Raw genomic sequence first — 52,878 nt, forward strand, 5'->3', positions numbered from 1 at the left:
TATTTACAATTTCTTTATGTTCTTTTTCGATTTCATCTAACCAGTTGTTGTCGATAATGCCTTCTTCGAGTAAGAATTCCTTAAATTTGATATTACAATCTAAAGATTTAAGTTCATCTCTTTCCTCTTTTGAACGGTATTTATCATCATCATCAGAAGAATGTGCTGTTAGACGTGTACACATGGCTTCAATCAATGTTGAACCACCACCGTTTAAACCACGTTCACGTGCTTCTTTCATTGCTTTATACATTGCAATAGGATCATTGCCATCTACTGTTTCACCATGCATACCATACCCAATTGCACGATCTGATAATTTTTCGGCACCATATTGTAATGAATCTGGTACAGAAATAGCATATTTATTATTTTCAATAACACAAATAAAAGGTAATTTGTGAACACCAGCAAAGTTTAAGCCTTCGTGGAAATCACCTTGGTTAGAACTACCTTCGCCTACAGTTGTCATTGCAATATTTGATTTGCCATCCATTTTTAGGGATAATGCCGCCCCAACTGCATGGATAATCTGCGTACCAACAGGTGAACTTTGTGATAGAATACCTTTTTCTCTTTTACTAAAATGAGAAGGCATTTGTTTACCACCAGAACTGATATCATCCTTTTTACCAAAAGCAGCTAACATAGACTCTAAAGGTGTCATTCCTAAATATGTTACTAATGCTAAATCCCTATAGTAAGGTGAAGAAATGTCCCCTTCTTGCATGGCATATGCCATCCCTATTTGAGCTGCTTCTTGTCCTTGGCAACTAATAACGAATGGTATCTTACCAGCACGATTTAATAGCCACATACGTTCATCTATTTTACGTCCTAAATCCATCCATTTGTACATCGTTTGTAGGTCTGTTTTATCTAAACCTACTGATTTATAGTCAAACATGCTATTTCCTCCTTAATTAAACGTGAATCGATCTGTTTTCAACCTTCAAGCCTAGTTCCATTAACACTTCTGAAAGTGACGGATGTGCATGTGTTGTTAAACCTAGTTCTAATGTTGATCCATTCATAAACTGGAACAATGATACTTCATTTATTAATTCAGTAACATGTGGTCCAATCATATTTAAACCTATTACGGTATCATTATCTTGATCGATTACTACTTCGCAAAAGCCATTTTGATTGTTTGTGTCCTCAATTACGGCTTTTCCAATTGCTTTAAATGGCACTTTATAAGTACGGGCCTTAATATTTTGCGCTTTTGCTTCATCTAAATGCATGCCTATACTTGCTATTTCTGGTTGGGTGTAAACGCATTTTGGCATAGTCATATAATCAACGGGAAGTGGTTGTTGTTCAAACATATGATCAATAGCTGTTATACCTTCTTTGGACCCAACGTGTGCCAATTGTAGTTTGCCGATACAATCACCAGCCGCATAGATATGGCTATCTTCAGTTTGTTGGAAGTCATTTACTAAAATATGGTTACTTTCAGATAGCTTGATTTTAGTATTATTTAATCCAATATCATCTGTATTCGGTTTTCGACCTATAGATACCAATAACTTATCATATGTATATGTCTTGTCATTAATAGTAATATCTATATGATTATCCATGACCTTCACATTATTCTCTGTTAAATGTGTATTTTCAAAGAACTGAACACCTCTAGCTGTTAGTTCCTTTTTCAATGATTTAGCGATATGCTTGGATTCTGTTGGAAGGATACGCTCACCTGCTTCAATTACAGTTACTTCTACATTGAAATCAGTCATCATCGATGCAAACTCCATTCCAATCACACCACCACCAATGATTGCTAACTTATTAGGTAATTGTTCAAGTTTTAATATATCGTCACTTGAAAGTACTACTTCATGATCAAAAGGTAGGAATGGTAATGAGACTGGTGTTGACCCAGTACAGATTAATACATTTTTATTAGGAATTAGCTCTGATTCTCCATCTTCAAATTCTACTGAAATCGTACCACTTTGTGGTGAAAAGATAGATGGGCCTAAGATACGTCCTATACCATTAAATACATCGATGTTATTATACTTCATCAAATGATTTACACCGTTAAACATTTGATTTACTACCTCAGTTTTACGCTCTTGAATGCGTGAAAAATTCAACTTAAAATCATCAACATCAACACCATATTCACTTGCATGCGTAATAGTGTGCATCACTTCGGCTGATTTTAATAATGCTTTAGTAGGTATACACCCCTTGTGTAAGCATGTACCACCCAAAAGTGCCTGTTCAACAAGTGCAACTTTCTTACCTAATTGTGAAGCTCTAATTGCAGATACATAACCCGCTGTACCTCCGCCTAGTATAACTACATCATATTGTTGTTCTGACATATTTTAACTCCTAACTATATGTTGTCGCCGTTAATATGTGCATTAAAATAATGACATACCATTTAGCGAATCATTATACGACATTAAACCTCTAATATATTTAGCGAATTTTCTATCTTTCTGTGTGAGTTTATGTGGTCATATATTTTGATGTGCCAATTAATATAACTTTCATAGTTCAAATGAATTTTGAAGTATGAAAGTTATTTTAAAAAGAACATATAAACGATATATAATTTCTCATCACGTACATAAAATTATTTCTTTATATTAAGAAGGTTAATGCCAATCGCTGATTTTTATAACCTGCTACTAATTTACATTATAAAAAACCGCATTTTGAATTGCATCTATAAGATACTTATTTTATGGCCACTTAATACTTTACCATATAATGTCCCAAAACATGAATAGTCAACATGTTACATAACAAAATTTCGGGTCAATAATTGACCATTTTAGCAAACATTATATTTGCTTCCTATTACAGTTTACATCAAATAAACCGTTTATAAAATTAAAAACCTATTCTGATATCTTTTAATTAAATTTACAAAGAGATAATAGTTCGTTTAAGAATTAATTTTTAATGCTAATATCAGTGAATCTATTTTACTTTGTTTAGATGCGGCTCTTTCACTAAAAACAATTGGAAACTTCGCACCAATAATCAGACTTGCAATTCGTGCTTGACCAAATAATTTGAGCGCTTTATATAAAGGATCTCCAACATCCTTATTAGCGACTACAATAGCATCCACATCACCAGCAATTTCAGATTTAAGATTATTTTTTATAACACTTTCCATATCTGTAGCATTTTCAAATGTTAGTGGTCCGTCAATTAATAAATCATTGTTGCCAATGCGTTCAAAGGTAAGTTTAATTTTTTCGGCTTCGGTAGCAGAAAAAATTTTTTTATTCGGATTATTAACAGAAGATAATAATGCAAGTTTTAGTTGTTTATAACCAATTGCCTGTGCAAAAATTTGCAAGTTCTTAATTATTTGCTTCTTCTCTTCAACCGTAGGCGCAACATTAAAATAAACATCGCTCATCATTAGATGTTTATGGTAATGTGGCAAATCTAAACATACCACATGATTTAAATAACCATAGTTTTCCATAAATTGTCGATTGCTTAAGATAAATGAAAACATCTTGCTATCTTCAATATTGCCTTTCATTAACACTGTAACTTTGCCTTGGGCCAAATCATTCGAACAAGTGTTGTACAATGCTTGTTCTGAATCGAATTGATAAATATGAACTCTATTGATCAGTGTACTATCAATGTTGTATGACCGAATTAACTCTGTAGGATCTTCAATATCATATAAATAAAGTTCTATATCTGTTTGTTCTAACACTGTTAATAATACAGAGATTATTTTTTCATCATTAGCAAATAAAACTGCTACCTTGCCGTTCAATGTTTGGTTCGGCTCAACTAAATGTTTGTATTGCATTACATCAACGCCCTTCTATTATTAATCGCACGATTTAATACAATTTTTAACAATAATAAATTATTGCTTTGTAGCATGATTTTGTTCAATCATTTCCTTAGCATTTTGACGTGTAAGTTTTGTAACACTAGCACCTGAAATCATACGTGCAACTTCATCTACTCTTTCATCACCGGTTAGTTCTTTGACCTGAGTAGTCGTCCTATCGTCGTTTGAAGCTTTACTTATTAATAAGTGATAGTCACTCATTGTTGCAACTTGTGGTAAATGAGAGATACAAATAACTTGAATATGTTGAGCTAAATCTCTCATCTTTTCTGCCATTTTTTGAGCTGCTTGGCCAGAAACCCCTGAATCAACTTCATCAAATAATATTGCTGTTTGACCTCTACTCTTAACAAATATTGTCTTAAGTGCCAGCATGATTCTTGATAGTTCTCCACCCGAAGCAATTTTATTTAAACTTTTAAGAGGTTCTCCCTTATTAGGACTAATTAAAAATTCAACAAATTCAATACCTTCACGATTAGGTTTATCTAATGGCTTAAAGGAAATTTCTAAGTTAGCATCTTTCATTTGTAAATTTTGAATTTCATCAACGATATGGTTTCTTAGTTGTTGAGCCACTTTACGTCTTTCTTTAGATAATTGGCCTCCTAAATCCAATACACGTTGATATAATTCATTAATCTGTTCACGTAATTGTGAAGTGCTTTCTTCGTAGTTTTCTATTTTATTAATTTCTAATTCTAATTTCTCTTGATAAATGATTAATTCAGAAATATCTTTACCGTATTTGCGCTTTAAACTGTTTAATAAATTCATTCTAGATTCTAATTCGTTTAAGTATTGTTCATCAAATTCTGTGTTTGTTAATTCATCATAAATTTGGTGTTTAGCATCTTCAAGCGTATAGTAAAATTGATCTACTTCATCCTTTAATTTATTATATTTATCCGGTAAAATTTCCCCAATTGATTCTAATTGTGTACTTAATTCATATAATCGATCAGTTATTGCGTGTTCATCAGTTAGTGTTAGATGAGCATTATTTAAAGCAAGACTCAAATTTTCAGAGTTTTGGATACGCTTAATGTCTGTTTCAAGTTGTTCTACTTCGCCGTCTTTCAAATGTGCCTCTTTAATTTCATCTAGCTGAAATTTTAACAAATCTAACCTTTGCAGTAATGCTTGATCAGCTGTTTCTAATTCTTCAAGTTCCTTTTTCTTTGCTTGATATTTATCAAACGTATCAATATATTGTTGTAACAACTTCGCATAAGTATCTTCAGCATAATTATCTAAAAGTTGTAAGTGATATTTTTGTTTCAATAATGCTTGTGTTTCATGTTGTCCATGGATATCAAGCAATTCTTGCATTACTTTTCTCAAATCTTGTAATGTTACTGTTTGATTATTTATTCTACAAATACTTTTGCCTGAGCTAAATATTTCTCTTTTAACTAACAAAAAGTCCTCATCACTGTCGATTGACAACTCACTTAATAGAGTCAATGCTTCTTTACTATCGTCTATGTCAAAGATACCTTCAATAATGGCTTTCTTTTCACCATGTCTTACATAATCTGAAGAAGCACGCATACCAATAAGTTGTCCAATTGCATCAATTATAATTGATTTACCTGAACCTGTTTCTCCACTGAGAACAGTTAGCCCATCACCAAAATGAACCTCTAATTCATCAATAATTGCAAATTGTTTTATTGATAAAGTTTGTAGCATGTTTACTCACTTCCTTAAAATTATAGTAAATTAAAGATACGTGTCTTGATTGTTTCACCAGCTTCTTCATCTCTACATATAATTAAACATGTATCGTCACCACAAATTGTACCTAACACTTCATCCCAGTCAATTTGATCTAATATGGCACCAATTGATTGGGCGTTACCCGGTAATGTTTTTAACACTAATAAATTACCTGTTCCGTCAATATTCACAAATGAATCCATTAAATATCTGCCAAGCTTTTCTAACGGGTGGTATTTTCTGTCATTTGGCAAACTATAAACATATTGACCTGTTGGCGTGGGGACTTTAATAAGTTGAAGTTCTTTGATATCTCTAGATACTGTCGCTTGAGTAACGTTGAGTTCGTATTCATTCAAGCGTCTTACTAATTCATCTTGAGTTTCTATTTTTTCATTAGATATGATTTCACGTATTTTAATATGTCTTACTGATTTTTTAGCCATAACTTACACCTCTGTAAACGAATATTTATACAACAAGTTTAACACATGCATAGAAATACGACTACTAAAGTTATTTAGTAATTTTACCCAATTAAACACCATAACCACGCTAAATTCGAACGAGATAATCATTGTGATTAAATGAATTTGATTGATTTAATTGTAATTGGATAGAATGAAATAAACTTTCGTAATGAATAATTATAAAATTGTTTATAAGTTATTTATGCAAAATCAGAATATATGCGTCAATGAAATAAAGAAAACGTCAACTTCAATTATGAGAAAATAGAAGTTGACGTTTATACTTTATAAATATATGTTCCCGCTCTTACCGAATTCAATTGATAGTTAATGACTTGTTGGTATTTAGACAATACCATTTTTAAATTTGTTCCAGGTATAACATACAAAAATAATAACGGAAGATAATATTTTTGTATGTCCTAATAAATCTAATGTATTCACAAAGCGAGACTGTTTCAATTGTAAATTTGAGTGATTGCTTATAATTATGATTCTCTGTCGTTAAATAATTTTATTATGGCATCTAGTTGTGTTGTATCATAATTATCGGGTAAATTTGCTAAACAATCATAAGCAGCTTGCGTATGATACGCTAATTTTTCTTCGGCACCCTCTTTACCTAACAATGATACATATGTACTCTTATCGTTAGCAAGATCACTGCCTACTTTTTTACCTAATTTAGTTTCATCACCATAAATATCGAGCAAATCATCTTTAATTTGGAACATTAAACCTAAGTGTTCACTATAAAGTTCTAAATTATTAGCTACATCCGAACTTGGATTCGCGATATCGACTGCTGCCATGACTGCAAATTTAAGTAATGCACCCGTTTTAGCATTATGAATCTGTTCCAAGGTTTCTAAATCAACTGGTGTACCTTCGCTTTGCATATCCAAAGTTTGACCACCAACCATTCCAAGATGACCACTAGCATTAGAAAGACGTTGAATTAATTTAATCTTTGATAAGTCTGTTAATGTTTGATCATTTGAAATAAGCTCGAAAGCCTTGGTTAACAGCGCATCACCAGATAATATTGCTTTCCACTCACCATATACTTTATGATTTGTAGGCTTTCCTCTACGATAATCATCATTATCCATTGGTGGAAGATCATCGTGGATTAAAGAATATGTATGAATCATTTCCAGACCAATTGCTGATGATATACCCTTCTCGTAATCGCCACTAAGCATTTCTAAAGTTAATAACAACACTACCGGTCTTATGCGTTTGCCACCAGCATTTAATGAATATAGCATACTTTCTTCCAAGTTAGTGTTAAGAGTAGAATTTGGAATTGATTCTGAGAGTAATTGATTGATTTCAAGTTGTAAATTATTCATCTTTGGATTCATTTTCAGCGACATCCTTTTCGTTAGACATTAAAGCATTTACTTTTTGTTCAGCATCTTTCAATGTTTCATCACATTTAGCAGATAATGTCATACCTCTTTGATATAAACTTAAAGAATCTTCCAAAGAAACATTTTCATTATCAAGCTTTTGTACGATGCCTTCTAATTCAGTCATCATATCTTCAAAACTTTGATTATTTTCATTACTCATCTTTACACCTAACTTTCTTAACTTGTGCGTCCACTACGCCATCTTTCATAGTTAATTCAATATTATCACCAGCAGATAAATCTTGTGTGCTTGTGATAACACTATCATCTTTATTAACAATTGTATAACCGCGTAACATCGTATTTGTCGGACTTAAATTGTTTAAGCTTTCTAACTTTCTACCTAAATCATTCTTGAATGTCGTAAGTAGCGCATTAATTTGTTTATTTAATTTATCATGTTGTTGACTCAGCTTTTGTTGCTCACTTGTAATATGTTGTTTGAAATTTTTTAAATTAAGTCGATTAGCTAATAACTGTAGTGATTGAGATTCACGCTTTAGTTTTAAATCAATAATTAAATTCAATTGTCTTTCAAGCTCATCACGTTTTTGGATTTGTTGATCATACAATAATGTTGGTGTTTTAAATTTATAATAAGATGAAACATGATCCAAATATTTTTGCTGTTGTTGAATATGTTGTTTAATATATCGTGTGAGTGAAAGCTTTGTTTGTGTTAAGTACTGACGTAATTCAAATTGATCAGGTGTAGCAATCACTGCCGCTTGTGTAGGTGTAGCAGCTCTAACATCCGCTACAAAATCACTCAGTGTAAAATCAGTTTCATGACCAACAGCTGAAATAATTGGTGTCTGACAATCAAAAATTGCTTTAACTACCGTTTCTTCATTAAAATTCCATAAGTCTTCGATAGATCCTCCACCACGGCCAATGATAATCGTATCCACACCCAATTGGTCCGCTTGTTGAATTTTATCTATGATGTCCTTTTCTGCTTGTGCACCTTGAACTAATGTATTTAATTGTATCTGTTCAACTAACGGGTAGCGACTATTGATCGTACTGTGAATATCTCTGATTGCAGCGCCTGTACCAGCAGTCAGAACTGCGATTTTCTTAGGATATTTTGGAATGGGCTTTTTATATTCTTGATTAAAAAAGCCTTCTTTAGTAAGTTTTTTCTTTAATTGTTCTAATTTTTGATATAGGTTACCTACACCATCTAATTGCATTTTATTGACATAAATTTGATAATTTCCTCGCTTTTCAAAAACGGAAACCCTAGCTTCTATTAATACTTCGTCGCCCTCTTTCGGTTCAAAATCGAGCTTTGATGCATTCCCTTTAAACATCATTGCATTAATTAAACTATTGTTATCTTTAACATTAAAGTAAAGGTGCCCACTACTATGTTTTTTAAAGTTTGATAACTCTCCTTTAATTAACACAGATTGTAGGTGAGGATCTTGATCAAATTTATACTTGATATACTTAGTCAACGCAGTAATACTTAAATATTCAGCCATTTATATCACTCATTTTATTCAATATTGCTCAATACACCATTAATAAATTTATAATGTTCATCATCACTAAATTGTTTCGCTAGTTCGACCGCTTCATTGATGATAACTTTCTTTGGTGTTGAACTGTTAGATAGTTCAAATGTAGCCATTCTTAAAATAATTCTGTCTGTTTTAAGTAATCTTTCTAATTTCCAATCTTTTAAATGCGGTTGTATCTGTTGGTCCAATACACTTTCGTGATCTTTCACACCTGAAACTAACCAATTTATAAATTCAAATTCTAAATCGGGATTATCATCTTTGATAAAACTGATTGCCTCATCAATAGATAAATCAGTATTCATCATTTCAAGTTGAAATAGAGTTTGAAAGGCTTGTGTTCTTGATTCTTTTCGACTCATTTTAAACTCCTTCAAGCATCATTTTCTTAATATAAATTAGCAGAAAGTATGTATACTAATTTGAACATCATACATTCCGCTAATTTAACTATTGAGATTAACTGTGCTCTTGTTTTATTAAATTTTAATTTTCGGGTTCGATATTTGTAATATGAACATTGATTTGACTTGGTTCAATCGTTGTCATCGTTGTTAATGAGTTGAAGATCGCTTGTTGGATATGGCGAGCGGTTTCTGAAATATTCACGCCATAACTTAAGGCACAGTATACATCAATAAATATACCGTCTTCTCTAGCATCTACTTTTATCCCTTTATGCAGTTGCTTTTTACTCACTTGTTCAATATTAGTTTGTTTCAATTCTTTAAAGTGTCCACGAATCCCTTTCACTTCGGATGTAGCGATACTTGCTATAACAGTTAATACTTCTGGCGCAATTTCTATTCTACCCAAGTTGGAATGTGATGTTTCTGTTACCTTTACCATGTCACATACCTCCTAATTATTCAATTTCTTCATCCATAATATTATAAGTTTCTAAAAACTTAGTATTAAATTCTCCACTTCTAAAGATATCATTATTTAATAGGCGTATATGGAATGGAATTGTTGTATCTATCCCTAATACTAGGAATTCTCCTAATGAACGTAAACCTGCCATAATTGCTTCATCTCTAGTGGGTTCGTGCACAATAAGCTTAGCGACCATCGAATCATAATATGGAGGAATTGTATAATTAGTATAACATGCAGATTCAATTCTTACTCCGAATCCACCTGGTGCTAAATATTGAGTGATTTTCCCTGGTGATGGCATAAAGTTTTTATAAGGGTTTTCTGCATTGATTCTAAATTCTATAGCGTGCCCATTAATCTTAATATCTTTTTGTTTAAACGGTAATGGTTCGCCCATCGCTATTTTAAGTTGGAGTTTAACTAAATCTACACCTGTAACCATCTCAGTAACAGGGTGTTCAACTTGAATACGTGTGTTCATTTCCATAAAATAGAAATCATTTGTATTTAAATCATAGATAAATTCTATTGTACCGGCATTTTCATATTTAACTGCCTTAGCAGCTCTTACAGCTGCGTTACCCATTTCTTTTCTCTGTTCATCGGATAAGATTGGAGATGGTGCTTCTTCTACTAATTTTTGCATTCTACGTTGGATTGTACAGTCTCTTTCACCAAGATGAACGACATTACCAAAGCTATCACCTACGACTTGAATCTCAATATGTCTAAAGTTTTCAATGAATTTTTCTAAATATAGTCCGCCGTTACCAAATGCAGTCTCTGCCTCTTGTTGAGTCATTTTGAAGCCAGTTTCTAACTCTTTTTCATCACGAGCAACTCGAATGCCTTTACCGCCACCACCGGCAGTCGCTTTAATGATTACAGGATATCCAATTTTGTTTGCAATTGATTTAGCGTCTTTAATATTTTCTACTAAACCTTCACTACCAGGAACAACCGGTACATCAGCACGTTTCATTTCTTCTTTCGCCACGTCTTTTATACCCATTTTTTGAATAGACTCATAGCTTGGTCCAATAAATTTCAATTGACAAGCTTCACATAATTCAGCAAAGTCACCATTTTCAGCTAAAAAGCCATAACCAGGATGTATTGCATCACAACCTGTAGATGTTGCAATTGATAGTATGTTAGGAATATTTAAATAAGAATCTTTAGATTGTGTTGGCCCAACGCAATATGCTTCATCAGCAATTTGAGTATGTAATGCGTCTTTATCTCCTTCAGAATAAATAGCCACAGTTTGTAATCCTAAGTCATGACAAGCACGAATGATTCTTACTGCAATTTCTCCTCTATTTGCTATTAAAATCTTATTCATTATTTCACCTTAAATAACGGTTGGCCATACTCTACCATTTGACCGTCTTCGACTAGTATTTCAGCAATTTCTCCAGAAACTTCCGCTTGAATTTCATTGAATAATTTCATAGCTTCTAATATGCATACAGTAGTTTCATTTGAAACTGAATCACCCACTTGGACATATGCACTTTCTTCTGGTGAAGGAGATTTATAGAATGTACCAACCATTGGTGCATTAATTGTTTTTAAATTGTCATCTGATGATGTTGCACTTGCATCTTCAGTATTAGTATTTGCTGTCGGTGCAGCAGCCACACTTTGTTGAGGTGCCACTTGTTGTACAGGTTGTTGACCTATTTGAGGAGTTATAATTTCAGTTTCTTTTTCTTTTTTTAAATTTACGACATTACCTTTGTCTTCGATATTAATTTCAGTCAAACTTGATTGATCAAGTATTTCAATCAATTCTTTTATTTCTTTAAAATTCATAAATACTGACTCCTTTAGATTGTTATCATTTACCTATTTTATTTTACTTTAGTGATTTCTTCAATTCAAGCATATACATACTTTCTATAATAAACAGAATATTATTCATAGCGCACTATTTATAACATTATGGGTTTATATTAAGTAAGCGTTAACGTTAATTATGTATGATGGTTAAAAAATAAAATTATAGCCTAGCTAATTTAAAAGAATAGAAGTGATGATTTTAATTTAATCTAAACATCAAAAACCTTTCCAAAACATTATGTATTGGAAAGGTTTGAATACATTCGTTATGAAATCAAATGTGTAACTATTTAGCAAGGCGTATTACGCTCTTGAGATATAACTACCATCACCTGTATTAATCACAAGTGTATCTCCTTCATTAACGAATAAAGGAACGTTTAAAGTATAACCTGTTTCAACAGTAGCAGATTTAGTAGCACCTGTTGCAGTATCACCTTTAATACCTGGTTCAGTTTCTGTTACTAACAGCTCAACAGTTTTTGGTAATTCAACACCAATTGTTTCGCCTTCATAACTTTGAATTTGAACTTCCATGTTAGCTTTTAAGAATTTTAATTCATATTCTAAGTAATCTGCTGATAATTCAGTTTGATCAAATGTTTGGTTATCCATAAATACATGTGAATCTCCATCAGCATACAAGTATTGCATGCGGCGGTTTTCAATCATAGCTTGTTCAACTTTTTCACCAGCTCTGAATGTTTTCTCTTGAATTGCGCCAGTTCTTAAATTTCTTAATTTAGAACGTACGAATGCTGATCCTTTTCCTGGTTTTACATGTTGGAAGTCAATAACTTTCCAAATACCATTATCTACTGAAATTGTTAAGCCTGTTTTAAAATCATTCACCGAAATCATTCAGTTTCCTCCTAAATTATAAGGTCTTCTATAAAATAATAAGGTTTTTTGTGGATTTAGTAAAGTATTCACAGCCATTTTCTGTAATTAAAATGTCATCTTCAATACGTACGCCACCTAATCCATCGATATAAATACCTGGCTCTATTGTAACACAGTTATTAGGTACTAATTCATTTTCAGATTTTCTTGATAAATTAGGGCCTTCATGAACATCTAAACCAATACCATGACCTAATGAATGACCAAAGGCATCACCATAACCGTGTTCAGTAATATAGTCACGTGCAATCGCATCAAGTGCTTTACCACTCATTCCAGGTTTCGCTGCTGCTACTGCTTTTAAGTTAGCGTCTAGCACGATTTGATATATTTCCTTTAATTTTGGATCAGGTTCACCAATCGCAAATGTACGAGTAATATCAGAAGCATACCCTTGATAATATGCACCAAAATCTAAAGTGATTAAATCTCCTTGTTCAATGACTTTTTCACTTGCTACACCATGAGGTAATGCGCCTCTATAACCAGAAGCTACGATTGTATCGAAGGAAGGACCTTCTGCTCCCAATGATAACATTTTACTTTCTAACTTAGCTTTAAGTTCTTGCTCTGTCATACCTGCTTTTGCTATTCCCAGAACATATTCATATGTCTGGTCTACTATTTCAGCAGCTTTTTGAATAATAGCAATTTCTGATTCGTCTTTAACTTCACGAATTTGCTCAACTAATCCTGAAATACTTATTAAGCTGATATATGATTTACTTAGTTGTAAATATGTATCATAACTTACTAAATTCCCTTCGAATCCAACGTTTTGAACATTTAATTGTTCTAATTGTTGCTTCACTTCGTCAATTAATGCACCTTGTTGCTTAATGATTGTGAAATCAGGTGCTTGTGAAGTAGCTTGTTCAATATATCTAAAATCTGTTATTAGTAATTGTTTGGATTCAGTTATGATTAATGCACCACTTGTCCCTGTAAAGCCTGATAAATAGCGTCTATTGTAATCTGATAGTATCACTACGGCTTCTAAATGCTTTTCTTTAAGTGACTGATTAAGTTTTGTTAATCTTGACATTTAAAATCCCCCTCATCAATTGATTTGTACATTTTCGTTATATACATTAAAATGATAGCATAATTAATATACAAATTTATAGTTTTTAAATTAGGAGTAGACGAATGAAGAAAAAAATTGTGGCAATCATAAGTGCAACATGTTTATTGGCTGGTTGTGGCAGTCAAAACTTAGGACCGTTAGAAGAAAAAACAACCAAACTAAGAGATGATAACCATAAATTGAAGAGCAATATTCAAGAGCTAAAGCAAAATATAAGTAAAGAAAATCAAAAAATTGCTTCATTAAATAAAGACAAGAAAAATATGAAACAAGCTAAAGAAAATAAGAAAAAAGCAACAAATTTAAAGGCCTCATCTACATATTATAAAAATGTTGCCAAACGTATCGATGATTACAATCAAATTGACGATGATGTTACAAAGAATAAAGGCAATAAGGACATTGAATCTAAATTAACGGATATAAATAACCAAATTGATAGTGCGTATAGTGATTATACGACACAGATTGATAAGGAAAGCATGAGCGATTCAGATAAATCAAAAGACAAAGATATTAAACGTTTAAATAAAGATTTAAGTAAGGCAATGACAGAAATTAGAGAAGGTTATACTACTAAAGACAAGAAGAAAATTGCAAAAGGCCAAAATTTACTTTCTTCTGTTTCTATTACAAGTAGTTAAGCAGTGAATTTATTGGGAGTGTTCAATTTGAAACAAGCATTATTTTATATAGTAATTGCAATTGCAATCATTGGTTTAGTACTAAATTTAGACGCATTTATATTTAGCTTTGTTAAAATGTTGGTTAGCATTGCAATTTTTGCTGGAATAGCATATCTTATCTATTATTTCTTTTTCTTAACAGAGGATCAAAGGAAATATAAACGAGCGCAAAGAAAATATAAAAAGCATAATAGAAAGAAATAATCGAGTTAATTCCTAAATTAGAAATATAGTATATTAAAATTGAAGGTTTATTTGATAATATCATGTAACATCAATTAAAAGGTGCCCCGTGTAAGGTGATGTTACAATTATTTTATACGAGGCACCTTATTTTTATAACAATGGCAAATTCTAAGTAAACGATTTATTTGTATGTATACGAAACATAACTATATTGAATATAACAATAGACAATACTTATTGCGAAATAGGATAATCATTAATTGTTGTTCTAAACGAATTAAATTCTACAAATAGAAATAGGGCTAATCTACAAAAGTAGATTAGCCCTATTTTCATAAGCAGTTTGTATTAACTACTTTTATTATTTTCGATAATTCCAATCGTCTGATTTATATTTTTCTATTAATTCATTCACTTCTGCTTGTTGAGCTTCAGTTAGTGTTAAAGGTTTGAAATCAACATTTAAACCTTTTTTAAATCCTTTTTCAAAGGCTACTTCCATTTCTGCGATAGTGATTTTCTTATCAGAAATATCATTTAGAGCAACAGCTTTATCTAGAAAAGCTTTCTTCATTTTTTCTTTTAAACGTTCGTTTTTAAATATAAACATATCAAACAAGTCATCCACATCAACATCTTGAAGCAATGAACCGTGTTGGAGGATAACCCCTTTTTGTCTAACTTGTGCGCTTCCAGCAATTTTCCGCCCTTCTACTACAAGTTCATACCAACTCGGTGCATCAAAGCAAACTGCACTTCTAGGTTGCTTTAATTTATCTCGCTCTTCTTTTGAACGAGGGATAGCAAAATAAGCATCTAAACCTAATTCTTTATACCCTTGTAATAAACCTTCAGAAATAACTCGGTAAGCTTCAGTTATTGTTGAAGGCATTTCAGGATGCGATTCAGGAACTATTACACTATAAGTTAACTCTTTATCATGTAATACACCTCTACCACCAGTTTGACGGCGAACCATGCCGTAACCTTTTTCTTTTACTTTGTCTATGTCTATTTCTTTAGTTAATCGTTGAAAATAACCCACCGATAACGTTGCAGGATTCCAAGTATAAAAACGAATTACTGGATCAATTTCTCCTCTTGAAACAAAATTAAGTAACGCCTCATCTAAAGCCATATTATAAAATGGATCATTACTTCCCGTATTGATAAAATTCCATGTTTCAGTCACTCTAAAAAACTCCTATCAAAAATTGTTATTATTATACATGTATGGTATCGTTTTCAATGATTTTATAAGTATGTTTGCAACACCTTCTAAAACTTAGTAAAAATATTTTGATAAATTGTGCTAACAGTCTTATAATATATAATATCGGTTAATTAGGGAGGATGCAAGATGAGTAGTTTTTGGTTTATAGCGTTAGCAGTTTTAATTATTATAATAGCATATATGCTAATTAATTATCTTCTTAATAAAAGAGCAGTCACAGAATTAAACCAAAATGAATTCCATAAAGGTTTACGCAAAGCTCAAGTTATTGATGTAAGGGAAAAAGTAGATTATGATTATGGCCATATCAACGGAGCGAGAAACATACCAATTACTATGTTTAAACAGAGATATCAAGGTTTAAGAGTAGATCAACCAATTTATCTTTGTGATGCAAATGGTATTTCGAGTTACCGTGCCGCTAGAACATTAAAGAAAAATGGTTATAAAGACATTTACATGCTAAAAGGCGGTTACAAAAAATGGACTGGAAAAATCAAATCTAAGAAATAATCAAATAGCTAACAAATAACAGTGTTGCTTTATAAACTGTCGACGAAATCATTGATTTTGTCGACAGTTTTTTATTTATACATTTTTATCACTGTAAAATTTTTCAAAACTTTTATTTTACCCATATGTTTATATACTTGTGTTGCCAGACATTGCAAATAGACGGCGCGCTATAAAAATATAAGATTAACTAAAAAACATAATTTATCTAATTTTACACAGGACAACCAAAAAAGACTAATCCATCAGCTAAACTATGTACCATCAAGTTGACATCGGCTAAATGTATACTTGATGAGAACAAGTCACTGTGATGAATTAGTCCTCATATTTAATAATAAATCTTTGACTTAATATTTAATTAGGCTGTATTTATTCTTTCTCAGCTCGTAATCCTTCGAACTTTAAAATTGGTTGTCGTGCTGCCTTTGTTTCATCTAATCGATCTATAATTGTTGTATGTGGTGCTTCTAATACTTTGTCTGGATCTTCTTTTGCTTCTGTAGCAATTTTAATCATCGTATCACAGAAATAATCTAACGTTTCTTTAGATTCTGTTTCAGTAGGTTCAATCATCATACCTTCATCTACGTTAAGTGGGAAATAAATAGTAGGAGGATGCACACCAAAGTCTAACAGTCTTTTAGCCATATCTAAGGTACGTACACCAAATTCTTTTTGTTTTGAACCACTTAACACAAATTCATGTTTACAATATTGTGGATATGGAATTTCAAAATGCTCTTTTAATCTAGCTTTAATATAGTTGGCATTTAATACTGCTGCTTCTGATACCTCTTCTAAGCCTTTATTACCCATAGATCGAATATACGTATAAGCACGTAAATAAATACCAAAGTTTCCGTAAAATGGTTTTACTCTACCAATTGAATGTTCAATATCATTATCATATTTATATACGCCATTTTCCTTAACCACCATAGGCTTTGGTAAAAAGTTTGCCAATTCTTTTTTTACACCAACAGGGCCAGATCCTGGACCGCCACCACCGTGTGGACCAGTAAAGGTTTTGTGTAAATTTAAGTGTACTGCATCAAAGCCCATATCACCTGGGCGTACTTTATCCATTATGGCATTTAAATTTGCACCATCATAATATAATAAGCCGCCTGCTTCGTGTACAATATTTCTAATTTCCATAATATTTTTTTCAAATATACCTAACGTGTTAGGGTTAGTCAGCATAATCGCTGCAGTATTTTCATTTACAACTCGCTTCAAGTCCTCAATATCAACTTCGCCACGTTCATTTGATTTAACCGTTACCGATTTAAAACCTGCGAATGCAGCAGATGCAGGATTTGTACCATGTGCAGAATCAGGAACAATTACTTCATCACGATGAGATTCTCCATTTTTTTGATGATATGCTTTAAATATCATCAATGCTGTCCACTCGCCATGTGCGCCTGCAGCAGGTTGTAAAGTAACTTCATCCATTCCAGTAATTTCTTTAAGCTCTTCTTGTAAACTATGAATTATTTCCAAAGAACCTTGAATTTGTGACTCATCTTGTAATGGATGAGATTCAGCGAAACCAGGAATTCTAGCAATCTTTTCATTAATTTTAGGATTATATTTCATTGTACATGATCCTAGTGGATAGAAACCTGAATCTACACCAAAGTTTTTATTAGAAAGCTCTGTATAATGTCTTACCAAATCAAGCTCAGAAACTTCAGGTAATTCGGCTTTATTCTTACGAATGAATTTATCATCTAATAATTGATTGACTGCATCCGTATTTATTTCTTTTTTAGGTAATGAATACGCATAACGTCCCTTTTTAGAACGTTCAAAAATTAATGGACTAGATTTACTTACTACCATTTATCTCACCTGCTTTCTCAACAAATAAATCGATTTCTGCTTTAGTTCTAAGCTCTGTAACTGCAACTAACATTACATTGCTTAATGTTTTTGATACTTCGCTCATATCAAACCCACCAATAATACCTTCTTGAACTAATGCATCATTAATATCTTTAACTGGTTTATCAAACGTCACAGTAAATTCATTAAATGAAGTGTCTTCAGAGACTTCAAAACCAGCTTGTTTAAATTGTTCTTTGGCATAGTTGGCATTTTCAAAATTTTGCACTGCTATATCATATATACCTTGCTTTCCTAATGCTGACATGCTTATAGATGATGCTAACGCATTAAGCGCTTGGTTTGAACAAATATTTGAAGTCGCTTTATCACGTCGAATATGTTGCTCTCGTGCTTGTAACGTTAACACAAAACCGCGATTACCATTGGCATCTTCGGTTTGACCTACTAATCTTCCAGGAACTTTACGCATTAACTTTTTAGTTGTAGCAAAGAAACCACAATGAGGTCCACCAAATTGTGCAGGGATTCCGAATGGCTGTGTATCACCTACTACGATATCGGCACCGAATGTACCTGGAGGTGTCAGTAATCCTAATGCTAATGGATTCGCATATACTATAAATAAAGCTTTTTTATCACTAATAAATGATTTAATTTGCTCTAAATCCTCGATTGAACCATAAAAATTAGGATATTGTACTGCAACGGCAGCTGTATCATCATCAATTGCTTGTTCTAATTTAGTTAAGTCGGTAATCGTACCATCTAAATCAACTTCTATTATTTCGAATGATTCACGCGTTTTTACATAAGTTTTTAACACTTGTAACGCTTGATAATGCATCCCTTTAGATACAACAATTTTATTCTTTTTTGTTTGGTTGAAAGCAAGAATGCATGCTTCAGCAAAACTTGTTATTCCATCATACATAGATGAATTAGCAATATCCATATCTGTCAATTCACAGATAAGTGTTTGAAATTCAAAAATAGCTTGTAATTCACCTTGAGAAATTTCTGGTTGATAAGGCGTATACGCAGTATAAAATTCTGATCTTGATATCATCGCATCAACTACAGATGGTGCATAATGATCGTATACACCTGCGCCAAGGAATGATGTATGTGTTTCTTTGGTGATATTTTTCTTAGCAATTCGATTCAAACGCTTTGACAGTATCGTTTCATCTTCACCGTCAGCAATATCTAATTCTCTATTTAATAAAATATCTTCTGGAACATCTCCAAATAATTCTTTAATTGAGCTTGCTCCAATCGTTTTTAGCATTTCATTTTTGTCTTGTTCAGTTAAAGGAATATATCGATGACTCACGTTAGCACCTCTTTATTATTTTGTTATATGATTCTTTTTCACAATTTTAGCTTTCACTTTGCGTTTTCGTACTTGAATTTGTATTTCTTTACCCATTTCAAATTGCTCTCTTTTAATTAAGCCTAAGCCTATAGACTTACCTGATGAAGGTGATTGCGTTCCAGAAGTGACTTCCCCAATTTCATTATCGTCTAAATCAAAAATGACATAACCTGTTCTTGGAATTCCTTTATCAATCATTTCCAAACCAATTGCACGTCGTTCAGAACCATTTTCTTTTTGATCTTTCAATACTGATTTACCAATAAAGTCAGCCTCTATTAACGGTTTTGCAGCAAATGCGATTCCAGCTTCATAAGGTGTAATGGTCTCACTTAAATCCTGTCCATGTAACGGTAATCCAGCTTCCAGTCTTAATGTATCACGAGCGCCTAAACCACATGGAACAACATCTAAACCGATAAGTTTATCCCATAAATATTTGGCATCTTCTGCTTTACAATATATTTCGAAACCATCTTCACCTGTATATCCTGATTGAGAAAGAATGACTGATTTTTCGAAAAATTCTACATTTTGTTTAAATTCAAATGGCTTCATCTCAGAAATGTCAACATTTGTGTTTGCTTGAACTATTTCACGTGCTTTAGGCCCTTGAACAGCCAACTGACTATACTCACTTGAAACATTTTCTACAGCAACATCAAATTCTGTTGCTTGAGCATTAATCCAGTCAAAATCTTTATCAGTATTACCTGCATTTACGACTAATAAATAAGTTTGATCTGCAAGTTGATAAATAATAAGATCATCAATAATTCCACCATTTTCATTGCACAACGCTGTGTACAAAGCTTTAGATGAAGTTAACGTATCCATATCATTAGAAAGTAGGTATTGTACAAATTGCTTTGAATCGGAACCTTTTATTAAAATTTCTCCCATGTGACTTACATCAAATAAACCTACTGAATGCCTTACTGCATTATGTTCTTCTTTGATACTTGAGAATTGTACAGGCATAGCCCATCCGCCAAATTCTACAATTTTTGCACCACTATCTACAAAAGTCTGATATAACGGTGTCTGCTTTAATTCGTTTGACATGAAGAAACCCCCTAATTTTATATTAAAAAAACAGGATAGACATTAAGTCTACCCTGTTAAAACACTCCAGGAATGCGTCACAATATTATCCTTTTGCCTGAGAGTTTCGTTAAACTTGCACCTTCGGCGATGAATTGTATTTTTCACAATTCATTCTCTCTAATACTGATCATTCGCATAAAACCATTTCTTGAATTATATGATATAACTCTGGAAGTGGCTGATTACTATTCAATTTGGTGAATGCGATTTCATTATATCTTGAAACCCTTGAGGAATACAAGCTTTTTAATTCAAAAAAACTTTTATTATTTGCATTAGGCCGATTACTATCATTTTTGATTCTTTCATAAACAATATTTAAGTCGCAATCTAGCCAAATTACATTATGTCTTGATTTCAATAAATTAAATGCATCAGGTCCTTCGACTATACCGCCACCAGTTGAAATTACATCATATTGTTCTATACATTGTTGTAAATAAAGAAACTCCAAATTCCTAAAACCCGTTTCTCCTATTTTATCAAAAATTTCTGGGATAGAACGTTGCTCTTGGCTTACAATATACTCATCTAAGTCAATATAATTCAAGCCATCGTTTGAAGCGATATACTCCCCTAATGTAGTTTTACCTGTACCCATAAAGCCAATAAAGATAAGTGGTGCTTTTTTATTTGTTTTCAATTGTATCGCCCTTTTTGTCAAAACTATTTAATTGTCTATCATAATAGCTTTCTATATTATTTAACATTTTCAGCTGAATGATAAACCGCGCTGAATACGCGCTAATTAGAGTTAAATATAGCACAAAAATCCACATTACAAAAGGATACAAATAACCATTTAATCTAAAAATAAATTTGTCTTTCAATCAATTCCCCCTTAATATAAAGTTTAAGTTTTAACTTGATAAAATCGTTGTTAACTTTTTGAAAATATACACTGCGAATATTGTTTATCATCGTTATATTACCTGAATGGTTAACGGTCTTAATTAATTTGTTATTTCTAAAACGATACGTAATAATCTGATTTCCTTGCTTTAAAGTCAAAGTATTTCCTATATCATTTATTGAAACATATTTTGCATTATGTACGACTTGATCATCTGTAAGATCCTTCGCTAGATAAATTAATTCCGCATCATCAAAATCAGCAATTTTATTAAATGTTGAAACGGATTTAATTAAAATAGGTATCAGTGCACATATGATACTAATAACAAGTAATACAAAGAGTAACTCAAGATATGTAAAACTATTTATTTTTTTGAGATATACAGATTTCATCATGACTCTCCTTGTCAATAATGCAATATTTACCATTTAGTCCTGTGATTTGATATCGATAAATATTAAATGTACTGTTTCCATTAGTTTTGGGATTCTTTACTAAAGTTGACATAAGGATGCGCTTCATTTCGATTCGATTTTGTTGGTGATTTAGTTGATGTAGCATATGATTTAACATCGGGAAATAAAACAAACATAAGCTAGTGATTATTGATAATGAAAGAAGTGCATCAATTAAGAGTGATGAATGAAGATTATACTTTTTCATAACGAATTCTACCCTTTTCTAAATGAAATATTATTCTATAAACCGTTTCATTTAAATTGATAAATATACTTCCAAACTTATTGGTGTTTCCGTTTTTTTCAAAAGTAATTGTTTTGAGGTTGGTTCTATAATATATATAGCCATTTTGAGGTAATTGAAGTTTTCGTGTCTCATGATATTGTTCTAAAATAACAATATCTGTTGAGTTTGGTGTTATAAGAAGAGTTATGGGTTGATTATCTTTTATTGCTATGGATTTAATATAATTTAAGTTCATAATAAAATTTTTTATTTTGTTTTCGTCATTAATGCTATCTAATCGTTCCATTGGTATAAATTTAAATTGAATCATAATTAAAGTAGTTATAATACTTAGTACAAGTAGCATTTCTAACAATGTGAAAGCTCTGCTAGTTGGCAATAGCTTCACCATTATTTATAGTAATTGTTGCGCCAGATTTACAATATTTTTGATTTTCTTTTAAATATCCTTTTTGAATTAAATCGTCAATAGAGTCTGGATTTTTATTATATTTTAATGCGAAAGCTTCAATTTGACTGTCTACCATTTTTAATTGCGCTTCGCATCCTGTTTCCTGTATGGATTTAGATTGTTTTGATATATTTGGAATGATTAATATAAGTAATAAACTTATGATTAATAAAACTAAAAGCATTTCAATTAAAGTAAAAGCATCTTTATAGTTAAATTTCGGTTGTTTATACATTGGTCATCGCCCTCCTAAACTATTTTATAGTTTGTATTAGTTCAAACATAGGTAACATAATTACCAAGTACAGTATGACAATCAATCCTGCTAGAATAACAAATATTATTGGCTGGATAAACTTAATAATTGTTTGTAATTGCTTTTCTATTTTCGAAATAATGATTTCACTGTATAGTTTTAATTCTATTTCTAATTTCCCCTCCTTTTCCCCAGCTTTTATAAACTTAATTAATCCAGGTTCGAAGCAGCCGGTCTCTTTTAAAACATCACTCAAATTTAACCCCTTTTGTAAACCTAAATTAATGATATTTGACAGGTAATTAAGGTACGGATCACTCTCTTGATTAGCATAAATTTCGACAATACTTTGTAAAGAAATACCATTTTTATAAAACAACGAAAACTCTGTAGCTAATCTATATGTTTTATACCTGATAAATAGTTTTCTCAGGATTGGTAGTTTGCTTATAAGTTGTATTTTCTTTGCAACTGAACACGATCGATAATAACAAATAGTCAATATTACAATCAGAGAAATTATTATTACAATTAACAATAGAATTAAAGGTAAATTAAAGATAATTGAAGTAAGTATGATTTGTAAGACAGAAAGTTCGACACCCATATTTAAATATAATGATTTAAATTCTGGAATTATCGTGTAATTTAAAATCATAATCATGATAATAAAAAAACTTAAAAGCACTAATGGATATTGCACCGTCTTATAGAAATTTTGTTTGATTTTATAATTTCGTAATAGAAAATCTTCAACATTATTTAAATAGAGTGTTAAATCTCCAAAAATTTCCGAAAAATAAACAAGCATTATAATAGACTTGGGAAATTTTAAAATTGCAAAGATTTCGGAACAACCAAAACCTTTCTTTACCGAAGCATATAAATCTTGTTTTAAAGTGCTTGATTTTAATTCAACTTGCTCAAATAAGAATGTTAGTGATTCTGACAGAGTAAAACCATGCCTTAACAAAATGTTTAACCTCTTAACAAAGTCAATACGTTGTTTATCATTCATTGATTTACACGTAACTTTGTTAACTATAGCGATCAAGTATTTCTTCACGAATCACACCTTCTTTGGACATCATTTGTAGTTTATAATGGAGACTTTCAAAATTTACAGGTAACTTTTGTTCATGATTGAAAAAATATTCAATATCTGCAGTAGACAAAGTTTCATATATTAATAACCTATCTTGTTTATTTGTTGTAATAAGTCGTTGATTGATGATTGCTAATATAGACTGTTGTATTTCTTGAGCACTACACCCCATTTCTAGCAATCTTAATAATGTACCCTTACAATTACTAGCATGAATTGTTGTAAGCACTAAATGACCACTAAGACTAGCTTGAAGTACATACTTAGCAATCGTCTCATCTCGTATTTCTCCAATTAGAATTATATCTGGATCACAACGTAAAATAGCTTTAAATGAAGAGGCATAGTTTATCCCTGCCTTTTCATTAATTGATACTTGTGTTATACCTTGAATTAAAGTTTCGACAGGATCTTCAATTGTAATTATATTTAAATTTAGATTATCTTTAGCATACTTTACTAATTGGTACATCAAGGTGCTTTTTCCTGATCCAGTAGGACCACTTAATAATATTAGACCTTGTTTCTTGTTCATTAACCTATATAAATCTAATAATTCACTTGATCGTTTAGGTTCACTAAAAAATTGTGGAATAATACGAATAACACAACTTTCATTTCCTAAAGATAGTGGGAGCGTAGAAATTCTCAAATAATATAATTGTTTAAATTTATATAGATATCTACCACTTTGAGCTGTATTATGGTTTGCTACATCAAGACCAGCTTGATATTTCATGAAAGTCAGTAACTTTTGATATAACGTCTGATGTATCGTTTCAATAAATATAAATTGGTCATTAATTCTGAACTTCAATATCACCTCATTGTCACTAGGAATAAAATGAATATCTGAAGCTTTTCTTGTTAGGGCTTTACCTAAAATATTATTAAATAATAATTGCAATTAAAAAGACACCTCCTACATATATACACGTAGAAGGTGTCTTTTTTACTTTATTTAATTTAATTTTTTAGCCGTGTAAAAACGGGTTTAATTGTTCATCTGCAACTGTAGTATATTCGCCATGTCCTGGGAATAATGGTAAGTCATCATCTAATTCAAAAATCTTATCTAAAATAGAGTCAACGAGTGTTTCGTAATCTCCTTTGTATAAGTCGGTACGTCCAATACCTTGATTAAATAAAGTATCACCTACGACTGCAAACTCATCGAAAACATATGTCAAACTACCAGGAGAATGACCAGGTGTATGCAATATATTAAATTTAAATTCATCAATATTGAATTCACCTTCCTCAAGTGACTTGGGTTGTGCATTGCTTGTTATTGAAGGTAAACCGTATTGTTTAAATGCTGCAGATCCATTTTTATTAACATCTGTTAGAAAATCAAATTCTGACTTATGCATGTATACAGGAACATCATATTTAGCAAGGACATCGTCTAATGCTGCTATATGATCAAAGTGTGCATGTGTTAATAAAATTGCTTTAACAGGTTTGTTAATTTGATTAAGTTTTTTAAAAATTAAATCACTGTCACCAGCTGGATCAACAATTAATGTATGTTGGTCACTTTCGATAAAATAACAATTTGTTGATACTTGACCTAAAGTCAAACTTGAAATTCTCATTTTATTTGCCTCCATCATTTAAATGCTTTTGAACAGCGGTTACCTTGTCACCCATTTTTCTAGATTTATCACGACGGTCATCAATTCTAATATTCGTACATACTCGGTCTAAGCCTTTGTTAAAAGGTAGTTCATGGATGACTTGTACAACTTCTAATAAATCCTTTAAATCGCCCTCTATTAAAGTATTCATTGGTGTTAATTGATAGTCAATTTTACCTGCTGCTTTATATTCTTTTAATTTAGATTGAATCTCAGCTATATATTTACTTACACTTGGACCTTCTGTTCCTACTGGAATTACTACAACATCAACAATAGCCATTATTTAACACCTTCCTTTTCAATAATATAAGTATAAATCAATCCAGCAGCGCCTGTGATGCCTGCATCATTTCCTAATTGTGCTTGAACAATTTCAGTACCTTCTTGAGCTGGAGAAAATGTTAAATTATGATATTCAGTCTTAATATTTTCAATCAATATCAAGCCGGCTGTAGACATACCGCCACCTAAAACAATATATTTAGGATTACTCGTAACACTTACAATACTGCATAAATAAGCAATATAATTCGCAACACGTTCAGTAATGAATATACAGAATTGGTCACCTGCTTTTGCAGCATCAAACACAGCTTTAGCTGTAACTTTATTGTCTTTAATCAATTGTAAGATTGAGGATTTGAAAGTAAGTTTAGGATAATAAAAGTTAACTAAATTAACAACACCAGTAGCAGATGCTACAGTTTCTATACAACCCGATTTGCCACAATTACACTTGAAACGTTGATCATGATCTACTCTAAAGTGACCAATTTCAGCACCTGAACCATTATGACCATGTACGATTTCACCATTTGAAATAATACCTCCACCTAATCCAGTTCCTAAAGTAATTGCCACAACATCGTCGGCGCCCTGGCCAGCCCCTTTATGTTTCTCACCAAGTGCAGCCACATTTGCATCATTATCTACATACACTGGACAATCAACAAATTGTTGGAAAATTTCTCTCACATTAACATCACCGTGCCAATAGAGATTAACTGCCCCATGTACAATTCCAGTTTCAAAATTAACAGGACCTGGGACGCCTATTCCTACACCTAACACATCTGAAAAATTGTATTCAGTTTTTGCAACTGCATCTACGAATGAATCATAAATGTTTTTCAACAATAAATATCCTGTAGTATCAGTTGTATCCGTATCAATTGACCATTTAGAAATACGATCTAAATTTTCGTCAAAAATACCTAGTTTACAAGTAGTTCCACCAATATCTGCTGCTAATATAATCTTCTTCATCTATTTATTCATTCCTTCTCTGATTTATAATTAATCTAGACTTCAAATATTCATCCTTAGATATTAATTTATATTGAAATAGAGAGTGAATTTCCTGCTCCATCATTTCATACATATCATTTTTATCTTTAAAGTAAATAATGAAGCCAAATTTTTTCAATAGCTGTTGTACATCATAAAAAGTTGATAAATTATGATTCATCATCTTGATCACTCAATTCTTTATGTAAGTTGACGTAATCATCATTTGATGGGTCAATTTTAAGCGCTTTTTTAATGTATTTCAATGCTTTTTCATTATCGTCGAGTGATCTATTTGCAATGGCTAATTCATAATTTAAAATACCTGAGTTAGGGAAATAACTCAATCCTCTTTCCCATGTTGCCACACCCTCTGCTTTAGAATCAATTGTTGCAATAATGAGTCCTTTTAAATAATATGTTTCATCGTCGGCATATTTCTTTTCGATTGTTTGTTGAACCATTTCTTTTGCCTCTTTATAATTATTATCTTTCATTTCATTTTTGATAATTGTGTTATAAATATTATCTTCTTTTATAGTAAATATTCTGATTTGTGCAGCTATAAATAAAATTAATATTATAATTAATAATATCCAGAAACGGGTTCTATTTTCCTTGAAATAATAACCTATTAATGTGATTAATACGCCCCCAACAAAACCTCCAATATGTGCAACAATATTGACGTTATGCATAAATAGTGACAAGCCAATTAAAATAACTAGGACTATCAGAAGTTGTCCTATTACCTTACGATCGAATCGTTGGCTAATATACATAAATGCGAAAATTGCACCAATTAAACCGAAAATCGCACCACTGGCACCTACGGACACAGTATCTGTATTAAAGGATAAAGAAGCAAAGTTACCAAACAAACCTGATATGATATAAATAGCAAGCATGCGCCAATGACCGACGATTGACTCAACAATTTTCCCAAATATAAATAAGCTCAACATGTTCATTAATATATGTTCAAAATTAAAATGTAAAAATATCGAGGTAATCAACCTATACCATTCACCATGTACCACATTAAAGTGCACTAATCCACCAACATCAAGTAATTTAAAATCTGAAAATCGATTTAATATTAAAAACATCAGTAACCAAATAATGACATTAATCGCTATTAATGTGTACGTTACAGGTGAAAATTTAACCATGTGCTTTTCGATTGGATTGGTATTTAAAGCTCTATTTTTATAAAATGTTTTAGTTTGTTTATTCTGTCTATTAAAAACTGTTTTTATTGCTATATTTGGCAATAATTTATCAATTTCTTTACTATCTCTGATGATTTTAACTCTAAATTTCGTATCTTCATATTCATCTAGATTTTCATCGGTAAAGGTTTTTTCTGTAAAAATATATAATTCATATTTATTTGGTGTAAAGCCTAAAAATGAAGTAATATCTGCTTTATGATCTTGGATTCTACTTTTATCGAATCGTACTTCTTGAGCAGAATTCGCACCATATTTAAAAACGACAATTGATGACTTTTTCTCATTGACTAACCAAATTTCGCTATCATCAGTATTTTGATGTATCACTTGATAGTCGAGATATTTCACCCAAGTATATATACATTTCCAAAAATACTTTTCAGTAATCATTTTTGCCTCCGTTATTTAGTTGTAGCAATTATTAATTTCTCAACTGGTTGGTCATGGGTTTCAGGTTCAAAGTTACTCAGTTGAAAATCATATATTAAACTTATAGTCTGTTGCTTATTGCGACTTAAAAATTTATCGAAATAACCGCCGCCATAACCAATTCGGTACCCCATCTGATTGAATACTACGCCCGGAACGATAAGTAAATCTAAATTATCAGTAATTTCAGTGTCATCTTTGACATGATTTATCCCTTTATCATCTAGACCAATATTATCTAGATTTAATAGCGCCTTAAAATGCATTGTTTTATTTATATAATCTGTTTCGGGTACGAATACGTGTTTATTATCTCTTAACATATCTGTAATTATATTATATGTATCAACTTCATGTTCCATAGATAAAACAATACCAACTCGTTTGGCCTGTTTATATTCCTCAGTATCATATAAACGTTTGGCTAATTCTTTATCAATTGATGGTTTGTTTTCATTAGTTTTGAAATCATTCATTGTACTTAATTTGCTATGGCGTAATATTTTCTTACTCACTAGAACACCTTCCCATAATACATACTGTTAATATTATAACGTTAATGAATTATAATGTCATTAAAGTGAATTATTAAAAAGAATAAAATTCATATTTTACAAAAAAATACCAGATTCTAAAGATAGAATCTGGTCTAAAATAATTATTATTTTGTTTCACGGTGCAATGTATGTTTGTTATCACGAGCACAGTGTTTTTTCATTTCAATACGTTCAGGATTAGTACGTTTATTTTTTTTAGTAATGTAGTTTCTTTCTCCACATTCTGTGCAAGCAAGTGTTACGTTTACGCGCATGCTAATTCCTCCTTACCTTTTCAAAATACGACCTATTTATCATACCATTTAGTTATAAAATTGAAAAGTATTATTTTTTATTAAAGACGATTATAACAGTGTCTAAGATATATTTTATCGTAATAAATTTAATCTTTATCCTTATTCTTGAAGTAATAGTTTATAACATCTCTACCTAAATCACCACCGTTTAACCAAGGCTCTGGTACAGGTTGATTTGTATAGACGATAGAAAATGCAAGTTTAGGGTTATTAGCTGGTGCATATCCAATATATGTTGAATTTACTCTAGGTTTGCCGTCTTGGAATACTTCAGCAGTACCTGTTTTACCAGCTGATGGTACGTCAGTATTTTTGAAACTTTGATATCCAGTACCCTCTTGCTTGTTAAATGCCATATAAAAACCATCTTTTACTTCGTCAAGTTCATTCTGGCTATTATTCACTCTATTTAACACAGTACCTTTTATTTTAGATTTAACTGGACCTAATGAATCTTTGTTTGTTGCCTTTCTGACTTCTAAACCAATATGCGGTTGTATACGATAGCCATTATTACCAATTGTAGAAACGTATTGTGATAACTGTAATGGTGTGTACGTATCATATTGTCCAATTGCTAAATCAAGATAGTTACCAGGATTATTTGTTAAAGGTTCGGTTTGACCACTTGTCTCATTTGGTAAATCAATTCCGGTTTTAACTCCTAGTCCAACCTGATTAAGACCTTTACGTAATTTTTGTCCTGCCGTTGTTATATCTGAAGGTAGTGTCATATTAGGTGTATAAGGGGCACCAGCCATCTTCAATGCTGTTTTAAACATGTATACGTTAGATGAATGCATCAGTGCTTCTTTATCATTAATCGTTACCTTACCATCTTGGTTGAAGTAAGAATGTTTAGATAGACCGCCAGCAAATTTTAATGGTTCATCGACCATTTCTTCACCAACATTGATTGCATTATTCTGATAACCTGCTAATAATGTTCCACCTTTAACGGATGAACCAACAGCATATTGTGATGTAAAGGTTCCTATATCATAATCTGTCAAATCACCATTTTTATCAATTTGCTTACCTGCCATAGCTAAGATATCACCATTATTAGGATTTTGAACAACCATTAGAGCATTGTCCATATCTTTGGCACCTTCACTACGTAATTTTTGGATTTGTTCCTCCAAATACTTTTCAGTTTTACGTTGTAAATCAATATCGATACTTAATACTAAATCGTCACCACGTGACCCAGGATTAACCACTTTAGAATTAATGACATCCCCTGACTTATCAGTAGTGTACTTCATTTCTTTCTTTTTGCCTCTTAAAATATCATCATATTGATATTCTAGGTAAGATTTTCCGACACGATCATTACGAGAGTAACCTTTAGCTAAATATTTTTCGGTTAATTCTTTAGGAATCCCTTCTTCAGTTGTAGAAACATCTCCAAACACACCTCTTAACGTGTTTTTATATGGATATGTACGATCCCAATCAGTCGTAGTATTCACACCGGGTAAATCAGATAATTTTTGTGAAACTGCTGCGTATTCTTTGTTTGATACATCATCATTTTTAATTGTCTGCGGATCAAGTGCAGATCCTGACATCATTTGACGATAAATTGCTAATACTTGTAAATCCTTTTTAGATAATGAATCCATTTGTTTTTTTCCTATCTTTTTATACAAAGTTTCATCATAATCATCTTGAGAAATACTACCATCATCAAGCATTTGTTGTTCATTCTTCATTAAATCTTTAGCTTTGTTCGGATGGATTTGTATCCAATAGTCTTGCTTATCGCGGTCGGTAATCTTATCCGTATCCATCTTGATTAAATCGGATAAAGACTTAGCAGTTTTTAACACTTCAGCTTGTGTTGTCTTTCTGCCACGCGTATATGTAATAGCTTTTTTCGACGCATTATCTACTAGCACTTTACCGTTTCTGTCTAATATGCGTCCTCTGGGTACAGCCTCATTAATAGTTAAATTTTCACTGTTCTTAATGAGTTGCTTATAATGAGAACCTTGTGCTATTTGCAAGTAACCCAACCTTAATACGATTATTGCGAAGATGAATACAATAACTCCAAATATAAAGCCAATTCTTTTGTTCATGACATTCATGATCTTTTCATCGTTCGATTTTTCTTTTAATCTTTTTAACACAATAACATACCTCTATTCAAAAGTTCTCATAATAAATGATATATGAAATTTAAGATTATTTCTATTATTTTACTAAAAAAAATGACGACCTTTATAAAGGCCGTCATTAGCGCATACATAAATTATTTTGCAGCGTTATATAACTCGTCAACTTTTTCCCAGTTAACAACATTCCAGAAAGCACTGATATAATCTGGACGTTTGTTTTGATATTTAAGGTAATATGCGTGTTCCCATACATCTAAACCTAAGATAGGTGTTTTACCTTCAGTAATAGGGTTGTCTTGGTTAGGTGTAGTAACGATTTCTAAGTTACCGTTATTTACAACTAGCCATGCCCAACCTGAACCAAAGCGTGCTGCAGCTTTATCTGCAAATTCTTCTTTAAATGCATCTAAAGAACCCCATTGTTCTTTAATTTTATCAACTACAGTACCTTTTTCTTCAGAGTTAGGAGTTAATAATTCCCAGAATAATGAGTGGTTTAAGTGTCCACCACCATTATTTCTAACAGCTGTTTGAATATTTTCTGGTACACTGTCTAAGTTTGCAACAATTTCTTCGATTGATTTAGATTCTAAATCAGTACCTTCAACTGCAGCATTTAATTTAGTTACATAAGTGTTGTGGTGTTTACCATGGTGGATTTCCATAGTTTCTTTGTCAATATTAGGTTCCAACGCGTCGAAACCATAAGGTAAATTTGGTAATTCAAAAGCCATAAATAATCATCCTCCTAATTAATCTTTAAATAAAGCATAACAACTTATACAAATGACAACAATTAATTTGCTTTTAAAAGTAAAATATAAATGTCATAGCATGATGTTTGTCATCTTTAGTTACAATATAAGTATATCTCAAAATGAGAATATTTAAACATCATAAACCAACTATTTTCAAAATTCAAACTAATTCATACTAATGACCTATGTTTTATTGTTCATTTGATTGTATATCTAAGAAATAAATGTCAAATTACACCAATTATAATTATTACGCTTGCTTACAAGCTTCACAAATTCCATACACTTCCAATTTATGTGTATGAATTTCTACGTTTGGTAAGAATGATTTAACTTCATCTATTGGACAAAAATCTATTACTTTAGTGTCCCCACATACTTCACAAATAAAATGATGGTGATGATGATTTGTACAGGCAATTCTAAATTTCATTTCTCCGTCTAATTCTGTGTTTTCAACGATGCCTAATTCTTTAAATAAATGCAGGTTTCTATACACTGTATCAAAAGAAATACCTGGATATGTGTAATCCATTTTTTGTTGAATATGCTTAGCATTTATATATTTATCTTCTTTGACAAAAATATCTAACATTTCTCTTCTTTTATCTGTATATTTATGTCCATTCTTTTTTAAAATGCTAATTGCGTCATCAGTTTTCATTTTCAACAGATCCTTTCATAGAATTTATTCTTAATTTTTGAATAAGCATTGTTAAAGCAAGCATTAATACAAGTAAGACAACAATGACTCCACCCGGGGAGATATTAATATAAAATGCAAGTATTAACCCACCAACAACTGATAATTCACCAATGATAATGCTCAATATAATTAATTGTTTAAATCCTTTTGTGATGCGTATAGAGATAGCTACAGGTAATGTTATTAATGCACTAACTAATAATATACCTACGACACGCATCGATGCAGAGATAACCATTGCTACAATGACAATAAACATCAACTGTATCCATTTTGGAATCCCTATCACTTTACTATATTCTTCATCGAAAACGAGTATAAACATTTCCTTATAAAAAGAGATGATGAACACTAGTACAATGACTACAATTGCAACAATTGTAAGTACATCGCTTTTCGTAACGGCACTTATAGAACCAAATAAAAGTCCAACGACCTCTTGATTAAACCCGTCTGCTAAAGATATAAAAATCGCACTTAAGGCAATACCAGTACTCATAATAATAGGAATAGCAATTTCCTGATAATTACTATAAGACGTACGTAGTTTCTCGATTAGTATAGCGCCAATAACAGCAAATAATATACCAAACCAAATTGGGTTTATAAACGTTAACACCGGAGCGATTGTAATGATAAACATACCAAAGGATATACCACCTAAAGTCACATGACTCAATGCGTCTGCAATAAGTGATAAACGCTTCACAACAATAAATGCACCGATTAATGGCGCAATAAACCCTATTAGCAATCCGCTTAATAGTGAATAGCGCATAAAATCGAAGTTTAGTAACGCTTCTATCATGATGAACAACACTCCCTATTATGTTGGTGATCTACGAATTGTATAGGATGACCATAAATTTTTGAAATTTCTACCTCATCTAAAGATTTAAACTCTTCAGTTGAACCATGGAAGTGTAGGTGTTTGTTTAAACAAGCAACCTCAGTTGCGGTATCAGCAACAACACCTATATCATGTGTTACCAAGATAATCGTAACGCCTTCTTGCTTTAATCGTTGTAATGTTTCATAAAATTCACTTACATGTTTAGCATCGATACCATTTGTTGGTTCGTCTAATATTAGTACTGATGGCTCACTGATTAATGCACGAGCAATTAATACACGCTGTTGTTGTCCACCAGATAATTCAGCAATATTTTTATCAATTAAGTTTGATATATTCAAACGCTGTAATACAGTTGCAACCTTTTTTTCATCTTCTTTGTTAAAGCGCTGAAATAATTTTTTTCTTTTGGTTAATCCGCTTAGGACTACCTCTTTAACGCTTGCTGGAAAGCCAGACTTAAATGCTTGTGCTTTCTGCGATACATAACTAATTTTTAACATAGATTGTTTACCATTATAATCTATACCATCAACATAAATTTTACCTTTTTGAATAGGTAATAGGCCTAGGATAATCTTTAATAAAGTTGACTTTCCTGCGCCATTTGGACCTACAATGGCTAAAAATTCACCACGATTTATTTTTATATTGATGTTTTCTAATACATGTTTATTGTCAAAAAAGTAATCAATATTATTCAATTCAAATACAGGAGTAGACATGTTTTCACCTCGTTCTATACTATACAACGTGAAAAACATTATGTAAATAGTAATGTTTACGAATTAAAACAAACTACCTTTAATCAGTTGTAATTGCGTCAAAAATTTATATATTTCTAATCGCTACACAATAGAATTAAAAGTAGTTTATCTGTTTATTCACTCATTATTTTATTTTTTAAATCAGCATCAAATTGTTGTTTTTTCAACATTTCAATTTCATGTTTGTATGGTGGTCGTTTATTCTTTTTATCCTCACCGACAAACGGTGTTTCTAAAATTTTTGGAATATCTTTAAATGTTTCATGATGTACTACATAATTTAATGCATCGAAACCAATATAACCAAAACCGATATTTTCATGTCTATCTTTATGTGCGCCAATATCATTTTTACTGTCATTCACATGGACAACTTTAATGCGGTCAACGCCAATAATCTTATCAAATTCATTTAAAACGCCATCGAAATCTTCTCTGACATTATAGCCTGCATCATGGGTATGACAAGTATCAAAGCATACAGATAGTCTTTCATTATGATTTACACCGTCTATAATTTGTGCGATTTCTTCAAAACTACGACCAATTTCCGAACCTTTACCAGCCATCGTTTCTAATGCGATTCGAACATCATTATCATTGGTAAGTACTTCATTTAACCCTTCGATAATCTTCTTAATACCAACATCTGCACCCTCGCCAACATGTGACCCCGGATGCAATACAATATCCTTAGCACCTAAAGCTTGTGTACGTTCGATCTCACTTTGTAAAAATTCTACTCCAAGTTCAAATACATGAGGTTTTAATGTATTTGCAATGTTGATTATATAAGGTGCGTGCACTACAATATTTGACACCCCATTTTCACGCATCACTTCATGGCCTTTTTCGATATTTAATTCTTCAATCGGCTTTCTACGTGTGTTCTGAGGAGCCCCTGTATAAATCATGAAAGTAGATTCACCTAATTTAGTCGCTTCTTCTGCTGAACCTTGTAACATTTTTTTACCATTCATAGAAACATGTGAGCCTAATAACATAAGTTAAATTACCCCTTTCTATTTTTTCTTTCTTGTCTTCTTTGTTGTTTACTGTGTTGTCTACGCTCTTTTTGTTTTAATTGATCTAAATCACGTTTGAATTTCTTTTTATAACCAGGTTTAACCTTTTTCTTATTTCTTTTAACTTTATGCTTTAATTCATTTGTTAAATGATCATCTTTATTCTTACGTGTTTGACGTGTATTATGTGCCTTAATTGGTTTAAGTTCGCCGTCTTTAATGTCTACATTTTCAAAATGATAACCTTGCTGTTCAATTAAACTAATATTATCTTCTTCATTTGGACTATATAGCGTAATAGCAACACCTTTGTAATTACCTCGACCCGTTCTACCCACTCTATGTGTAAAGAAATCAATGTCATTTGGAACATCAAAGTTAATAACATGGCTTACGCCTTCAATATCAATACCTCTCGACGCCAAATCACTCGCGATTACATATTGAAATTCTAAATTACGAATACGTTTCATTTGTTGTTTACGTTCTCTCGGTGTCAAACCACCGTGAATCATACCCACTTTTATTCCAGAAGCATTTAACTGTGCAGCTAACTCATCCGCACTTTCTCTACTATTACAAAAGACGATACTTAAATATGGATTAAGTATATCAATTAAACGTAATGTTTTTTCTACCTTATCTTCACCTTTTGTTGGAATTAGATAAAATTCAATATTCTTTTTATTTTTCTGTGTATGTTCAATCTCAACAAATTCAGGATTTTCTAAATATTTATTTAAAAATGGATGTAATGATTTAGGGATCGTCGCACTAAACACTGCAATATGTGCAGATTCGTCTAGTCTTGTAGCAATATGATCTACTTCTTCAATTAATCCTAAATCTATCATTAAATCTGCTTCATCGATAACTAAATATGACGCTAAATGTACATGTAAGTCACCATGTTTTGCTAAATCATTAATACGTGTAGGTGTCCCAATAACTAATTGTGGTTGATTCTTAGCACGTTGTTTATCTTTCTCGATATCAGTACCACCAATAAACAATTTAACAGACACTTGATCTTTAAACTTTGCTAAGTGACTCGCTACGTCAAATAGTTGCTGAGCTAATTCTCTTGTAGGTGCTACTACAATCGCTTGTGGTTCATTTATATTAATGTCTATATTATTCAACAGAGGTAGTAAAAAGGCATGTGATTTACCAGTACCTGTCTGCGATTGACCTATCAAGTTTGATTGTTTTATTATCTTCGGAATTACTCTTGTTTGAATTTCAGTTGGTTGATCAAAATTCAAATCCTTCACAGCATCAATCAGACTTGGTTCTAACTTAAAATTTTCAAATGGGTGATTCGCCATGTCTTGGCCTCCTTAAATCTTCATCTTTTCTATTATAAAGCATTCGTTAGTAATTTTGAACAAAATTAAATAAATATTGAAAATACCATAACCGTCAAGCTAATTATAGTTAAACTTATTTATTAAATCGACATGATTTAATAATAAGTAAACGGATCTGTATTAATTTGGGATACATTTACTTTCACTGTTTGATCTTGTTCTGCAAGCCAATTTATTAGTAATGCTTTTAATCCCTCTTTCATAACATATTCACTATAATGGTTAATATCAAGTAAATTCACGCCAGCAATTTTCGCATCTAATGCATCGTGATGTTTAATATCTCCTGTAATAAATAAATCTGCCCCTTTACTAGCAGCTAAATATTCATATCCAATCCCTGAACCACCAATAATTGCTACAGTTTCAATATGTGAGTAGTTATTGCCTATGAAGCGTACACTCGGCATATTTAATTGTTCTTTTACATGTTGTACAAAGTCTGGCACGTTGTAAGATTGACTGAGTTTACCAATCATGCCCAATCCATAATCAGCTTCTCTTGTAAGTTGAATTAAGTCATATACTGGGGTTTCATATGGATGATATTGGTTAATTAAATCTATTGCTAACTGTTGCTGCTGCTCTGAAATCATAAATTCTAATTTCATTTCATTAACTGATTCAATTTCATTCATCGTACCTAAATAAGGATTCGCACCATTAACTGGTTTGAATTGTCCAGTTCCTTGACTTTGAAAGAAACAATATTCATAGTCACCTTCTTGAGCAAGACCATACTTACTCAATTTACTTTTAAAATCTGTTAGATTTGCTTCAGGAATAAACACTTGTACCTTATAATAGGTTATTACTTCAGGGTTTAAAATTCGCATATTTTGTAAACCTAACTTTTCTCCTAACATAGCATTTACGCCTTTTGGATAAACATCTAAATTTGTATGCATAGCAATTAAATTAATGTTATTTTGAATAATTTTACGAATAATTGCTCCATAGCCATCTTGTTCATTGATTTGTTTTAAACCTTTGAATATTAATGGATGATGACAAATAATTGTATTTGCGCCTAATTCAATCGCTTCATTAACTACATCAACAGTACAATCCAGTCCAGTGAGAATACTTGTTATTTCAGCGTTTTCATCACCAATAAGTAAACCAACATTGTCCCACGACTCTGCTGTTGTAAATGGTACATGATTATTAATTACCTTTAATAAATCACTTATTTTCATTTATAACACCTCATTAATCAAATTAATTTCTTTATTAATCTCATCCAATCGAGTTGCATGTTGTTGCTCATTCAAATTACTTTTAATTTTTAATAATGCATCCTTTTCGTGTTGCCATTTTTTATAAAAGTATTCATTTTTATTCAACAATAATACCGGGCCAAATTTTAATGCTTGCTCAGTCATTGTACCTGGATGCTCACTAAAATCTGCAACAATTATTTCATATATATGTCCCTTTTCTTCAAAAATTTCTTCATTGGTAATTGTATATCCTAAATTAGGTAATAACTTTCTGATTGCACTAGATTGCACATTACTCTGTAATACCAAACGTGGTTTGTTATTAAGTTTGAACTGACCTTCATTTAAAATTTTAGCAATTAGAGGTCCGCCCATACCACAGATTGTTATTGTCGTGACATTGTTTGAGTCCTCTAATACAGATAAACCATCACCTAATCTTATATCAATTACTTTCCCAAGTTGATGCTCTGCAACACTTCTTTGAGAAGCTTCAAACGGTCCTTTAATTACTTCTCCAGCTATAGCTTGTTTTGTTAAGTTATTTTCTATAGCAAAAATTGGTAAATATGCATGATCAGAACCAATATCTGCTAATAAATCACCAACAATATACTTACTTACATTCTTAAGTCTTTGATTTAATGGAATCATCTTGTTTCTCCTCACATAATATGTAAAAAGCTCTTTTGTACTTTGTACAAAAGAGCTGAAAAATTAGTCCATAAAGTCTTTCAAACGTTTACTTCTACTTGGATGTCTTAATTTTCTAAGCGCTTTAGCCTCGATTTGACGAATACGTTCTCGAGTAACACCGAAGACTTTACCTACTTCTTCTAATGTACGCGTTCTACCATCATCTAAACCAAAACGTAGTCGTAATACATTTTCTTCTCGGTCAGTCAATGTATCTAACACATCTTCTAATTGTTCTTTTAATAATTCATACGCAGCATGATCAGAAGGACTTTGCGCCTCTTGGTCTTCAATGAAGTCACCTAAATGACTGTCATCTTCTTCACCTATTGGCGTTTCTAAAGATACTGGTTCTTGAGCAATTTTAAGGATTTCTCTTACTTTTTCAGGTGGTAAATCCATTTCTTCACCAATTTCTTCAGGAGCTGGATCACGGCCTAAATCTTGTAATAATTGTCTTTGTACGCGAATTAATTTGTTGATTGTCTCAACCATGTGCACAGGAATACGAATCGTTCTTGCTTGGTCGGCGATAGCACGTGTAATCGCTTGACGAATCCACCAAGTTGCATATGTCGAGAATTTAAACCCTTTGCTGAAGTCGAACTTTTCTACTGCTTTAATTAAGCCCATGTTTCCTTCTTGAATCAAATCAAGGAATAACATACCACGGCCTACATATCTTTTAGCAATACTTACTACAAGACGTAAGTTAGCTTCTGCTAAACGAGATTTTGCAATTTCATCGCCTTGTTCGATTTTTTTAGCCAATTCAATCTCTTCTTGTGCACTTAAAAGATTCACACGTCCAATTTCTTTTAAATACATACGGACTGGGTCATTTATTTTAACTCCTGGAGGGGCACTTAAATCATTTGGATTTAACTTTTCATCAGTATCAGAACTGTCTTTTTCATTAACTAAACTAATATCATTGTCAGTTAATTGATCAAAGAATTCATCCATTTGGTCTGAATCCATTTCGAAGTTTTGCATTTTTTCAGCAATTTCTTCATGACTTAAATGACCTTCTTTTTTACCTTTTTCAATTAATTGTTTTTTTACATCTTCTATTGTTAAAGATGGATCAATGGTTTGTTTTTTTATTTTAACTCTATTTCCAGACATGAAATGGCCTCCCGAATATAATATCAACTAGATATTAAAATATTATAAAGACAAAAATTAATGAAACTAATTTAGAATAATACTTCAATATACATGTTGTCAATAGCATTAATATACAAATATATTCATTTTTGATTTAACTCATTCTATTTTTATTGAAATTTACAATCTTTTCTAAATAGTATTTTTGTAATTCCATATCACCTAATTTAGAAGCCTCCCGGAGCTTATGATTAAGTGATTCAATTGTTTCTTCATTTCTATTAGATATTATAGTGTTTAAATAATCATCAATTTCATGTTCATACGGTTCTTCATTGATCATATAGTTATCTAATGATATCAATGCTTCTTTAATTTCATTGGAATCGACGTATTGTAACACATCACTAATATTGAACGTATCATTTTCTGAGTAAAACTCACGTAAAACATTAAATATACGCTTAAAAAATTGATTTGTAAAGTCCTCAGTTTGAAGTGATTGATGATAATTAAGAAAAACATCTTTATCGTTCATAAAATGTCTTAATAGTGCCCGTTCCGCCTTTTCCTGTTTAGTTAAATTATTAAATTGAGGTAATGACGGTACTTGGTGAAATTGGGGCTGACTATTGTCTTGTTGATGTCCTACTTCATTAATTAGACTATCCATGCTAACTTTAAACAATTCTGACACTTCTTGCAATATCTTTTTACGTTGAATCGCTGATTTAACATAAGAAATATCCATTGTCACTTCTTTTAAATATCGTTCGTATGCAAGGTCATTATTGTTGATTTCTGCTTGATGCAAATTAACTTTGTACAGAACAAATGCTTTCTTCTCATGTTCTACATAATAATTAAAAGCTTCAGCCCCATGTTTTCCAATGTATTCATCAGGATCCATATCTTTAGGTAATTGAACTACAAAGACATTCAATCCTTGTTGTAAGAGCATTTGACCTGTTTTTAATGTTGCTTCACTACCAGCAAAGTCACCATCAAACATTAATGTTACATTCGACGTTAGTTTTTTGATAAATGTGATATGCTCTTGAGAAATCTGAGTACCCATACTTGCCACAACATGTTTCAATCCAGCTTGATCAGATTTAATAACATCCATAAATCCTTCTAACAATATTATCTCATCAATCTTTCTGATGGCTCTTCGTGCCTTATCCACGTTATATAGCAATTTACGCTTTTGGAAAATAGGTGTTTCTGGACTGTTTAAATATTTAGGTTCTTGATTTGTATATGTTCTACCTGAATAACCAACTGTACGCCCTTGAGCATTTGTTAGCGGGAACATAATTCTATCTCTAAATCTATCATAATAACTGAAGTTCTCTTCATTTCTTGATAATAAACCAGCCTCATATGCAAGTTGTATATCGTAACCTTTCTTCTGTAAAAAGTCATGACAAAAATGAGCATTGTTCGGTGCATAACCTATTTTTCTACTATCTATTAAATCCTCTGTAAACCCGCGTTCCTTTAAATAATTAAGCGCCGCTTCACCTTCGACTGTTTTCTTCAATGCATAATGATAATATTCTTGCATTAATTCGTGCATTTCAATCATCTTCAAATCATCTGACGCAACTTGATGACCTTCTGCAGCCTCATAGGTTGTACTACCTGTGTCTACCTTTATATTTACCCTTTCGCCTAATTCTTTAACAGCTTCGGTAAAAGAAAGACCTTTAATCTCTTGTGTGAATTGAAAGACATTCCCACCTTTTTTACAACCAAAACAATGGCATATTTGTTTATCTTCGGAAACAGTAAAGGAAGGTGTTTTTTCATCATGAAAAGGACACAAACCAATGTAATTGCGTCCTCTCTTTTCTAATTTCACATATTCACTTACTAAATCTAGTATGTCAGTTTTATCTTTAATTTCATTTATTGTTGCTTGATCAATTCGCAAATATATCACCTATTAAACATTAATTACAATAGTATAAATGTTTTTAATTATTTTTGAAACTATTTTGCTCAATAATGCTGATTATATTATTTGCTGTTTCTTCTATTGCTTTATCTGAAACATCAAGTACTGGACAGCCTATCCTCTCAACTAATTCATGAAAATAATTCAACTCTTCTGCTATACGTTGTTCTGTTGCGTATCTTGCACTATCTCCTAATCCGAGTTGCTTTAATCGTTCTTTACGTATTTTATTGAGCTTTTCTTCACTTATCTTTAAAGCAATACATTTAGATGGATCTATTTGAAATAAGTCATCTGGTGGCGTAACTTCAGGGACGATTGGTATATTCATTACTTTATAACTCTTATGTGCTAAATATTGTGATAAAGGCGTCTTTGAAGTACGCGAAATTCCTAACAATACTATATCTGCTTTTGGTAAGCCTTTTGGATCCTTGCCATCGTCATATTTAACTGCAAATTCAATCGCATCAATTTTCTTAAAGTATGCTTCATCTAATCTGTGTACTAAACCAGGTTCAAAATAAGGTTGTTCGTCGATTTTGTCCAATAAGATATTCATCAAAGGTCCCATAATATCAACTGATTTAATTGCATATTCCTTTAATTTAGCTTCCATATACTTTCTAATTTCTGGTTTAACTAACGTATATACTACTATTGCTTCTGTATCTCGAGCAACTTGAATAACTTCATCAACATTTTCCAATGCTTCTATATATGGATACCTATGTATTTCACTGTCGCATTGATTTGGATTAAATTGCGAAATACATGCTCTAGCAACGAGTTCAGCTGTTTCACCTACTGAATCAGATGCAACAATTATCTTTATATTTTCCATGATTACTACCACCTATTCATTAAATAATGATACAAATATTTTATTTATAGTTGTTTTTGAAATTCTACCTTTTACTTCATATTTACCGTTATCTTTTTTCATTACGATTGGTAAAGAATCAATTTCCTTCTCAATCATTAAGTTAGCTGCATGGATGACACGTTCATCTTCTAATACAAAATGAAGGTTCGGCATACGCGTCATAATAATATCTACAGGCATAGTATGAATATCTTCACCTATCATAGATGCTCTAAGTAGATCCTTTCTTGAACATACACCTATGAAATCTCCATTTTTATTAATAACAAATAATGTACTCACATCTTCTAGAAAAAGAGTACAAATGGCATCATATATAGACATCTCATTTTTCACTACTACTGGATGAGATGCATAATCTTTTACAATATATTGCTTTAGTTCGTCAGCAATTAATTTATTTTTTGGTTTACCAGAATAATAATAACCTACTCTTGGTCTAGCTTCCAAGATTCCTGACATTGTTAATATAGCTAAGTCAGGTCTTAAAGTTGCCCTTGTTAAATTTAATCTCTCTGCGATATGCTCCCCTGTAATTGGACCGTTACTTTTCACTATTTCAACAATTTGTTGTTGTCTCTTACTCAGTTCTATAGGTCTTCACCCCTTTATTCATTCTCCTTAATTATACATACTATTATTAATTGCTACAAATACATCTATTTACTTGCTTATAAACATGCAATACATTAAAATTATATTTAAAGCGAGTTAAGGATAGTGAGAGCTTAACAATGATTAATGGCTACAATTAAATTATAGTTAAAAGCGAGTGTACACACTAATTTGGGTGGAACCGCGGGTTAACAATTATCTAGTATAAGAACACATTTATTTTAATGTGATTAAAAGTGATTAACTCGTCCCAAGATAAGGATTTAAGCTGTAGGCTTATTTCTTTGTCTTGGGGCGTTTTTATGTAAAAAAGGAGTGTATTTTGTAAATGGCAAAAGATATGGAAACAATTGTACAACTAGCGAAGCATAGAGGTTTCGTTTTTCCAGGTAGTGACATTTATGGTGGATTATCAAACACATGGGATTACGGTCCACTAGGTGTCGAATTAAAAAATAATGTAAAAAAAGCATGGTGGCAAAAGTTTATTACTCAATCACCATATAATGTTGGTATTGATGCTGCTATTCTTATGAATCCAAAAACATGGGAAGCTTCAGGTCACTTAGGTAACTTTAATGACCCAATGATTGATAACAAAGACAGTAAAATCCGTTACCGTGCAGATAAAATCATCGAAGATTATATGGCTAATGAAAAAGGTGACGAAAACTTTGTTGCTGATGGTTTAAGCTTCGATGAAATGAAACGTATAATTGATGAAGAAGGTATTGTTTGTCCAGTCAGTGGTACTGCAAACTGGACTGATATTCGTCAATTCAATTTAATGTTCAAGACTTTCCAAGGCGTTACAGAAGATTCAACTAATGAAATATTTTTACGCCCTGAAACAGCACAAGGTATCTTTGTTAACTATAAGAATGTGCAACGTACGATGCGTAAAAAATTACCATTCGGTATCGGACAAATTGGTAAATCATTTAGAAATGAAATCACTCCAGGTAACTTCATCTTCAGAACTCGTGAATTCGAACAAATGGAATTAGAATTCTTCTGTAAACCAGGTGAAGAAATTGAATGGCAAAATTATTGGAAGACATTCGCAAGCCAATGGTTAAAAGATTTAAAATTAAGTGAAGCAAATACACGTTTACGTGACCATGATGAAGATGAGTTATCACACTATTCAAATGCAACAACAGATATCGAATATCGCTTCCCATTTGGTTGGGGTGAACTATGGGGTATCGCTAGCCGTACAGATTTCGACTTGAAAAAACATAGCGAACATTCTGGTGAAGATTTCCAATATCACGATCAAGAAACTGGCGAAAAATATATTCCATACTGTATCGAGCCTTCATTAGGTGCTGACCGTGTTACACTTGCTTTCTTATGTGATGCATATGAAGAAGAAGGTGTAGAAGGAAGTAAAGATGCAAGAACAGTATTACGTTTCCACCCTGCTTTAGCACCTTATAAAGCTGCAGTTTTACCATTAAGTAAAAAATTATCAGGCGAAGCAATTAAAGTATTCGAGAATTTAAGTGCTACTTTCTCAATTGACTTTGATGAATCTCAATCTATCGGTAAACGTTACCGTAGACAAGATGAAATCGGTACACCATATTGTATAACATTTGATTTCGATTCTTTAGAAGATCAACAAGTTACAGTACGTGACCGTGATACAATGGAACAAGTACGTATGCCAATTTCTGAATTAGAAGCTTTCTTAGCTGAAAAAACAAAATTTTAGTTAATTTAATAAAATAAATAACCGGTTGGTTGCTGAACTTATCAGTAACTAACCGGTTTTTATATTACTATTTATTTTAAAAAGTTTAATCATATTCTGTCGCTACAAATGTAATTAACACACGTATATTATGATAGATGATCTAATCTATGTAATTGGTTGATTAATTTTTGACTTTTAAAATACATGCCTGCATATTCTTTATACAGTAGTATGACAAGTGTCGACATTTCATCAACTACCTCAGCATGAATACTTAACGAACTCATTTGTTTAAATGGTAATTTCTGTAAAATATCCAATAAATACAATGTTTTATTAGATACCTGTAAAGCATGAGGATCACGATCAATAACAGTATTTGATATCGCGCCATCAAATTTGAAACTATATGCTACTAATTTAGATTGGTCTGGGTCATTCGTTACTACACATCGATCAAAAATCGCATTAAATCCAAACTTTCTCATGTATTTTAATAACACAATAACTGACATTAATTGCGCAGATACACCTGCTTTAATCTTTTCTAAAACAAAGTGCAACAAATCATAACTATATTGTGAAACTTCTTCATATTCAAAGGAACGATCGATGACTTCGGTACATAAACTAGCAAAGCTACTTTCATAAATATCTAACCTCAAATGATAGTTTTGTTCTATAACGTCAACCGTACTTAATGTACCCATACCTTTCCATTTAGAATAAATAAACAAGCCGTACACAAATAATTGTGTATTAGCTTGTAGTCCACTTCTACTCTTTTTTGCTTTTCTAACCATCAATGGAACCTTGGCACCGTGCTCATTTAAAATGGTTATAATTTTATCGGATTCGCCATAATCCACTGCCTTTATTATTATGCCTTTTTGTTTGAGTAACATCGCAGCTCACCGACTCTCAAATTTAATCTTGATCTTCTAGGTAGCCCATTTGTCGTATAAAGTTCACCTTATTGCGCCAATCTTTTTGGACCTTAACCCATAATTCTAAATAAACTTTAGATCCGAGTAATCTTTCAATATCTTGACGCGCACGTTTACCTACTTCTTTTAATTTCTTACCGCCTTTACCAATTACAATACCTTTTTGAGAATCACGTTCCACATAAATAGTCGCTTCTATTCTAACTCGATCCTCATCTTCTTTTATCATTCGATCAACGTTCACCCCGATTGCATGAGGAATTTCTTCACTAGTTAAATGTAAAATCTTCTCACGAATTAATTCGCCGACTACGAATTGTTCAGGATGATCCGAAATTTGATCATCTGGATAATATTTTGGTCCAGCTGGCAAATAAGACTTCAATACGTCTAAGAAGTGATCAACATTTAGACCTTCTAAAGCTGAAATCGGGACAATTTCAGTAAAATCCATATATTGTTTATATTGTTCAATTCTTGGCATTAATTGATCTGGATGTACTAAATCAATCTTATTTAACACTAAAAACACTGGCGTTTTGATAGATTTAAGCATATCCATGATATACTCATCACCGCGACCAATATCCTCATTAACGTTAACCATAAACATAATTGCATCAATTTCAGATAGTGTGTTTTTGGCTACACTCATCATATAATCCCCTAATTTATGCTTTGGTTTATGAATCCCTGGCGTATCTAAGAAGATGATTTGCGCATCATCTTGAGTCATAACACCTTGAATTTTATTTCTTGTCGTTTGTGCTTTGTCAGACATAATTGCAATTTTGTGTCCGATTACACGGTTTACAAAGGTAGATTTGCCTACATTTGGTCTCCCAATTATTGATATAAAACCTGATTTATGTTCTGCCATTAATTTAAATCCTTTCCAGAAAACCCTAAGGGTAATAATTGTTCCACAGTTGATTCTATCACTTTACCAGTTTGATTCGTCATATACACTGGCATGTCATCATCACATAGTTCTTTCAACACTTGTCGACAAGCACCACATGGCGAGGATGGTTCATCTGCATCTACTGTAATTGTTATCGACTCGAAATCACCAGGTCGATATCCTTGTGAAATTGCTGATACTAAACTTGATCTTTCTGCACAAATGGTCATAGGATACGCTGCATTTTCTACATTGGCTCCGTAAAAAGACTGTCCGTCTTTGGTTTTTAAAAATGCGCCTACCTTAAACTTACTATATGGTACATAAGCTCTCGATTGTGCTTCTCTAACTTCTGTAAAATAATGTGGTTGATATGCCATTTTATGTTCTCCCCTATTCAACTACAATTGTTTTGATAGATAAAACGTATGCTCTCTAAGTATAAACAATTTTTATAGAATTGCACTACTTTCAGAACAAATAAGGTAGAAAAACAACTAAACCTATTACTAATGCTACAATGGATGCTAACATCACACTAAATGCAGCGACATCCTTTGCATGTTTAGCTAACGGATCATATTCAGTAGTTACTAAATCTACAACATATTCAACTGCTGTATTGATTGCTTCAAAAGCAAGTACCAGTCCAATTGCAATAACAATCATCAGCCAATCTAGTGTAGATATCTGAAAGAACCATCCACAAATAATTGTGACAATACCCACTAACACATGCATAAAGAACTTGGAATCTTTTTTGAATAGTATCATCATACCTTGAAAAGCGTATTTAAACCTTTTCATACAATTAATCTCTTGTTAATCCATAGGCATTAAGTATTTGATCTTGTCTTCCGAACATCTCTTGCTCATCTGTTTCATTCATATGATCATATCCTAATAAATGTAAGAATCCATGTAATGCTAAAAAGCCTAGTTCTCTTTCGAATGAGTGGCCATAGCTTTCCGCTTGTTCATTTGCAACATCAGTACAGATAATAATATCTCCTAATACACGTGGCATATCAAGACCCGTTATTTCTGGTTCATCTTCTTCTAAAGCAAATGAAATTACATCTGTAACTTTATCTTTATCTCGATATGTTTTATTAATTTCTTGTATTTCATCTTTATCTACAAATGTAACTGATAATTCAGCTTCACCTTCAATTTGTTCCTGGTCTTTTGCAAATGTAAGCAATTTATCAATTTGCTCATACCATTCATCTTTAACTAAGTCTGTATGATCATTAAAATCAATCGTAAACATTTATTCATCTCCTTCGTATTTATCAATAATTTTACTGACAAGTGGGTGACGTACAACATCACTTTGATCTAAATGATGAATACTTAAACCTTTAACATCTTTTAACTTATTAATCGCTTCTTTCAAGCCACTTTTAACACCTTTTGGTAAATCGATTTGTGTATGATCTCCCGTAACTACCATCTTCGAACCGAATCCTAATCGTGTTAAAAACATTTTCATCTGTGCGTGTGTCGTGTTTTGTGCTTCATCTAAAATAACGAAAGCATCATCCAATGTACGACCTCGCATATATGCTAATGGTGCAATTTCAATTATTCCTCTATCAATAAATCTTGCAGTTTGTTCTCTACCAAGTACTGTATTCAAGCCATCGTATAATGGTCTTAAGTATGGATCGACTTTCTCCTTTAAATCTCCTGGTAAGAAACCTAGAGATTCACCTGCTTCAACTGCAGGTCTAGTTAAAACAATACGTTTCACATTACCTTTTCTTAACTGTTTAGCAGCATAAACTACTGCTAAAAATGTTTTACCTGTTCCGGCTGGTCCTACACCGAATACTAAATCATTATGATGCATTGCATTAACATATAGACGTTGCCCCATCGTTTTGGCTCTAATTGTCTTGCCGAATGCATCTTTAGTAATTTCATCATCATATAAATCAAGTAAGTATTGAATCGTACCCTTTTTAGCCATTTTAATTGCTGCTTCGACATCTTTTAAAGAAATTGAAACACCTTGTTGTATGACTTTCAATAAATTAATCAGTACTGATTCAGCTTGTTCTACATGCTCAATTTGTGTACCTCTCACAGCAATTTCTTGTCCTCGAGCATGTACAATGACATCAAATCCTTCCTCAATTGCTTTAAGGTGTTCATCATTATTACCAATGAGTGCTTGTGCTTCATTGATGTCATCAATTTGAATAATTCCAGGCATATAGTTGCTCCTTTTCAAACATTGTCGTTTACACTTATTTTATCTTATTAGATTTTAAGATACAAAAATAATTTTTCAAAAAATCATCTTAACTATTGTAATATAGCTATCTATTCAACCTAATTATTACATTTCAATTATATCATGAATTATCTTTATATCATTTCAAAGCGAATTAAATTGCTTACCTTTGTATGAAACTTTACGTTATATTAACAAATTTAATTTAATATTACAGTATCAACGGTATCATAAAATATATAACAACTTATTTTGCTTTAATAAATAGCATTAATAAAATGCATTGTATCACTTAACAATAATTAATTTAACAACTTGTAAACATAGATCAATAACACTTGTTGTTAAGTACCAGCTATCCATTTCAAATGTACTTTAGGTTGTTTTTTACTAATCTATTCAAACGTATTAATGTAGACCAAAATGTTCACTACAAGCATTATTTATTAATAAATAATTCGCTTAAATCTCGCCTGATTATCTTTAGTTTATTTATTGATTTTTTTATTAATTCACCTTGAATTTAAAGATAAAGAAGCCCTCAAATGAAGTCTAGAACTACATTTAAGGGCTATATAATTTAAGTTTGATTTCCTAGCTTATACTTACTTATAATTGTTTAGGTTTTTCTAATATTTCTGACCATATAATTCCATTTACCACTTCATCGTTATCAAATCGAAATTGACCATTTACATTAGAACTTTGCATTTTATGAGAGTAAATCAACTGCTTCAAGCGATAACGTTTTGTTCGCTCAGATAAATTTTTATCAGCAATAATAGCGCGTGCTTTACGTTCTGTTCGCTGCAATTTCTTTTCATTCTCACGATCTAATTCAGATTTAACATCTTGTAAATCACCCATTAGTGTTTGTTCTAATTCTTTTCTTAACTGTTCATCTTTTTGATTTTGTGTACGTTTCTCTTTCTCGGCTTCCGTTTCACTTTGTTCATTAGATGATACTGTAGTTGGTCTTGTTGGTTGTGGTGTTTCCATTTTTTCCGAACTTGGTTCCGATGGTTTTGAAGGTTGAGGTCTAGGCCCTGTTGTCGTCGGCTCTTCATTCAATTGTTTTTCAATTTCTTTAAAGGCCTTTCCAACTTCTTCAAGGAAACCACGCTTTTGCGGTTGGCCATTTTTGGTTTGTGGTTGGCCATGGGTTGGTCTTTGTTGCTTTTGTCTTTCCTTATGACTATTGTCATTAATAGCACTAATAATCGTAACAATAACGGAAATAACAAAAATGATAATACCTATACTCATTTAACCACCCCTAAATTATTTATCCGGTGATTCGTCATCTTCTTGATTTGTTCGTTTATTAATTGAATTTCTCATGCCAGTATCTGCTTCAATATTTTTTAGATTATAGTAATCTCTGACACCTAAATTACCTTCACGTAAGGCTTCTGCCATTGCTAGTGGTACCTCAGCTTCAGCTTCAACAACTTTAGAACGCATTTCTTGTACTTTAGCTTTCATTTCTTGCTCTTGTGCAACCGCCATGGCACGACGTTCTTCTGCTTTAGCTTGAGCAATATTTTTATCTGCTAATGCTTGTTCTGTTTGTAAATCTGCACCAATGTTCTTACTGATATCTACATCTGCAATATCGATAGATAAGATTTCAAATGCTGTACCAGAATCCAAACCTTTACTTAATACAGTTTTAGAAATGTTATCAGGATTTTCAAGCACTTGTGTATGGTGTTCACTAGAACCAATAGTCGACACTATACCTTCACCAACACGGGCAATAATTGTTTCTTCACCAGCACCACCGACAAGTCGTGCAATGTTAGCGCGAACTGTAATACGTGCTTTGGCCTTAACTTCGATACCATTCATAGCAACACCGGCAATAAATGGTGTTTCAATTACCTTTGGATTTACTGACATTTGTACTGCTTCAAGCACATCTCTACCAGCTAAATCGATTGCCGCACCACGTTCAAATGGTAAATTGATATCTGCTCTTTGTGCTGCTATGTTTGCATCTACTACTCTATCAACATTACCACCAGCTAAATAGTGTGATTCAAGTTGATTCGTAGTTAATTGTAATCCAGCTTTATGCGCCTTAATTAATGGTGCAATAACCTTTCTTGGTGATACTCTTCGTAATCTCATACCGACAAGTGTGCCGATCCCTACTTTAACTCCTGCGGCTATAGCTGAAATCCATAGTCCAACCGGAACAAATGAGAATAATAACAGTAAAGCAATTATAACTATGACTGCAATAATTAATAATCCGATCATGGTTTCTCTCCTTTATGATTCAATTTCTCTTACAACAACACGCGTACCTTCAACTTCCAATATCTTGACCTGCTTATTTCGTAAAATAAATGATCCATCAGAAACTGCATCAATACGTTCATTATTGTATGTAATAATACCTGCTGGTCTTAAATCAGTTGACGTAGTCGCAGTTTGGCCAACTAAATAAGAGCGATCTTCGTGTGAAGTGTACCCAGCCTCTGCATTTGTAGAATCTTTCAATACAACTTTTTCTAAAAATGGAATATTTCGTTTGAATATTTTCACAAGTACCACCCATTCAATGATTGATAATATAAGTGCAACAACAACATTTGCAATCATAAAAATTAAATTATCACCTAATGTGACAATACTTAAGACAATAAGCGTTATACCAATAATACCTATAATTGCACCTACAACGAACAACTCAATGATTACAAATAGTACGCCAATTCCAAACAATATAACGGAATAGAAATTCACATCTCCTTTTATGAAAAAACCTAAAAAGAAGATAAGTAAAGCTAAAGTAGCTAATATACCTATTAAGTTAATCCGTTTAGAATACAGTTGATATAGAAAACCCATAAATATGATACACGTCAAAATAAGTGCAATCACTGGATTAACTATCCAATCTGCCAAATGATTCATCCAATTACCATTTCCAGCAAAAGCTGTTAAAAAGTTAGTATGTAAACTACTCGAAGACAACACTCTATCACCTCGCTCTCCTCTTAATTATACATGAAATTAATATGTGATTATAGGGATAGTATCATAATATTTAGTTTTATTTTATTTTCTCTAATATTTAAGTGATATTAGAATTATAAAATTGCCTATTTATTTTGAAAATTGATTACATTGCTAGTATTTCTATCATTTTTTACAAATTAAAACAATCGTTTTATATTGCATGACATATTTATTTCTACAAATTAAAAAGCCTTAGCTGAATTACCAGCTAAGGCTTTGTTTATAATTAATGTTGGTGTTGAGGGAGTCAACGAAACAATTAATTATTTGAATTTACGTTTACGTGCAGCTTCTGATTTCTTTTTACGTTTTACGCTTGGTTTTTCGTAAAATTCACGTTTACGTACTTCTTGAATCGTACCGCTTTTAGAAACTGAGCGTTTGAAACGACGTAAAGCATCTTCAAGTGATTCGTTATTTTTGACTACTGTTTTAGACATGTGTATTTCCCTCCCTCCAAAT

58 protein-coding genes and 1 riboswitch are annotated in these 52,878 nt (G+C 31.9%); of the genes, 4 read left to right on the forward strand and 54 right to left on the reverse strand.

Annotation, left to right across the window (positions count from 1 at the left end; translation table 11 throughout):
• The 14 genes from ACF91D_RS25235 to ACF91D_RS25300 form a co-directional block, all read right to left on the reverse strand.
• Positions 1–907, reverse strand: a 907-nt coding sequence (locus tag ACF91D_RS25235; RefSeq protein ID WP_392437905.1) for a thiamine pyrophosphate-dependent dehydrogenase E1 component subunit alpha, incomplete at its 3' end; no start/stop codon positions are given.
• A gap of 16 nt (positions 908–923) precedes the next feature.
• Complete coding sequence (lpdA, locus tag ACF91D_RS25240; RefSeq protein WP_107527620.1) at positions 924–2,345, reverse strand: dihydrolipoyl dehydrogenase; 1,422 nt, start codon at positions 2,343–2,345, stop codon at positions 924–926.
• 572 nt (positions 2,346–2,917) lie between these two features.
• Positions 2,918–3,814: a phosphate acyltransferase gene (locus ACF91D_RS25245; RefSeq protein WP_107527619.1), complete on the reverse strand. Its 897-nt coding sequence runs from the start codon at positions 3,812–3,814 to the stop codon at positions 2,918–2,920.
• 60 nt (positions 3,815–3,874) lie between these two features.
• Entirely contained in the window at positions 3,875–5,557 is a 1,683-nt protein-coding gene (recN, locus tag ACF91D_RS25250) for a DNA repair protein RecN (protein WP_107527618.1), read from the reverse strand.
• Positions 5,558–5,577: 20 nt separating this feature from the next.
• The gene (ahrC, locus tag ACF91D_RS25255; RefSeq protein ID WP_042738607.1) at positions 5,578–6,030 is read right to left on the reverse strand and encodes a transcriptional regulator AhrC/ArgR; all 453 of its coding nucleotides are present in this window, start codon (positions 6,028–6,030) and stop codon (positions 5,578–5,580) included.
• Positions 6,031–6,542: 512 nt separating this feature from the next.
• Positions 6,543–7,421, reverse strand: a complete 879-nt coding sequence (locus tag ACF91D_RS25260) for a polyprenyl synthetase family protein (RefSeq protein ID WP_119624403.1) — start codon at positions 7,419–7,421, stop codon at positions 6,543–6,545.
• Positions 7,402–7,632, reverse strand: a complete 231-nt coding sequence (locus tag ACF91D_RS25265) for an exodeoxyribonuclease VII small subunit (RefSeq protein WP_392437908.1) — start codon at positions 7,630–7,632, stop codon at positions 7,402–7,404. The genes ACF91D_RS25260 and ACF91D_RS25265 overlap by 20 nt, the downstream gene beginning before the upstream one ends.
• The gene (gene xseA / locus ACF91D_RS25270; protein ID WP_107513289.1) at positions 7,625–8,962 is read right to left on the reverse strand and encodes an exodeoxyribonuclease VII large subunit; all 1,338 of its coding nucleotides are present in this window, start codon (positions 8,960–8,962) and stop codon (positions 7,625–7,627) included. Before xseA ends, ACF91D_RS25265 begins: the two co-directional genes overlap by 8 nt.
• 14 nt (positions 8,963–8,976) lie before the next feature.
• Complete coding sequence (nusB, locus tag ACF91D_RS25275) at positions 8,977–9,363, reverse strand: transcription antitermination factor NusB (RefSeq protein WP_042738603.1); 387 nt, start codon at positions 9,361–9,363, stop codon at positions 8,977–8,979.
• 124 nt (positions 9,364–9,487) lie between these two features.
• Complete coding sequence (locus ACF91D_RS25280) at positions 9,488–9,850, reverse strand: Asp23/Gls24 family envelope stress response protein (RefSeq protein ID WP_042738602.1); 363 nt, start codon at positions 9,848–9,850, stop codon at positions 9,488–9,490.
• Positions 9,851–9,866: 16 nt separating this feature from the next.
• A complete protein-coding gene (gene accC / locus ACF91D_RS25285; RefSeq protein ID WP_042738601.1) occupies positions 9,867–11,225 on the reverse strand; it encodes an acetyl-CoA carboxylase biotin carboxylase subunit in 1,359 nt (452 codons plus the stop codon).
• On the reverse strand, positions 11,225–11,698 hold the full coding sequence (gene accB, locus ACF91D_RS25290; protein ID WP_042738600.1) for an acetyl-CoA carboxylase biotin carboxyl carrier protein: 474 nt from the start codon (positions 11,696–11,698) through the stop codon (positions 11,225–11,227). Before accB ends, accC begins: the two co-directional genes overlap by 1 nt.
• 330 nt (positions 11,699–12,028) lie before the next feature.
• Positions 12,029–12,586, reverse strand: coding sequence for an elongation factor P (efp, locus tag ACF91D_RS25295; protein ID WP_042738599.1), 558 nt, complete (start codon positions 12,584–12,586; stop codon positions 12,029–12,031).
• A 28-nt stretch (positions 12,587–12,614) separates the two neighbouring features.
• A complete protein-coding gene (locus ACF91D_RS25300; RefSeq protein ID WP_107527663.1) occupies positions 12,615–13,673 on the reverse strand; it encodes a M24 family metallopeptidase in 1,059 nt (352 codons plus the stop codon).
• Positions 13,674–13,777: 104 nt separating this feature from the next.
• Here ACF91D_RS25300 and ACF91D_RS25305 point away from each other — a divergent pair, with 104 nt between their 5' ends.
• Positions 13,778–14,359: a hypothetical protein gene (locus tag ACF91D_RS25305; RefSeq protein ID WP_107512980.1), complete on the forward strand. Its 582-nt coding sequence runs from the start codon at positions 13,778–13,780 to the stop codon at positions 14,357–14,359.
• 27 nt (positions 14,360–14,386) lie between these two features.
• A complete protein-coding gene (locus ACF91D_RS25310; RefSeq protein WP_119624404.1) occupies positions 14,387–14,605 on the forward strand; it encodes an SA1362 family protein in 219 nt (72 codons plus the stop codon).
• A 343-nt stretch (positions 14,606–14,948) separates the two neighbouring features.
• Here the strand turns inward: ACF91D_RS25310 and ACF91D_RS25315 are convergent, their stop codons facing one another.
• Positions 14,949–15,779 carry a lipoate--protein ligase family protein gene (locus ACF91D_RS25315; RefSeq protein ID WP_042738595.1) on the reverse strand — a complete coding sequence of 277 codons (831 nt, stop codon included), beginning with the start codon at positions 15,777–15,779 and terminating at the stop codon, positions 14,949–14,951.
• Between the two features lie 168 nt (positions 15,780–15,947).
• Between ACF91D_RS25315 and ACF91D_RS25320 the strand changes: the two genes are divergently transcribed.
• Entirely contained in the window at positions 15,948–16,334 is a 387-nt protein-coding gene (locus ACF91D_RS25320; RefSeq protein WP_042738594.1) for a rhodanese-like domain-containing protein, read from the forward strand.
• 372 nt (positions 16,335–16,706) lie between these two features.
• Here the strand turns inward: ACF91D_RS25320 and gcvPB are convergent, their stop codons facing one another.
• From gcvPB to ccpN, 29 genes are all read right to left on the reverse strand, one after another.
• The gene (gene gcvPB, locus ACF91D_RS25325) at positions 16,707–18,185 is read right to left on the reverse strand and encodes an aminomethyl-transferring glycine dehydrogenase subunit GcvPB (RefSeq protein ID WP_107527751.1); all 1,479 of its coding nucleotides are present in this window, start codon (positions 18,183–18,185) and stop codon (positions 16,707–16,709) included.
• Entirely contained in the window at positions 18,172–19,524 is a 1,353-nt protein-coding gene (gene gcvPA / locus ACF91D_RS25330; RefSeq protein ID WP_042738592.1) for an aminomethyl-transferring glycine dehydrogenase subunit GcvPA, read from the reverse strand. The genes gcvPB and gcvPA overlap by 14 nt, the downstream gene beginning before the upstream one ends.
• Before the next feature lie 15 nt (positions 19,525–19,539).
• Positions 19,540–20,631 (reverse strand): glycine cleavage system aminomethyltransferase GcvT, encoded by a 1,092-nt coding sequence (gcvT, locus tag ACF91D_RS25335; RefSeq protein WP_107527752.1) that lies wholly within the window; start codon positions 20,629–20,631, stop codon positions 19,540–19,542.
• Between the two features lie 75 nt (positions 20,632–20,706).
• A riboswitch (glycine riboswitch) is annotated at positions 20,707–20,804 on the reverse strand.
• A complete protein-coding gene (locus tag ACF91D_RS25340; RefSeq protein ID WP_107512984.1) occupies positions 20,801–21,274 on the reverse strand; it encodes a shikimate kinase in 474 nt (157 codons plus the stop codon). (Overlaps the previous riboswitch by 4 nt.)
• A gap of 206 nt (positions 21,275–21,480) precedes the next feature.
• Complete coding sequence (locus tag ACF91D_RS25345; RefSeq protein WP_182475602.1) at positions 21,481–21,921, reverse strand: competence type IV pilus minor pilin ComGF; 441 nt, start codon at positions 21,919–21,921, stop codon at positions 21,481–21,483.
• 257 nt (positions 21,922–22,178) lie between these two features.
• On the reverse strand, positions 22,179–22,613 hold the full coding sequence (comGD, locus tag ACF91D_RS25350) for a competence type IV pilus minor pilin ComGD (RefSeq protein ID WP_392437914.1): 435 nt from the start codon (positions 22,611–22,613) through the stop codon (positions 22,179–22,181).
• Positions 22,603–22,920 carry a competence type IV pilus major pilin ComGC gene (comGC, locus tag ACF91D_RS25355; protein ID WP_042738587.1) on the reverse strand — a complete coding sequence of 106 codons (318 nt, stop codon included), beginning with the start codon at positions 22,918–22,920 and terminating at the stop codon, positions 22,603–22,605. Before comGC ends, comGD begins: the two co-directional genes overlap by 11 nt.
• Positions 22,921–22,939: 19 nt before the next feature.
• On the reverse strand, positions 22,940–24,007 hold the full coding sequence (gene comGB, locus ACF91D_RS25360) for a competence type IV pilus assembly protein ComGB (RefSeq protein WP_259340275.1): 1,068 nt from the start codon (positions 24,005–24,007) through the stop codon (positions 22,940–22,942).
• A complete protein-coding gene (gene comGA / locus ACF91D_RS25365) occupies positions 23,979–24,953 on the reverse strand; it encodes a competence type IV pilus ATPase ComGA (protein ID WP_107527940.1) in 975 nt (324 codons plus the stop codon). Before comGA ends, comGB begins: the two co-directional genes overlap by 29 nt.
• A gap of 67 nt (positions 24,954–25,020) precedes the next feature.
• On the reverse strand, positions 25,021–25,644 hold the full coding sequence (locus ACF91D_RS25370; protein ID WP_107527939.1) for an MBL fold metallo-hydrolase: 624 nt from the start codon (positions 25,642–25,644) through the stop codon (positions 25,021–25,023).
• Between the two features lies 1 nt (position 25,645).
• Complete coding sequence (locus ACF91D_RS25375) at positions 25,646–25,969, reverse strand: MTH1187 family thiamine-binding protein (RefSeq protein ID WP_042738585.1); 324 nt, start codon at positions 25,967–25,969, stop codon at positions 25,646–25,648.
• Entirely contained in the window at positions 25,969–26,955 is a 987-nt protein-coding gene (locus ACF91D_RS25380; RefSeq protein ID WP_042738584.1) for a glucokinase, read from the reverse strand. The genes ACF91D_RS25375 and ACF91D_RS25380 overlap by 1 nt, the downstream gene beginning before the upstream one ends.
• Before the next feature lie 4 nt (positions 26,956–26,959).
• A complete protein-coding gene (locus tag ACF91D_RS25385; protein WP_042739023.1) occupies positions 26,960–27,157 on the reverse strand; it encodes a YqgQ family protein in 198 nt (65 codons plus the stop codon).
• On the reverse strand, positions 27,147–28,601 hold the full coding sequence (locus ACF91D_RS25390; protein ID WP_107589641.1) for a rhomboid family intramembrane serine protease: 1,455 nt from the start codon (positions 28,599–28,601) through the stop codon (positions 27,147–27,149). Before ACF91D_RS25390 ends, ACF91D_RS25385 begins: the two co-directional genes overlap by 11 nt.
• Before the next feature lie 11 nt (positions 28,602–28,612).
• Positions 28,613–29,155, reverse strand: a complete 543-nt coding sequence (locus ACF91D_RS25395; protein WP_107527455.1) for a 5-formyltetrahydrofolate cyclo-ligase — start codon at positions 29,153–29,155, stop codon at positions 28,613–28,615.
• 146 nt (positions 29,156–29,301) lie between these two features.
• Positions 29,302–29,451 (reverse strand): 50S ribosomal protein L33, encoded by a 150-nt coding sequence (gene rpmG / locus ACF91D_RS25400; protein WP_042738581.1) that lies wholly within the window; start codon positions 29,449–29,451, stop codon positions 29,302–29,304.
• A gap of 128 nt (positions 29,452–29,579) precedes the next feature.
• Positions 29,580–31,631, reverse strand: coding sequence for a peptidoglycan D,D-transpeptidase FtsI family protein (locus ACF91D_RS25405; protein WP_107527454.1), 2,052 nt, complete (start codon positions 31,629–31,631; stop codon positions 29,580–29,582).
• Between the two features lie 122 nt (positions 31,632–31,753).
• Entirely contained in the window at positions 31,754–32,353 is a 600-nt protein-coding gene (locus ACF91D_RS25410) for a superoxide dismutase (RefSeq protein WP_042738579.1), read from the reverse strand.
• A gap of 274 nt (positions 32,354–32,627) precedes the next feature.
• Complete coding sequence (locus ACF91D_RS25415) at positions 32,628–33,041, reverse strand: Fur family transcriptional regulator (protein WP_042738578.1); 414 nt, start codon at positions 33,039–33,041, stop codon at positions 32,628–32,630.
• Entirely contained in the window at positions 33,031–33,891 is an 861-nt protein-coding gene (locus tag ACF91D_RS25420; protein WP_042738577.1) for a metal ABC transporter permease, read from the reverse strand. Before ACF91D_RS25420 ends, ACF91D_RS25415 begins: the two co-directional genes overlap by 11 nt.
• Positions 33,888–34,661: a metal ABC transporter ATP-binding protein gene (locus tag ACF91D_RS25425; protein ID WP_107527453.1), complete on the reverse strand. Its 774-nt coding sequence runs from the start codon at positions 34,659–34,661 to the stop codon at positions 33,888–33,890. The genes ACF91D_RS25420 and ACF91D_RS25425 overlap by 4 nt, the downstream gene beginning before the upstream one ends.
• A gap of 155 nt (positions 34,662–34,816) precedes the next feature.
• The gene (locus tag ACF91D_RS25430; protein ID WP_119624408.1) at positions 34,817–35,707 is read right to left on the reverse strand and encodes a deoxyribonuclease IV; all 891 of its coding nucleotides are present in this window, start codon (positions 35,705–35,707) and stop codon (positions 34,817–34,819) included.
• Positions 35,708–35,715: 8 nt separating this feature from the next.
• A complete protein-coding gene (locus ACF91D_RS25435; RefSeq protein WP_042738574.1) occupies positions 35,716–37,056 on the reverse strand; it encodes a DEAD/DEAH box helicase in 1,341 nt (446 codons plus the stop codon).
• 137 nt (positions 37,057–37,193) lie between these two features.
• A complete protein-coding gene (locus tag ACF91D_RS25440; protein ID WP_107527451.1) occupies positions 37,194–38,297 on the reverse strand; it encodes a Nif3-like dinuclear metal center hexameric protein in 1,104 nt (367 codons plus the stop codon).
• The gene (locus tag ACF91D_RS25445) at positions 38,298–38,975 is read right to left on the reverse strand and encodes a tRNA (adenine(22)-N(1))-methyltransferase (protein WP_107527450.1); all 678 of its coding nucleotides are present in this window, start codon (positions 38,973–38,975) and stop codon (positions 38,298–38,300) included.
• 63 nt (positions 38,976–39,038) lie between these two features.
• Positions 39,039–40,145 carry an RNA polymerase sigma factor RpoD gene (gene rpoD, locus ACF91D_RS25450; RefSeq protein ID WP_042738571.1) on the reverse strand — a complete coding sequence of 369 codons (1,107 nt, stop codon included), beginning with the start codon at positions 40,143–40,145 and terminating at the stop codon, positions 39,039–39,041.
• Positions 40,146–40,281: 136 nt separating this feature from the next.
• Positions 40,282–42,066, reverse strand: coding sequence for a DNA primase (gene dnaG / locus ACF91D_RS25455; RefSeq protein ID WP_119624409.1), 1,785 nt, complete (start codon positions 42,064–42,066; stop codon positions 40,282–40,284).
• A gap of 43 nt (positions 42,067–42,109) precedes the next feature.
• Complete coding sequence (locus ACF91D_RS25460; RefSeq protein ID WP_107527598.1) at positions 42,110–42,934, reverse strand: pyruvate, water dikinase regulatory protein; 825 nt, start codon at positions 42,932–42,934, stop codon at positions 42,110–42,112.
• 12 nt (positions 42,935–42,946) lie between these two features.
• Complete coding sequence (gene ccpN, locus ACF91D_RS25465; protein WP_082039184.1) at positions 42,947–43,570, reverse strand: transcriptional regulator CcpN; 624 nt, start codon at positions 43,568–43,570, stop codon at positions 42,947–42,949.
• A 349-nt stretch (positions 43,571–43,919) separates the two neighbouring features.
• Between ccpN and ACF91D_RS25470 the strand changes: the two genes are divergently transcribed.
• Positions 43,920–45,311: a glycine--tRNA ligase gene (locus ACF91D_RS25470; RefSeq protein ID WP_042738568.1), complete on the forward strand. Its 1,392-nt coding sequence runs from the start codon at positions 43,920–43,922 to the stop codon at positions 45,309–45,311.
• 128 nt (positions 45,312–45,439) lie between these two features.
• Here ACF91D_RS25470 and recO read toward each other — a convergent pair whose 3' ends face one another.
• The 10 genes from recO to rpsU all read right to left on the reverse strand — a co-directional run bounded on the left by recO (position 45,440) and on the right by rpsU (position 52,856).
• The gene (gene recO, locus ACF91D_RS25475; protein WP_042738567.1) at positions 45,440–46,198 is read right to left on the reverse strand and encodes a DNA repair protein RecO; all 759 of its coding nucleotides are present in this window, start codon (positions 46,196–46,198) and stop codon (positions 45,440–45,442) included.
• Between the two features lie 22 nt (positions 46,199–46,220).
• Positions 46,221–47,120, reverse strand: coding sequence for a GTPase Era (gene era, locus ACF91D_RS25480; RefSeq protein ID WP_107513131.1), 900 nt, complete (start codon positions 47,118–47,120; stop codon positions 46,221–46,223).
• Complete coding sequence (gene cdd / locus ACF91D_RS25485; protein ID WP_042738565.1) at positions 47,120–47,524, reverse strand: cytidine deaminase; 405 nt, start codon at positions 47,522–47,524, stop codon at positions 47,120–47,122. Before cdd ends, era begins: the two co-directional genes overlap by 1 nt.
• Before the next feature lie 91 nt (positions 47,525–47,615).
• Positions 47,616–47,951: a diacylglycerol kinase family protein gene (locus tag ACF91D_RS25490; RefSeq protein WP_107527599.1), complete on the reverse strand. Its 336-nt coding sequence runs from the start codon at positions 47,949–47,951 to the stop codon at positions 47,616–47,618.
• A gap of 4 nt (positions 47,952–47,955) precedes the next feature.
• The gene (gene ybeY, locus ACF91D_RS25495; RefSeq protein ID WP_107527600.1) at positions 47,956–48,417 is read right to left on the reverse strand and encodes an rRNA maturation RNase YbeY; all 462 of its coding nucleotides are present in this window, start codon (positions 48,415–48,417) and stop codon (positions 47,956–47,958) included.
• Positions 48,418–49,365 (reverse strand): PhoH family protein, encoded by a 948-nt coding sequence (locus ACF91D_RS25500; RefSeq protein ID WP_042738562.1) that lies wholly within the window; start codon positions 49,363–49,365, stop codon positions 48,418–48,420.
• Positions 49,366–49,995: 630 nt separating this feature from the next.
• A complete protein-coding gene (locus tag ACF91D_RS25505; protein ID WP_042738561.1) occupies positions 49,996–50,652 on the reverse strand; it encodes a hypothetical protein in 657 nt (218 codons plus the stop codon).
• A gap of 15 nt (positions 50,653–50,667) precedes the next feature.
• Complete coding sequence (gene floA / locus ACF91D_RS25510; protein WP_042738560.1) at positions 50,668–51,651, reverse strand: flotillin-like protein FloA; 984 nt, start codon at positions 51,649–51,651, stop codon at positions 50,668–50,670.
• 12 nt (positions 51,652–51,663) lie between these two features.
• Entirely contained in the window at positions 51,664–52,374 is a 711-nt protein-coding gene (locus tag ACF91D_RS25515; RefSeq protein WP_042738559.1) for an NfeD family protein, read from the reverse strand.
• Between the two features lie 305 nt (positions 52,375–52,679).
• Entirely contained in the window at positions 52,680–52,856 is a 177-nt protein-coding gene (gene rpsU, locus ACF91D_RS25520) for a 30S ribosomal protein S21 (protein WP_042738558.1), read from the reverse strand.
• Positions 52,857–52,878 lie beyond the last annotated feature (22 nt).

This window comes from Staphylococcus sp. 231237_7MaSpsaltlick, assembly GCF_043107035.1.

Coding starts and splice junctions, on each gene's coding strand:
- ACF91D_RS25415 (WP_042738578.1), bottom strand. CDS start 33,041: ATGAAAACTGATGACGCAATTAGCATTTTAAAAAAGAATGGACATAAA.
- lpdA (WP_107527620.1), bottom strand. CDS start 2,345: ATGTCAGAACAACAATATGATGTAGTTATACTAGGCGGAGGTACAGCG.
- ybeY (WP_107527600.1), bottom strand. CDS start 48,417: ATGTTTACGATTGATTTTAATGATCATACAGACTTAGTTAAAGATGAA.
- ACF91D_RS25370 (WP_107527939.1), bottom strand. CDS start 25,644: ATGAGAATTTCAAGTTTGACTTTAGGTCAAGTATCAACAAATTGTTAT.
- cdd (WP_042738565.1), bottom strand. CDS start 47,524: ATGGCATATCAACCACATTATTTTACAGAAGTTAGAGAAGCACAATCG.
- recO (WP_042738567.1), bottom strand. CDS start 46,198: ATGTTACTCAAACAAAAAGGCATAATAATAAAGGCAGTGGATTATGGC.
- ACF91D_RS25265 (WP_392437908.1), bottom strand. CDS start 7,632: ATGAGTAATGAAAATAATCAAAGTTTTGAAGATATGATGACTGAATTA.
- gcvT (WP_107527752.1), bottom strand. CDS start 20,631: ATGTCAAACGAATTAAAGCAGACACCGTTATATCAGACTTTTGTAGAT.
- comGC (WP_042738587.1), bottom strand. CDS start 22,920: ATGTATAAACAACCGAAATTTAACTATAAAGATGCTTTTACTTTAATT.
- ACF91D_RS25375 (WP_042738585.1), bottom strand. CDS start 25,969: ATGGCTATTGTTGATGTTGTAGTAATTCCAGTAGGAACAGAAGGTCCA.
- xseA (WP_107513289.1), bottom strand. CDS start 8,962: ATGGCTGAATATTTAAGTATTACTGCGTTGACTAAGTATATCAAGTAT.
- ACF91D_RS25410 (WP_042738579.1), bottom strand. CDS start 32,353: ATGGCTTTTGAATTACCAAATTTACCTTATGGTTTCGACGCGTTGGAA.
- ACF91D_RS25385 (WP_042739023.1), bottom strand. CDS start 27,157: ATGAATCATAATTTATCAACTTTTTATGATGTACAACAGCTATTGAAA.
- accB (WP_042738600.1), bottom strand. CDS start 11,698: ATGAATTTTAAAGAAATAAAAGAATTGATTGAAATACTTGATCAATCA.
- ACF91D_RS25505 (WP_042738561.1), bottom strand. CDS start 50,652: ATGAGTATAGGTATTATCATTTTTGTTATTTCCGTTATTGTTACGATT.
- ACF91D_RS25280 (WP_042738602.1), bottom strand. CDS start 9,850: ATGGTAAAGGTAACAGAAACATCACATTCCAACTTGGGTAGAATAGAA.
- ACF91D_RS25305 (WP_107512980.1), top strand. CDS start 13,778: ATGAAGAAAAAAATTGTGGCAATCATAAGTGCAACATGTTTATTGGCT.
- rpmG (WP_042738581.1), bottom strand. CDS start 29,451: ATGCGCGTAAACGTAACACTTGCTTGCACAGAATGTGGAGAAAGAAAC.
- ACF91D_RS25420 (WP_042738577.1), bottom strand. CDS start 33,891: ATGATAGAAGCGTTACTAAACTTCGATTTTATGCGCTATTCACTATTA.
- ACF91D_RS25470 (WP_042738568.1), top strand. CDS start 43,920: ATGGCAAAAGATATGGAAACAATTGTACAACTAGCGAAGCATAGAGGT.
- ahrC (WP_042738607.1), bottom strand. CDS start 6,030: ATGGCTAAAAAATCAGTAAGACATATTAAAATACGTGAAATCATATCT.
- rpsU (WP_042738558.1), bottom strand. CDS start 52,856: ATGTCTAAAACAGTAGTCAAAAATAACGAATCACTTGAAGATGCTTTA.
- ACF91D_RS25430 (WP_119624408.1), bottom strand. CDS start 35,707: ATGTTATTAGGCTCACATGTTTCTATGAATGGTAAAAAAATGTTACAA.
- ACF91D_RS25440 (WP_107527451.1), bottom strand. CDS start 38,297: ATGAAAATAAGTGATTTATTAAAGGTAATTAATAATCATGTACCATTT.
- ACF91D_RS25460 (WP_107527598.1), bottom strand. CDS start 42,934: ATGGAAAATATAAAGATAATTGTTGCATCTGATTCAGTAGGTGAAACA.
- ACF91D_RS25340 (WP_107512984.1), bottom strand. CDS start 21,274: ATGGGTACAGGTAAAACTACATTAGGGGAGTATATCGCTTCAAACGAT.
- rpoD (WP_042738571.1), bottom strand. CDS start 40,145: ATGTCTGGAAATAGAGTTAAAATAAAAAAACAAACCATTGATCCATCT.
- ACF91D_RS25490 (WP_107527599.1), bottom strand. CDS start 47,951: ATGAAAAGGTTTAAATACGCTTTTCAAGGTATGATGATACTATTCAAA.
- nusB (WP_042738603.1), bottom strand. CDS start 9,363: ATGAGTCGAAAAGAATCAAGAACACAAGCCTTTCAAACTCTATTTCAA.
- recN (WP_107527618.1), bottom strand. CDS start 5,557: ATGCTACAAACTTTATCAATAAAACAATTTGCAATTATTGATGAATTA.
- gcvPB (WP_107527751.1), bottom strand. CDS start 18,185: ATGGTAGTAAGTAAATCTAGTCCATTAATTTTTGAACGTTCTAAAAAG.
- ACF91D_RS25390 (WP_107589641.1), bottom strand. CDS start 28,601: ATGATTACTGAAAAGTATTTTTGGAAATGTATATATACTTGGGTGAAA.
- ACF91D_RS25300 (WP_107527663.1), bottom strand. CDS start 13,673: ATGTCAAGATTAACAAAACTTAATCAGTCACTTAAAGAAAAGCATTTA.
- ACF91D_RS25345 (WP_182475602.1), bottom strand. CDS start 21,921: ATGAAATCTGTATATCTCAAAAAAATAAATAGTTTTACATATCTTGAG.
- ACF91D_RS25500 (WP_042738562.1), bottom strand. CDS start 49,365: ATGCCTGGAATTATTCAAATTGATGACATCAATGAAGCACAAGCACTC.
- ACF91D_RS25435 (WP_042738574.1), bottom strand. CDS start 37,056: ATGGCGAATCACCCATTTGAAAATTTTAAGTTAGAACCAAGTCTGATT.
- floA (WP_042738560.1), bottom strand. CDS start 51,651: ATGATCGGATTATTAATTATTGCAGTCATAGTTATAATTGCTTTACTG.
- era (WP_107513131.1), bottom strand. CDS start 47,120: ATGGCAGAACATAAATCAGGTTTTATATCAATAATTGGGAGACCAAAT.
- ACF91D_RS25245 (WP_107527619.1), bottom strand. CDS start 3,814: ATGCAATACAAACATTTAGTTGAGCCGAACCAAACATTGAACGGCAAG.
- ACF91D_RS25380 (WP_042738584.1), bottom strand. CDS start 26,955: ATGAAGAAGATTATATTAGCAGCAGATATTGGTGGAACTACTTGTAAA.
- efp (WP_042738599.1), bottom strand. CDS start 12,586: ATGATTTCGGTGAATGATTTTAAAACAGGCTTAACAATTTCAGTAGAT.
- ACF91D_RS25320 (WP_042738594.1), top strand. CDS start 15,948: ATGAGTAGTTTTTGGTTTATAGCGTTAGCAGTTTTAATTATTATAATA.
- ACF91D_RS25260 (WP_119624403.1), bottom strand. CDS start 7,421: ATGAATCCAAAGATGAATAATTTACAACTTGAAATCAATCAATTACTC.
- ACF91D_RS25445 (WP_107527450.1), bottom strand. CDS start 38,975: ATGATTCCATTAAATCAAAGACTTAAGAATGTAAGTAAGTATATTGTT.
- ACF91D_RS25425 (WP_107527453.1), bottom strand. CDS start 34,661: ATGTCTACTCCTGTATTTGAATTGAATAATATTGATTACTTTTTTGAC.
- accC (WP_042738601.1), bottom strand. CDS start 11,225: ATGAATAAGATTTTAATAGCAAATAGAGGAGAAATTGCAGTAAGAATC.